A 55094-nucleotide genomic window follows, 5' to 3' on the forward strand; every position below is an offset into this window, starting at 1 on the left:
CCGTGCTGCCGTTCGACTTGCATGTGTAAGGCATGCCGCCAGCGTTCAATCTGAGCCAGGATCAAACTCTTCAGTTCAATGCCTGTTACTGTTTTCGGTTCCGTTAAGAACCGGTCGCTCACTCAACGTACTGACGATGATTAATCCGTCCTAAGACAGATAAACCTTCCTCTGATACTTCGTGTGAGACTCTTGATACTTTTGCTATTACCAGTTCAAAGAACCGGCCGCACCCGCATCAAGCGCCCACACTTATCGGCTGTTAGTTTTTAAAGAGCACATCGCAGAACAGAACCACTGCACTTCCGTCTTGCGTCGCTGCATCAGCAGCAGAGAAACGAGATTATGAGGAATCTTTTTCTCCTTGTCAACACTATTTTTTCGCTTTCGCTTCAAAATTTGCCGACTTGGAGGCCGCCCGTTTCGCAGCGGCCCAACGTCTTGCGACGAGGGGCTGAATATTAGGCCAAGCAAACGCCGATGACAAGGTGATGAAGCAACTTTTTTGCAAACGCTTCATTTCTGCACCGGCTTGGCCGTCCCCACGACGAACTCAGTCGGCACCGCAGCCGCCATCGCGGCATATCCCGCGTCGCTCGGATGAATGTGGTCGCCGCTGTCGTAGCGCTTCTGCAGCGCGGTCGGGTGCGCCGGGTCGCGCAGCGCCTGGTCGAAGTCGATCACGCCGTCGAACGCGCGGCTCGCCCGGATCGACTGGTTGACTGCCGCACGGATCGCCTCCCGCTCCGGCGGCAGCGAGGCCGGCGTCAGCGTCGCGCCATAAATCTTGACGCCGCGCTGGTGCGCCTGCGCGATCAGGCGCTGATAGCCGCGCACCAACGCATCGGCGTTGACTTCCGTATGGGGCGCGTCGCAATCCAGGCCGGCATGCGCGGGCATCGCCATGAAATTGATGTCATTGATGCCGATCAGCAGGATCACTGCGCGCACCCCCGGCTGACGCAAGGCATCGCGCTCGAAACGGGTCACCACGGCTTCCCCGTAGCAAGGCGAGTTGCTCAGCAGCCGATTCCCGCTGATGCCCGCGTTCACGACCGCCGTCTGCGCGCCATCCTTTCGCGCAATCTGTCTTGCTAGCGCGTCGGTCCAGCGGCGATTGGCATTGAGCGACGAGCGCATGCCGTCGGTGATCGAATCGCCGATCGCCACCACCGCGTGCGCCGACGCATTCTCCACCGCCACATTCGTCAGCCACGCGTACTGCGTGAACCGCGTGCGGAACGCGCCGGCGGAACTGTCGTCGGCATGGTTGCCGGGCGTCGAAATGTAATTCACCTGGCTCGCGATCCGATGCCACGCGACCAGCTTCTGGTCCTTCCCCACAAACAGGCTCACGGCCAACGGCTGCTGCGCATCGACGGCGAACTCCACCGGATCGCTCGTGATCTGCGCGCCCGGCGCCACGGTCACGCTTTTTTGCCCGCCAAACAGCACCGGCCGCGCGCTGCCCGGACGAAGCGCCGCGCCGCTGCCGCCCGCCGATCGCGCGACACTCATCGCGTCGACTACCAGCGGCTCCGTCCCGAAGGTATTGCTGATGCGCAGGCGCACCCGCTTGCCGTCGGCCTGGGGATAGACGATCTGCCGAACGGTCCGTCCGCCGACCTCCGGCGCGCGGTACAGCGGCGGCAAGTTCGCCAGTTGCGGAATGGCCTGCAGCGCGGTGCCCCACGCGCTGACCCAATGCTCGCCGGCGGACGGCTCGGCGGTGTCAGCGGCGAAGGCGTGCGATACGAAGAAGGATTGCGCGAGCAGCGCAGCCGCGCAGATCGCGGTGAGAACGGGGCGTTTCATTCGGCGAAGGCGTGCGGGGAAAAGGATCGATTGTGCCTGAAGCGCAAACTCCGCCGCGGCGCGATTCGTGCGAAACCTTCGCCGGCGGGAACGGAACGCCCGGTTTGGCCTCACAATGCAGCCAGTTCATTTTTCGCCGTCCGCTCCGGACGGCTCGCAGGCTCATCGATATGCAATCAAAAACCACTGTTCCTCAGCGACTCGACTGGGAAGAGGACGGCGAAAGCCGCTCGGCCCGCTGGCGATCGGAAAGCGGCAACTCGCCGCCGAAACGCGTGGTCATCGGCCATGACCAGATGACCGCCGATCACGCCTACCGGCTCGCCTGCGAAGGCACGGCAATCATCTGGCGCGGCGACTTCCAGAATGCGCGGCAGCTTTTGCAGGCGATGGCGCGCCGCATCGACAACAAGCCGCGCAAGGCCAAGAAAGCCGCGCTGGAGACGTCGCCGGTCGATACCTTCAATCTGCACCGCCTCGCCCAGTCGCAACGCGCCCGCACGCTGGCGATGCTCGTGCTGCCGCTCGACGAGCACTACGCCATTCCGCTGCGCCGCGCGCCCGACGTGCACGAGGCCTGCGAGGAAGCCTACGGTCCGGCATCCGGCGAGGCGTCGGTGGTGTCCTTGCGGGAAGTGCTCGGGCTGGTCGGGGCGCACGAGTGGCGCAAGAAGGGCGTCGAGATCGCGGCGCTCGGCGCGCGCATCCATCCGTGGTACGGCGTGTTTTCGCCGGTGCGTGGCGAGTACGTCGAGCTGGTCGCGAACCAGCCCTTGCCGTCGCGGGAACTGGCCTTCGACATCGGCACCGGCACGGGCGTGCTGGCCGCGCTGCTCGCCCGACGCGGCGTCGAGCGCGTGGTGGCGACGGAACTCGATGCCCGCGCCCTCGCCTGCGCCCGGGAGAACGTGTCGCGGCTCGGACTTGGCCGGCAGGTCGAGGTCACGGAAGCCAACCTGTTTCCCGCCGGCCGCGCGCCGCTGATCGTCTGCAATCCGCCCTGGCTGCCCGCGCGCCCGAGCGCCGCGATCGAGCACGCGATCTACGATCCCGACAGCCGCATGCTGCGCGGCTTCCTCGACGGCCTCGCCGCGCACCTGACACCCGGCGGCGAAGGCTGGCTGATCCTGTCCGACTTCGCCGAGCATCTGAGACTGCGCACACGCGCGCAATTGCAGGAATGGATCGATGCCGCCGGCCTGAAGGTGGACGGACGCATCGACGTGAAGCCGCATCATCCGCGCGCCGCCGACAAGACGGATCCGCTGCATGCCGCGCGGGCGGCGGAAGTGACGTCGCTCTGGCGTCTCGTGGCCGCCTAGTCTTGTCTCCTGGCGGCTTCGGCGCTCAGCCGCGCCCGGCCAGCCAGGCGAGCGCGCCCTCGCCGGCAACGAGGCCGCTCGCGAAGCACGCCGTCAGCAGATAGCCGCCCGTGGGCGCTTCCCAGTCGAGCATCTCGCCCGCGCAGAACACGCCGGGCAACGCGGTGAGCATCGAGCGCGCGTCGAGCGACTCGAACGCCACGCCGCCCGCGCTGCTGATCACTTCGGCGATCGGACGCGGGCGCAGCAGGCGCAGCGGCAGCGCCTTGATGCGCGCGGCGAGGATGTAAAGATCGGCGAATTCGTCTTTGGTCAGGCACTCGCGCAGCAGCCCCGCTTTGGCTCCGGTCAGGTGCAGCCGGCTGTGCAAATGGCTCGACATCGACCGCGCGCCGCGCGGATGCAGCACTTCGTCCCGCACCCGTTCGGCGGACAGCTGCGGCACGAGATCCAGCAGCACCGTCGCGCCCTCGCCTGCGCCGGCGGCAATGCGCTCGCGGATCGGCGCCGACAGCGCATAGATCAGACTGCCCTCGATGCCCTGCGCCGTGACCAGGCACTCGCCGACACGCCACGCCGTTTCGCCACCCGTGCCCGGCAGGCCGATCGCCACCGACTTGAGCGGCTCGCCCGCAAAGCGGCTGCTGAAGTGCTCGCTCCAGCCGACATCGAACCCGCAGTTCGACGGCAAAAACGGCCGCACCTCCACGCCGCGCGCCGCGAGCAGCGGCAAAGCGCCGCCGTCCGAACCCAGTTGCGGCCAGCTCGCGCCGCCGAGCGCGAGGATCAGCGCATCGTGACGCACCTGTTTCTCGCCAGTGGGCGTCGCAAACCGCGACGCCGACACGCCGTCTTCCGCCCAGCCGAGCCAGCGATGACGCATATGGAACGTCACACCCGCGCCGCGCAGCCGATGCAGCCAGGCCCGCAGCATCGGCGCGGCTTTCATGTCAGTGGGGAAAACGCGTCCGGAACTGCCGACGAAGGTCTCGACACCCAGTCCGTGCACCCACGTCCGCAGCGCGGCGGCGTCGAAACGCGCGAGCAGCGGCGCGATATCCGGCCGACGGGCGCCGTAGCGCGAGAGAAACGCCTCGGCGGGCTCGGAATGCGTGAGGTTCATGCCGCCCTTGCCCGCCATCAGGAACTTGCGGCCGACGGAGGGCATGGCGTCGTACACATCGACACGTGCGCCGCCCGCCGCGAGCGCCTCGGCAGCCATGAGCCCGGCCGGGCCGCCGCCCACGACCGCGACTGCGACCTCGGCGCCGCTCGATTCGATGTTGTCGGCTGAAGACATGCTGGATGGTCAAGAACGAATAGGAGCGACATTGTCGCACCCGGGCATCGGGACGCTTCGCGCTGCCCGCCGCCGCCCGCTCTTGCCGCTCGTAAGTCATTAAATAACAAAAAAGAATTTGGGCGCTCCCGCCCGGCCCAGTACGATCCCGCGATTCGTTGCATCAACAATCTTTTTCAGAATCAGACCGACCATGTCCGTATCCCTCGCGCCCGAGCCCGCCTCGGCCAGCGCCTCAGCCCGCGCCGCCGACCCGCGCCCCGTCATCGAAAGCGCCGCTGATGTCTCCCACCTCGTCAACCACGGCGCCGCCATCGGCAGCGATGCACGCGTGGTCGTCGCCATCGCGCTCGGCGGCATCTTTCTCGATGCGTACGATCTGGGCGCGCTCGCCTTCGGCATGAAGGACATCGCGCGGGAATTCTCGCTGACCCCGACCGGCGCCGGCTTCGTCGCGTCCGCGATCACTTTCGGCGCGATCATCGGCGCGTTCCTCGGCGGCTATCTCACCGACAAGATCGGCCGCTATCGCGTCTTCATGGCCGACATGTTCTTCTTCGTCGTCGCGGCCATCGCCTGCGCGCTCGCGCCCAATGCCTGGACGCTCGGCGGCGCGCGCTTCGTGATGGGGCTCGGCGTCGGCATCGACTTGCCGGTCGCCATGGCCTTCCTCGCCGAGTTCTCGCGGCTGCAGGGCCGCGGCAACAAGGCCGCCCGCGTCGCGATGTGGTGCCCGGTATGGTACGCGGCTATCAGCATCTCGTATCTGCTCGTGCTCGGCCTGTATGCCGTCCTGCCCGCGCACAACGCCGGCTGGCTCTGGCGCCTGATCCTCGGCTTTGGCGCCGTGCCCGCGATCGCGATCATCGTGATCCGCAGCCGCTACATGAGCGAATCGCCGGTCTGGGCGGCGAACCAGGGCGATCTCAAAAGCGCGGCGGCGATCCTCAAGCGTTCGTATGGCATCGATGCCCGCGTCGCCGACACACCCGTCGCCCCGCCCAAGGCGCGCCGCGCGACGTGGAGCAACTACGGCGCGCTGCTGCGCGGCGTCTATCTGCGCCGCACCGTACTCGCGACCGTCATCGCGATCGCCTCCTCGTTCGCGTACAACGCCGTCGCGTTCGGCCTGCCGGTGATCATCTCGAGCTTCCTTGCCCAGTCGATGCTCACGACGATCCTCGCCTCGCTCGCGCTCAATCTCTGTTTCGCGTTCGCCGGCGGCCTGTTCTCGGTGCGCACCGTGCCGAAATACGGCGCCTGGAAGCTGTCGGTGGTCGGCTACGCGTTTCAGCTGGCGGCGCTCGTCGGGCTCGCGATCGTCGGCAAGCCTTCGACCGGCGCCGAAGTCGTGCTCGCCATCGGCTTCCTGGCCGCGTTCCTGCTCGGACAAGGCGTCGGACCGGGCTCGCACAGCATGACTTTCGCGTCGCTGAGCTATCCGACCTCGCTGCGGGGCGTCGGCGTCGGGTTCAATCAGACCCTGATGCGCGCCAGCTCGACCGTTTCGCTGTTCCTGTTCCCGGTGCTGTCCGCGGCGCTCGGCACGAAAGTGTTCTGGATCATCGCGGTCGCACCGCTCGCCGGACTCGTCGCGCTGTTCGCGGTGCGCTGGGAACCGTCGGGCTATGACGTCGACGCCGAGGACTTCGCCGCGCAACAGGCGCGCTGAGTCGGCAACCTCTTCTCCTGCCTTTCGAGCGGCGGCAATCGCCGCCGCTCATTCGCTTCCGCTTTCCTCTCCTTCCGCCGTCCCCCTCCTTGCGTCCGCACCGACGCATCCGCCTCATCCCTTCCCCACGCATGCGGATTTACCCCAGCCCATTCGGAAAAATCATTCACCGACCGTCCGGTCGGTTTATAATCCCCCCACTGCGATTTCCCTGAGCGCGAGTGCCGCCATGTACACCCAATCCCTCGATATCCCCAGCCCCGCGCCGGATGCCTCGTCCGGCAAGCCGCCCGCCTCTGCCGATCAGAGCGCGGACCAGACCCGCTTCGACGCCGTGATGCAGGCCGACGGCAAGATCGAGGCGCAGGACTGGATGCCCGAGGCGTATCGCAAGACGCTGGTGCGGCAGATTTCCCAGCATGCGCATTCGGAGATCATCGGGATGCAGCCCGAGGGCAACTGGATCAGCCGCGCGCCGAGCCTGAAACGCAAGGCGATCCTGCTGGCCAAGGTCCAGGACGAGGCCGGCCACGGCCTCTATCTGTACAGCGCCGCTGAAACGCTGGGCGTCTCGCGCGATCAGCTGGTCGACGCGCTGCACGCCGGACGCGCCAAGTATTCGAGCATCTTCAATTTCCCGACGCCCACCTGGGCCGATGTCGGCGTGATCGGCTGGCTGGTCGACGGCGCCGCGATCATGAATCAGATCCCGCTCTGCCGCTGCACGTACGGTCCCTACGCCCGCGCGATGATCCGCATCTGCAAGGAAGAGTCGTTTCATCAGCGCCAGGGTTTCGACGCGCTGCTCGCCATGATGAAAGGCACGCAGGCGCAGAAGGATCTCGTGCAGCAGGCGGTGAACCGCTGGTGGTGGCCGGTGCTGATGATGTTCGGCCCGAGCGACAAGGATTCGATCCACAGCGGGCAGTCGTTCGCGTGGGGCATCAAGCGCATCTCGAACGATGACCTGCGCCAGAAGTTCGTCGATGCCACCGTCGAGCAGGCGCGCATCCTGGGCGTCACGCTGCCCGACCCCGACCTGAAATGGGACGAGGCGCGCGGCGCGCACGACTACGGCGCGATCGACTGGGACGAGTTCTGGCGCGTTGTCAACGGCGACGGTCCGTGCAACAAGGAGCGGCTCGCCACGCGCGTGAAGGCGCACCACGAGGGCGCGTGGGTGCGCGAAGCCGCGCTGGCCTATGCGGAGAAGCAGCGGGCGCGAACCCAAAAGCAAGCGGCCTGAGCGGGCCAACTGAGCCGGACGACGAGAAACAGGAGAAGGAAAGATGAACAAGGAATGGCCGATCTGGGAAGTGTTCGTGCGCAGCAAGCAGGGACTGGATCACAAGCACTGCGGCAGCTTGCACGCGCCGGACGCGGGCGCGGCGCTGCGCATGGCGCGCGACGTGTACACGCGCCGCCAGGAAGGCGTGAGCATCTGGGTGGTGCCGTCGGCGGCGATCACGGCGTCGGATCCGGCGGACAAGGGCGAGCTGTTCGAGCCGGCGGGCGACAAGATCTACCGCCATCCGACCTTCTTCGTGCTGCCCGAAGAAATCAACCACATGTAAGGGCGCGGGACATGACTCAGGAACATCTCGCCTACGTGCTGCGCCTCGCCGACAACGCGCTGATCCTCGGCCAGCGCAACGCCGAATGGTGCAGTCACGGCCCGGCGCTGGAGGAAGACATCGCGCTGGCGAACATCAGCCTCGATCTGATCGGCCAGGCGCGCCTGCTCTACTCGCACGCGGCGACGCTCGACGCCGCGCTCAACGGCGCCAGCAAGACCGAAGACGACTACGCCTACTTCCGCACGGAACGCGAGTTCGCCAACTACACGCTGGCGGAGTTGCCGCACTTCGGCCCGCTCGCCGGCACCGCGCGCGCCGAACGCGACTACGCGGTGACGATCGTGCGCAACTTCCTGTACTCGGCGCTGATGGCCGAGGTCTGGACGGCGTTGCAGACCTCGGGCGATACCCAGCTCGCGGCGATCGCGGCGAAGTCGCTGAAGGAAACGCGCTATCACCTGCACCACGCGCGCGACTGGCTCGTGCGCCTGGGCGACGGCACCGACGAATCGCATCGGCGCACGCAGGCGGCGCTCGACTACCTGATGCCGTACACGCGCGAGTTCTTCGCCACCGATGCCATCGAACAGGCCGTGGCCGATGCGGGCATCGCGCCGCTGGCCAGCGCTCTCGAAGCGTCGTGGCGTGCGCAACTTGCCTCGGCGCTGGAAGAGGCGACGCTCGACGCGCCCGCGGAAGTGCGTCATGTCTCCACCGGCAAGCAAGGCGAGCACTCGGAACACATGGGTTATCTGCTGGCGGAAATGCAGAGCCTGGCGCGGCAGCATCCCGGAGCAAGCTGGTGATGAGCGCCGCCAGCGTCCCCGCCCGCGCCGACATGAACGCGACGATCCAGCATGCGTGGTCGGTGCTGGAAGCGGTGCCCGATCCGGAGATTCCGGTCGTGTCGATCCGCGAACTGGGCATCCTGCGCGACGTGCGTCAGGGCGGCGACGGCGTGCTCGAAGTGGTGATCACGCCGACCTACTCCGGCTGTCCCGCGATGGGGCAGATCGCGGAAGACATCGCGCTGGCGATGGGCAATGCCGGGCTGGGCGCGCATCGCATCGAGACGGTGCTGGCGCCGGCCTGGACGACCGACTGGATCACCGAGGAAGCGCGCGACAAGCTGCGGCGTTACGGCATCGCGCCGCCGTCGGGGAGCTGCGCCGTGATGGAGAAGCCGATCCGCTTCGTGCCGCGCGCCATGCCGCACGCGAAGGAGAGGGTCGCCTGTCCGCGCTGCGGCTCCACGCATACGGAGCAGTTGTCGCAGTTCGGCTCGACGGCCTGCAAGGCGCTGTACCGCTGTGTGGATTGCCGCGAACCGTTCGACTATTTCAAGCCGTACTGAACCGCGGCCCTGATTCAATCCGATCTCATTGAAAGCGAGCCGATAACGATGGCGACTCCGCAATTCCACCCGCTGCGCATCCGCGACGTGCGCCCCGAAACCGCCGATGCGTTCACCGTTTCGTTCGACGTCCCGCCGGCCTTGCGCGACGCCTTCCGCTTCACGCAAGGGCAATTCGTGACGCTGAAGACCCATATCGACGGCGAGGAGACGCGCCGCTCGTACTCGATCTGCGTCGGCGTGACCGACTATGACCGCGACGGCGAACTGCGCATCGGCATCAAGCGGGTACGCGGCGGACGGTTCTCGAACTTCGCGTTCGAGACGCTCAAGCCCGGCCATGAGATCGACGTGATGACGCCCGACGGGCGCTTCTTCACGCACCTGAACGCCGATCACGCCAAACAGTACGTGGCGTTCTCGGGCGGCTCGGGCATCACGCCGGTGCTGGCGATCATCAAGACGACGCTCGACACGGAGCCGACCAGCCGCTTCACGCTCGTCTACGGCAACCGCAGCGTCGACGCCATCATGTTCGCCGAGGAACTTGAAGACCTGAAGAATCGCTACATGGAGCGGTTCGCGCTGTATCACGTGCTGTCGGACGACCTGCAGGACGTGGAGCTGTTCAACGGCGTGCTGGATCAGGCGAAGTGCAAGGCCTTCCTGGAATCCTTGCTCTCGCCTCAGGACATCGACGAGGCCTTCATCTGCGGCCCTGGCCCGATGATGGACGCGGCCGAAGCCGCGTTGAACGACGCCGGCGTGCCGCCGAAGCAGATTCATGTCGAACGGTTCGGCACACCGCTGCCGCAGGCGGGCGTGCCGCCGGTCGAGATCACGGAAAACACGCCGGCGGCGGACCTGGAACTGATCATCGACGGCAAGAAGCGCAAGCTGCGCCTGCCGTACGAAGGCGTGAGCGTGCTCGACGTCGGCCTGAAGGCAGGACTGGCGCTGCCGTACGCGTGCAAGGGCGGCGTGTGCTGCACGTGCCGCGCGAAAGTGCTGGAAGGCGAAGTGAAAATGGACAAGAACTACACGCTCGAACAGCACGAGATCGATGACGGTTTCGTGTTGACCTGCCAGTGTCATCCGCTGAGCGAGCGCGTGGTCGTGAGTTTCGACGAACGCTGATCCGGCTGAGTGCAGGCATGAGCGGTCTGTCGCGCACCGGAGCGGACATGCGGCCGCCGGACGGGAGTCGATTCGCGTAAACTAGGATCGCTCCCTTCGAGCGTTCCCTCAGTTTTCCGGCTTTCCGACACCCATGAACACGATTCACGTCGTCAATGGCGACAGCGCGGCGCAGTCTCTCACCGAAGCCTTGCTCCGCGCGGAACGCGCAGACCGCGTCGTGACGCTGCGCGACGACCTGGCGGTCGGCCCCATCCGCGACGTGGACGATTCCGCGCTCACGCGCGCCGCGTTCTGGCGCCAGGTCCTGAACAGCGCGATGGACTTCGAGGAGCAACTCGAGGAACAGCTCGGCGTGCTCGACCGCCTTACCCGCGGCGATGCGCAGGTCGTCGTCTGGCATGGCCAGAGCGCCGCCGATCAACTCACGCTGCGGCGCACCGCTTTCTATTTGCGCAACGTGCCCCAGCGCCTCAACGAGGCGAAGCTGTCGCACGACGATTTGCAGACTGGCGCGGAAGACGGTCCTTCCGGCTCTTCCGGATTTGCTGGACGCCCGGACCGCGCGACCGCCGTCGGCATGTTTTCGCCGAAGCAGCTGCTCGCGAAGCTGCCGACCGCCGCGCCGATTTCCGTGCTGCGCATCAGCCGCCTGGCGCTCGAATGGCAGGAAGCGAAATATGCCAGCGCCGAAACGCGCCGGCTGCGCGACAACATGCTGGTATCGGGCACCTGGCTGGACGTCGACGAAGCGCTGCTCGATCTCGCCAGCCCGGAGTGGCAGCCGTCACGGCGGATCGCGGGTGCGGCGATGGGCCAGCGTTTCGACTTCCTGCTCTCCGATTCCGTCGCGTTCTGGCGCCTGCGAGAACTCGTCGTCGCGGGGCGGCTGAAGATACGGGGCACGCCGTCCGACATCGCCCAGGCCGAATTGCGCCGCTGAAGCGCGACTGCAATCTGTTTATAAGCGGCATCGAATCCATAAGAACGCACCGTCACGACACATGGCCCGTACCAAAGCAGCCGATCACGAATCCCAACGCGAACAGATCCTCGAACTCGCCGCCGCGAAATTCGCCCAGACGAGTTACCCCAGCACGTCGATGGCCGATCTGGCCGCGGCAAGCGGCACGTCCAAGGCCCGTCTCTACCACTATTACGAGAGCAAGGAAGCCATCCTGTTCGATCTGCTCGACCGCTACACCAAGCGGCTGATGCTGATCATCGCGGAGGTGGAAGGCGCGAGCCAGCGACGCGGTCTTGGCGAGCGCGAAGCCTTCGCCGATCTGGTGCGGGCGTTCCTCGCCGAATACGAGACCTCGCATAGCCGCCACGTCGCGCTCCTCAACGACGTGAAATATCTGGAAGAAGCACAGCGCCAGATCGTCCTGGACCGTCAGCGCGATATCGTCGCGGCGTTCGCGCGCCAGCTGGCGCGGGCGTATCCGAAGCGCGCATCGCGAGACAACCAGACCGCGCTCACGATGATGGTCTTCGGCATGATCAACTGGACCTTCACCTGGCTCAAGCCGGGTGGCAAGCTCGGCTACCGCGAGTTTGCGGATCAGGTCGTGGACATGATCGAGCATGGACTGAGCGGCCAGTCAGACGTTTGATTGTTGCGAAGCACCATTTCGACCAAGGACATCGCGGTGTTCTGTCAACGTGATGTAACTCATTGATTTTCAAGAGATATTTCGAAGTTTAGCATCCGTTTAGAACGGCTCACCTAGTCCAACTTAGGGGTTTTCCCGTACTCGCCTCCGCGGAATCCGTTAAAATTTGTCTTGCTTTGCAGCATGCTGCATGACGAATGAAGGAGAAACGCCGTGGAACTGACCCTCAACCGCACCGCCGAGCAGATCGTGCCGAACGATCCCCCGCTGACCGACGCGCGTCCGCCGGTTCTCGTCCGCGAGCTTTCTTCCGCCGATCGCGAGCGCCTCCTCAGCCACTTCCTCGCCCTCGAAGAAGACGACCGCCTCCTGCGCTTCGGTCAGGTGGTTCCCGATCACGTGATCGAGAACTACGTGCGCAATATCAATTTCTCGAACGACAAGGTATTCGGCGTGTTCGGCGATGCGCTGGAACTGATCGGCGTCGGCCATCTGGCCTATCTGCCTGCCGAAGGCGACAAGCGCACCGCGGAATTCGGGGTGTCGGTGCTGGAAAGCGCGCGTGGGCGCGGTGTCGGTTCGAAGCTGTTCGAGCGCGCCGCCATGCGCAGCCGCAACACACACGTTTCGGTGCTCTACATGCACTGCCTGTCGCGCAATTCGACGATGATGCACATCGCCCGCAAGTCGGGCATGAAGATCGAATATGCGTATGGCGAAGCGGACGCCTATCTGTCGCTCGCGCCGGCCGACCAGAACAGCATCATGACCGAGATGCTGCAGGAGCAAGCCGCCGTGTTCGACTACGCCATCAAGCGTCAGGCGCATCGTGCGTCGCAGATGTTCCAGGCGTTCATGCCGGCGGCTGACGCGGCCTGATTTCCCGACCGCATCGCGTATCGCACGCAGCAAGGGCGGCTCCGGCCGCCCTTGTGCTTTTCGGCACGGCTCAACGCAGCGGCAATGCCGTCGTTTCCTTGATGCGCTCGAGTGAAAAGCTCGACCTGACATCGATGACCGACGGATGGTGCAGCAACTGCTCCTGCACGAAGCGGGAAAAGTCGTCCATGTCGCGCACCTGCACTCGCAGCAGAAAGTCCATCTCGCCTGTCATCGCGTCGCAGGCAACGACTTCCGGCCAGGAGCGCACTGCTTCGCGGAACAGGTCGCCGTGCGTCGGCGTCTTCGGGATACCCGCCGCGGCCTGCGTGCCGCCGCGCTTCTCGAGCCGCACGTTGATGTAGGCCAGCAGGCCGAGGCCGAGCTTCTTCGCATCGAGCAGCGCCACATAGCCGCGAATCACGCCGCTTTCCTCCAGCCGCCGGATGCGCCGCAAGCACGGGCTCGGCGAAAGATTGACGCGCTCCGCAATCTCCTGGTTGGACAGCCGTCCGTTTTCCTGGAGGATCGCCAGAATGCGCCGGTCTATCGTGTCGAGTTCGGAGTCCGCTTCTGGTTCGGCCATTTTCTGGCTCCTGTCTGTGTTTTGCTGGCATGAACTAGCGCAAGTCTATGAATTGACGATTTGTTTCGCAAGTTTTTGCTGCATCGTCATGACTAAACTGTCTTCACGTCGCGCATTCGCGCAGAACGAATTTCCGGAGACACCGCATGACCGCAACGACCTGGGAGAACCCCGTCGGCACCGACGGCTTCGAATTCATCGAGTACACCGCGCCCGACCCGGTCGCGCTCGGCAAGCTGTTCGAGCAAATGGGCTTCACGGCCATCGCGAAGCATCGCCACAAGGACGTCACGCTGTATCGCCAGGGCGACATCAACTTCATCGTGAACGCCGAGCCCGACTCGTTCGCGCAACGCTTCGCCCGCCTGCACGGGCCGTCCATCTGCGCGATCGCCTTCCGCGTCGCCGATGCCGCCAAGGCCTACCAGCGCGCGCTCGAACTCGGCGCCTGGGGCTTCGACAACAAGACCGGTCCGATGGAACTGAACATCCCGGCCATCAAGGGCATCGGCGATTCGCTGATCTATTTCGTGGACCGCTGGCGCGGCAAGAACGGCGCGCAGCCGGGCAGCATCGGCGATATCAGCATCTATGACGTCGATTTCGAACCGATTCCCGGCGCCGAGCAGAATCCGGCCGGCCATGGCCTGACCTACATCGATCACCTGACGCACAACGTGCATCGCGGCCGCATGGTTGAATGGGCCGAGTTCTATGAGCGGCTGTTCAACTTCCGCGAGGTGCGTTACTTCGACATCGAGGGCAAGGTGACCGCGGTGAAGTCGAAGGCGATGACTTCGCCGTGCGGCAAGATCCGCATTCCGATCAACGAGGAAGGCTCGGAAAACGCCGGACAGATCCAGGAATATCTGGACGCCTATCGCGGCGAAGGCATTCAGCACATCGCGCTCGGCACCAACGACATCTACGCGACCGTCGATGGCCTGCGCAGCGCCCGCATTGCGCTGCTCGACACCATCGACACCTATTACGAGCTGGTGGACCGGCGCGTGCCGGGACATGTGGAATCGGTCGCCGAGTTGAAGAAACGCAAGATCCTGATCGACGGGACCAAGGACGAAATCCTGCTGCAGATCTTCACCGAGAACCAGATCGGACCGATCTTCTTCGAGATCATCCAGCGCAAGGGCAATCAGGGCTTCGGCGAGGGCAACTTCAAGGCGCTGTTCGAATCAATCGAACTGGATCAGATGCGCCGCGGCGTCTTGAAGGACACGACAGGCGGCTAAGCTGCCGCGCAGTCGAGCAAACGGCAAAGCAAAAGTAGCGGTAAAAGAAAAGGGGCATGAACCTGAGTGGTTCATGCCCTTTCGTCATTTTCAGCGATCCGCCCCGGCGGACGAATCCCGCGAGCGGGTCAGCCCGCCGTCTCGTCGTCGCTGCTTTCCGATGCGCGGCGCTTCTCGGCGCCTGCCTGAACGGACTGAACGCGCGCCTGCGCGACCTGTGCAACCGACGACGCCCCGAATGGCGACGCACCCTGCGCCCGCGCGCCGACCGGCGCGCTGATCGCGAAAAAGGCGGTCGAGACCATCAAGAAATTCTGAATGTGGCGTTGTTTCATCGTTATCTCCTTCTAACTGCATGTGTACTGCTTGCTTCCGGGTGAAGATGCGCGCACAAGGAACGGCGCGAAAATACCGGAAGCGCCATTTTAGACACGATTGAACAGCAGGGTTCCAGGACAAGGTCGGTTTTACATGCTGTAACAAAACCTTCCCGTTTGCCGTCAAATCGTCAAGGATTTGACGCAAAGCACTGCTAGTTGAGTAATTTCAAACGGGTTTGCCCCAGTGCCGGAAAAACCGTCGCATCGGCACACTGGAAGTCGCGGCCGAGCGTTCACAAGACGCGGACGGCCCGAAACATGCTTTGGTGATCCCAAACCTCGGGTGGAGGAAGACACATAATGAACGCCCCGCTAGACGCAGAACAAAGAGCTTCGCTAGAAGCCGCGCTGAAATCCGTCACGCTAGACGACAAATACACGCTCGAACGCGGCCGCGCGTACATGAGCGGCATCCAGGCGCTGGTGCGCCTGCCCATGCTCCAGCAGGAACGCGACAAGGCCGCCGGCCTCAACACGGCCGGATTCATCTCCGGCTATCGCGGTTCTCCCCTTGGCGGTCTCGACCAGTCTCTGTGGAAGGCGAAGAAGCATCTCGCCGGCCATCAGGTCGTGTTTCAGCCGGGCGTGAATGAAGACCTCGCCGCCACCGCCGTGTGGGGCTCGCAGCAGGTCAATCTCTACCCGAGCGCCAAGTACGACGGCGTGTTCTCGATGTGGTACGGCAAGGGCCCCGGCGTCGACCGTTCAGGCGATGTCTTCAAGCACGGCAATTCCGCGGGATCGGCGCGGCACGGCGGCGTTCTGGTGCTCGCCGGCGATGACCACGCCGCGAAGTCGTCGACTCTGGCGCATCAGTCCGAGCACATCTTCAAGGCGTGCGGCCTGCCGGTGCTGTTTCCGTCGAACGTGCAGGATTATCTCGACTTCGGCCTGCACGGCTGGGCCATGAGCCGCTACTCCGGCCTCTGGGTCGCGATGAAATGCGTGACCGACGTAGTGGAATCGTCCGCTTCCGTCGATATCGATCCGCATCGCACGCAAATCGTGCTTCCCACCGATTTCGCGATGCCCGAAGGCGGTCTCAATATTCGCTGGCCGGACCCGCCGCTCGTGCAGGAAGCGCGTCTGCTCGACTACAAGTGGTACGCCGCGCTCGCCTATGTGCGGGCGAACAAGCTGGACCGGGTGGAAATCGATTCGCCGCATGCGCGCTTCGGCATCATGACCGGCGGCAAGGCATATCTCGACGTGCGCCAGGCGCTCACCGATCTCGGTCTCGATGACGCCACCTGCGCGCAGATCGGCATCCGGCTGTACAAGGTCGGCTGCGTGTGGCCGCTCGAAGCGCAAGGCGCGCATGAATTCGCGCGCGGTCTCGAGGAAATTCTGGTCGTCGAGGAAAAGCGCCAGATTCTCGAATACGCGATCAAGGAAGAGCTCTACAACTGGCCGGACGCCCAGCGCCCGCGCGTCTACGGCAAGTTCGACGAAAAAGACGGCGCCGGCGGTGAATGGTCCGTGCCGATGGGCAACTGGCTGCTGCCCGCGCACTACGAACTGTCGCCGGCGATCATTGCGAAGGCCATCTCCACGCGTCTCGAGAAATTCGATCTGCCCGCCGACGTGCGCGCCCGCATCGCGACGCGGCTCGCGGTGATCGACGCGAAGGAAAAGGCGCTGGCAAGACCGCGCGTCGAGGCGGAGCGCAAGCCGTGGTTCTGTTCCGGCTGTCCGCACAACACGTCGACGAACGTGCCGGAAGGCTCGCGCGCGATGGCGGGCATCGGCTGCCACTACATGACGGTCTGGATGGACCGCAACACGAGCACCTTCAGCCAGATGGGCGGCGAAGGGGTCGCGTGGGTCGGGCAGGCGCCGTTCTCGAACGACAAGCACGTTTTCACCAATCTCGGCGACGGCACCTACTTCCATTCGGGCCTGCTCGCGATTCGCGCGGCGATCGCTGCAAAGGTGAACATCACCTACAAGATCCTCTACAACGATGCGGTCGCGATGACGGGCGGCCAGCCCGTCGACGGCGTCCTGACCGTGCCGCAGATCACGCATCAGCTGGCGGCGGAAGGCGCGGCGAAGATCGTCATCGTCACGGATCAGCCGGGGAAGTACACCGCGACGACCGGTCTCGCACCGGGCATCGACGTGCATCACCGCGACGTGCTCGACGACATCCAGCGGCAGTTGCGCGAGGTGCCGGGCACGTCGATCCTGATCTACGACCAGACCTGCGCGACCGAAAAGCGCCGCCGCAGGAAGCGCGGCGCGTTTCCGGATCCGGCGAAGCGCGTCGTCATCAACGAGGCGGTCTGCGAAGGCTGCGGCGATTGTTCCGTGAAGTCGAACTGCCTGTCGGTCGAACCGCTGGAAACCGAGTTCGGCACGAAGCGGCAGATCAACCAGTCGACCTGCAACAAGGACTATTCGTGTGTGAACGGCTTCTGCCCGAGCTTCGTCACCATCGAAGGCGGGCAGTTGAAGAAGCCGAAGGCGACGAGCGTCGGCGCCGATGCGATGCCCCCGGTGCCGACACCCGAATTGCCCGAGATCGCGCGGCCGTACGGCGTGCTGGTGACGGGCGTGGGCGGTACGGGCGTCGTGACGATCGGCGCGCTGCTCGGCATGGCGGCGCATTTGGAGCAAAAGGGCGTCACGGTGCTCGACGTCACCGGTCTCGCGCAGAAGGGCGGCGCAGTGATGAGCCACGTGCAGATCGCCAATCGTCCTGCCGACATTCATGCGACCCGCATCGCGATGGGCGAGGCGGATCTGGTGATCGGCTGCGATGCGATCGTGACGGCGAGCAACGAATGCGGCTCGCGGATGCAGCCCGACCATACGCGCGTGGTCGTGAACAGCGCGCAGACGCCGACCGCCGACTTCATCAAGAACCCGAACTGGAGTTTCCCGGGCGCGAGCGCGGAGGCGGATATCCGCGCGGCGGCGGGCCAGCATGTGGCGCTCGTCGATGCGAACCGTTTTGCCGTCGCGCTGATGGGCGACGCGATCTATACCAATCCGTTCGTGCTCGGCTTCGCGTGGCAGAAGGGCTGGGTGCCGTTGCGGCATGAATCGCTGATGCGCGCGATCGAGCTAAACGCGGTGCAGGTCGAGAAGAATCTCGCCGCGTTCGAATGGGGACGCCGCGCGGCGCACGATATCGACGCCGTGCAGCGGCTCACGCAGGGACAGCGCGGGTTGGACAGCGCAGCGGGCAAGGTCGTCGCGCTGCATACGCCGAAAGCGCTGGACAGCCTGATCGAAAAGCGTCTCGACTACCTCGTGAAGTACCAGAACAGCGCGTATGCGTCGCGGTATGGGCGGATCGTCGCGGAAGTGCGGACGGCCGAAGCCAGCCTCGGCATGGGCGATGGCCAGTATGCGCTGACGGAAGCCGTCGCGAAGAACCTGCACAAGCTGATGGCCTACAAGGACGAATACGAAGTCGCGCGGCTGTATGCGGACCCGGCGTTCATCGAAAAAGTGAAGAGCAGCTTCGAGGGCGACTGGAAGATCAAGATGCATCTCGCGCCGCCGAGCACGTCGAAGAAGGACGCGCACGGGCATCTGATCAAGAAACAGTACGGCCCGTGGATGATGTCCGCGATGCGGGTGCTCGCCCGGCTCAAGTTCCTGCGCGGCACAGGGCTCGATCCGTTTGGTCGTACCGAAGAACGGAAGATGGAGCGTGCGTTGATCGGCGAGTACGAGGCGCTGGTGCGGGAGATCATCGACGGGCTCACGGTCGAGAAGTTGCCGCTGGCGATCGAACTGGCGAGCCTGCCCGATTCGATGCGCGGTTACGGCCACATCAAGGAAAACAACGTGAAGGCCGCGAAGGTGAAGTGGGAGAAGTTGCTGGCGCGGTGGCGGAGTGGGGAAGGCGGGGAAACGCGGCAGGTGGCGTGAGGCCAGTCAAAGCGAGTTTAGGGAAGTTATCGAAAATCCCTAAACTCGCTAAACCCGCTATAAGTTCGTCCGCCTATTCGCAGCACCCAAAAAAAACGGCGATCCGGTCACCCGGATCGCCGTTCTTACATCACATCATCGTTACTTCGCCTTCGCGACGCTCGCATTCGCGCTCGCCACCGCGGTCATGTTGATGATCCGCCGCACGGTCGCCGCCGGCGTCAGGATATGCACCGGCTTGGCGGCGCCCAGCAGGAACGGACCCACCGTCACGCCCTCACCGCTCACCATCTTGAGCAGGTTGTAGGTGATGTTCGCCGCTTCGACGTTCGGCATGATCAGCAGGTTGGCTTCGCCCGTCAACGTCGTGCCCGGGAACGACGCCTTGCGCACCGCCTCCGACAGCGCGGCATCGCCGTGCATTTCGCCGTCCACTTCCAGCGTCGGCGCGCGCTCGGCAATCAGCTTGCGCGCCTCGGCCATGCGCTTGCTCGACGCGCTCGGCACGCTGCCGAAGTTCGAGTTCGACAGCAACGCCACCTTCGGCTGCACACCGAAGCGCTCGATCTCGCGCGCGGCGAGAATCGTCATGTCGGCGAGCTGCTCGGCGGTCGGCGATTCGTTGACGTAAGTGTCGCTGATGAACAGATTGCGTCCCTGCAGCATCAACAGGTTCATCGCCGCGAAGTTGTTCGCGCCTTCCGCCTTGCCGAGCACCTGATCGACGAACTTCAGATGGTCCTGATACGTATCGATCAGGCCGCAGATCATGCCGTCCGCGTCGCCCGTATGGATCAGGATCGCGCCGATCAGCGTGTTGAACTTGCGCAGCGCGGCCTTCGCGCCTTCAGGCGTCACGCCGTCGCGCGCGGCGATCTCGTGGTACGCCTGCCAGCTCTTCTGGTAGCGCGGATCGTCCTCCGGATTCACGATCTCAAAATCGGTGCCCGGCTTCAGCTTCGAGCCCATCTTCTGCAGACGCATTTCCACCACCGCCGGCCGGCCGACGATGATCGGCTTCGCAATCTTCTCCAGCAGCACGAACTGCGCGGCGCGCAGCACGCGCTCGTCCTCGCCTTCCGCGAACACGATGCGCGCCGGCGCGGCCTTCGCCGCCACGAACACCGGACGCATCACCATGCCCGTGCGATACACGGTTGCGCCGAGCGTCTCGCGATAGGCGTCCATGTCCTTGATCGGACGCGTCGCGACGCCCGAATCCATCGCGGCCTGCGCAACCGCCGGCGCGATCTTGATGATCAGGCGCGGATCGAACGGCTTCGGAATCAGATATTCCGGACCGAATTCGAGCGAGTGACCTTCATAGGCCTTCGCGACTTCATCGCCCTGATCGGTTTCTTCCGCGAGTTCGGCGATCGCATGCACGCACGCGAGCTTCATCTCTTCCGTGATGGTGGTCGCGCCGACATCCAGCGCGCCGCGGAAGATGAACGGGAAGCACAGCACGTTGTTGACCTGGTTCGGATAGTCCGAACGGCCCGTCGCGACGATACAGTCCGGACGCACCTTCTTCGCCTCTTCCGGACGGATTTCCGGTTCCGGATTGGCCAGCGCGAGAATCAGCGGCTTGTCCGCCATCGTCACGACCATCTCCGGCTTCAGCACGCCGGCGCTCGAACAGCCGAGGAAGACGTCGCAGCCGTGCATCGCATCGCCGAGCGTGCGCGCGTCGGTGCTCGCCTGATACCGTTCCTTCGATGCGTCCAGATTGCCGCGGCCTTCATAGATCACGCCCTTCGAGTCGATCACCAGCGTGTTCGACTTCTTCAGGCCGAGGTGCACCAGCAAGTCCAGGCACGCAATGGCCGCCGCACCGGCGCCCGAGCACACGAGCTTCACTTCGTCCAGCTTCTTGCCGACCACCTTCAGGCCGTTGAGAATCGCCGCCGACGCAATGATCGCCGTGCCGTGCTGATCGTCATGAAAGACGGGAATCTTCATGCGCTCGCGCAGCTTCTTCTCGATATAGAAGCATTCCGGCGCCTTGATGTCCTCGAGGTTGATGCCGCCGAGCGTCGGCTCGAGCATCGCGATGGCATCGACGAGCTTGTCCGGATCGGTTTCCGCCAGCTCGATGTCGAACACGTCGATGCCCGCGAACTTCTTGAACAGACAGCCCTTGCCTTCCATCACCGGCTTGGCCGCGAGCGGGCCGATGTTGCCGAGACCGAGCACCGCCGTGCCGTTCGTCACGACGCCGACGAGATTGGCGCGCGAGGTGTACTTCTGCGCGTCGAGCGGTTCGTCGTAGATCGCCATGCACGCGGCCGCCACGCCCGGCGAATACGCGAGCGAGAGGTCGAGCTGGTTGGACAGGGGTTTGGTCGGCGTGACCGAGATCTTGCCCGGACGCGGATTCTGGTGATACGCGAGGGCGCTTTGCTTCAGTTGTTCGTCCATGATTGACCTGAGACGTTGGAAATTATTTGAACAGGGTTCACACTGCCGTCGACCGCTACCGTGAGTGCGGGAATGTGAATCGATGGACCAGGTTCACAGGCCCGACGCGCCGGGTAGACGCAACATGCCGCTGGCCGGATGGGACGAGCAGACGGAGCCTTCGGAATTTTTTGGACGTCCAGTGTACACCCCGCTTTTGAAATGACGCGATGCAACGTTTCAGCGAATGTTCCGGCGCCTGCCGTGTCCGTTTCGTCGGATTTGAGCGGCCAGGCGCGCCTTGAGCGGAGTTGTGCGGAGTCATCCGGGAGGCCGTCCGTTCGGCCAGGGTCCTCGCCCCGGCACGCCGCCTCGGGTAAAATCTCGGGCTGGCTCCGCAAGGTTCGGGACTCGGGCGCCACAGCGCTTCGTCCCGCCGGCACGCGCGGCACACGTCAACAGCCCGTCGTCGAGCGGCTTGTTGCGCCGAACCCGCGCGAACCCGCGCCGAAGGCCCTCACGGCCGCCTCCACGCTCAGCAAGCGTCACATCAAGTCCAAGGATTCGCCCATGACAGGCTTCGATCGCCAGACGATCTCCGACACCACCGCCAAGATGCTCCTCGAAGTCCAGGCGGTGCACTTCAACGCGGAAAAACCGTACATCTTCACGTCCGGCTGGGCGAGCCCGGTGTATATCGATTGCCGCAAGCTGATTTCCTACCCGCGCGTGCGCCGCGGCCTGATGGAAATGGCCGAGTCGACCATCCTGCGCGACGTCGGCTACGAGCAGATCGACGCCGTCGCGGGCGGCGAAACGGCCGGCATTCCGTTCGCCGCGTGGATCGCCGACCGCCTGATGGTGCCGATGCAGTACGTGCGCAAGAAGCCGAAGGGCTTCGGACGCAATGCGCAGATCGAAGGTTTGCTGACGGAAGGCCAGCGCGTGCTGCTGGTCGAAGACCTGACGACCGACAGCCGCAGCAAGATCAACTTCATCAACGCGCTGCGCACCGCCGGCGCGACCGTGAATCACTGTTTCGTGCTGTTCCACTACAACATCTTCAAGGAAAGCGTGTCGGTCCTGAAGGATATCGACGTTGATCTGCACGCGCTCGCCACGTGGTGGGACGTCCTGCGTGTCGCGAAGGAGCAGGGTTACTTCGAAACGAAGACGCTGGATGAAGTCGAGAAATTCCTGCATTCGCCTGCCGAATGGTCGGCTGCTCACGGCGGCGCGACCGCTGCTCCGCAATAAGCGTTTTTGTTTGAAGGCTGCGTTAAAGCAAAAGCCAGGCTAAAGCGGTTGACAAAAAAACGCCGAAAAAAAGCCGCTGACTGAGTCAGCGGCTTTTTTATTTATTCCGCGATATAGCGCTTACAGCGTGTGCGAGCTTGAAATCGGAGAATCGTCGATACTGCCGTCGCCGGAATAGGCCGAGAGATTCATTAATCCGTTGCTCTGCGCATATTGAAACAATTCGGAATCCCGTTCGATGCCGAGTTTTCGCATGGCCGTATTCTTTTGCGTGCTGATGGTCTTGATACTGCGTCGTAACTGCGCAGCGATTTCCGTAATGGTCATGCCCGAGACAAACAGGCGCACGACCTCAAGTTCGCGTTTCGACAGAATCACGCCGCGCTGCTGTCCGTTCGTGGCGAGGCCCATGCTGTCGAGCGCCGCCTTGACGGACGGCCCGAGATATTCCTGGGCCCGCATCACGTGCTGGATGGCCCAGCCGATGTGGTTCATGTCGTCGGCCTTGTTGATGATGGACATGACGCCCACCTCGCGCAGACGCTTGAGCAGCGCCGGATTCTCGAGCATGGTCAGCACCACGAGCTTCACGCGCGGAAACTGCCGCCCGATATAGCCGAGCAGCGGCATGCCGTCGCCGTACGAGCCGCCGGGCATGGCGAGATCGGTCACGAGGACGTCGCAGGGCGTCTTCTGCAGGAGCTGAATGAGTTCGGTCGACTGGCGCGCCTGGCCCACAACATCGATTTCGGGAAACTTGCTGAGCGCCTGCGTGGCGCCGAACAAAATCACGGGATGATCGTCTGCAATGATGACGGTTATTCGCTGGCTCATTCAAATCTCCCGTAAATGGATGGTTTGCATGCCGCGCGAATTTGCATCGAATTATTCATTTTTTCATTCAAAATGTTCGGAAAAGACCGGCCTCGCCATCCCGCTCGCTTTCCGCCCAAAAGCAAAACAAACCCAGGCCACTGGCTAAGTCTCAAGCGATAAAGGCTTTAAACCTTTGTTGCAATGTTAAACTGCAACCTGTCAAGAAGCGCATCCATGAGACAAAAAACGTCGTTTCGGTCAGCGAATCGCAGATTAACCGCAACGATTTTGAAAGGAGTTCGCCCATGCGCCTTACTGGTCGAAGCGGGGAATCGAGTGGCCTGGTCGCATCTGTCCTTTTAATCCTCGGCGCCGCCGCGGCGCTGCCTTTTTCAGGCGAAGCGGCGGCCGACACCGCCTTCACCGTGAGCAGCACGGACCTTGCGCCGGGCAAGCCCATCGGCCGCGACCTGTTGTTCGACCAGGCCGGCTGCACGGGCGGCAACCGTTCGCCGCAGATCTCCTGGCGCGGCGCGCCGGCGAACACGCGCAGCTTCGCCGTCACCATCTTCGATCCGGACGCGCCCGGGCGCGGCTGGTGGCACTGGGCGGTCGCGGGCATTCCCGGCGGCACCGAGCGCCTGCCGAACAACGCGAGCGCCTCGGGCGTACTGCGCAAGATGGGCGCGATCGAGGCCCGCAACGACTGGGACACCGACGGCTACGGCGGCCCGTGCCCGCCGCCCGGCAAGGCGCACCGCTACGTGGTGACGGTGTACGCGCTCGACAGCGACGACCTGCGGCTGCGCCAGGGCACCCCGGCGCTGATGTTCGAGCACGAGATCCGCACGATGGCCATCGCCACAGCACAGCTGACGTTCAGTTACGGCCGCTAGCGGTAACGTCGCCGACCGTGCGGTCGCGCCGGTAAGCGGCCGGCCGACTTTGCTAGACTGGCCGGAACCCTTCCCCACCGTTCTCCACCGTCCGGCGGCGTCACATTCCGGCAAGGCGCGCTGGCGCCCTCCCATGCATGCTGACCGCCGGCTGCCCGACGTGGACAGACACAAGGCCATCATGCCGACTATTGCCATCGTCTATCACAGCGGCTACGGCCACACGAAGAAGGTCGCCGAAGCCGTACTCGCCGGCGCGACCGAAGCGGGCGCGAGCGTCACGCTGATCGCCGTCGCCGATCTCGACGACGCCGCGTGGGCCGACCTCGACGCCGCCGATGCCATCGTCTTCGGTGCGCCCACGTACATGGGCGGACCGTCCGCCGACTTCAAGAAATTCGCCGACGCCAGCTCCAAACCCTGGTTCGCGCAGAAATGGAAGGACAAGATCGCGGCGGGCTTCACCAATTCCGCGCACATGAACGGCGACAAGTTCCTGACCATCTCCTACTTCGTCACCCTGGCGATGCAGCACGGCATGGTCTGGGCCGGCACCGGCATGATGCCGTCGAACACGAAGGCGGCCACCCGCAACGACCTGAACTTCATCGGCGGCTTCACGGGCCTGCTGACGCAATCGCCCGCGGACGCGTCGCCCGACGAAGCGCCTCCGCCCGGCGATCTCGAAACCGCGAAGGCATTCGGCGCGCGCATCGCGGCCGTGACGGCGCGCTGGACGAGCAATGCGCCCGCATCGCCCGCCCCTGAAAACGGCGGACATGAGGCCGCCTCGGAATCGCCTTAAAATAGCGGTTTTGCGGCGAGCGGCCGCACGAACCAGCGAGATCGAGATGACCACGAAAGTATTTGTCGACGGACAGGAAGGCACCACCGGCCTGAAGATTTTTGAATATCTGTCGCAACGCCGTGACATCGAGGTGTTGCGCATCGAGGATGCGAAGCGCAAGGACGTCGAGGAGCGCCGCCGCCTCATCAACGCTTCCGACGTGACGTTCCTGTGTCTGCCGGATGTCGCGTCGCGCGAATCGGTTTCACTCGTCGATTCCGGCAACACGCGCACCGTGATGATCGACGCGAGCACCGCGTTCCGTACCCAGGACGACTGGGCCTACGGCCTGCCGGAACTTGCGCGCGCGCAGCGCGAGCGTCTGCGCACGGCCAAACGGATCGCCGTGCCGGGCTGCCATGCTTCGGCCTTCGTGCTGTCGGTGCAGCCGCTGGTTGCGAGCGGTCTCGTTCCCGCCGATTTCGACGCGCACGCCTACTCCATCACCGGCTACAGCGGCGGCGGCAAGAAAATGATCGCGGAGTATGAAGCGGGCGGCAATGAACTGCTGATGAGCCCGCGCGCCTACGCGCTCGGCCTGACGCACAAGCATTTGCCGGAGATGTCGGTGCGCACGGGACTGAAGCGCGCGCCGGTCTTCACGCCGATCGTCGGCCCGTTCCTCAAGGGCCTGGCCGTCACGACGTACTTCTCGCCCGATCAGCTCACGCGTCCCGCCACGCCGCAGGACGTGCGCGACGTGCTCGCCGAGTACTACAACAACGAGCCGTTCGTCCGCGTGATGCCGTTCGACGCCGACAGCAACCTCGACGCCGGTTTCTTCGACGTGCAGGCCTGCAACGACACCAATCGCGTCGATATCTTCGTGTTCGGCAACGCTGAGCGCTTCGTCACCGTGGCGCGGCTGGACAATCTGGGCAAGGGCGCATCGGGTGCGGCGATCCAGTGCATGAACCTGGCCATCGGCGCTGACGAAGAAGCGGGTCTCGCGCGCTGATTGCCGCGCTGGAATGACGAAAGGCCGGTGCGCATCGACGCGCACCGGCCTTTTTGTTGTCTCGACGCATCGCCGCATCAAAAGCTGCGGACGAAAAAAAGCCCGCCTGGTGGGCGGGCTGAATCCATATCAGTGGAGACATGGAGGAGACAGGAACGACTATACCGACGCTTATGATGCAACGCAACATAGGTTGTTGCGCCGGTTCCACAGTCCTGCCCTTTCACGGCTGTGTCATCGACAGGATAAATTGCAGCTGATCTGCAGCAATCGGCTTGACGAGATGCACGTCGAAACCGGCGTCGAGCGTCATCTCGCGATGCTGCGGCTGGCCCCAGCCGGTCAGCGCCACCAGCATCATCGAGTGGCCGTGCGGCAGAAGCCGCAGCTCGCGCGCCGCCGCCAGACCGTCGACCATCGGCATGCCCAGATCCAGGATCACCACATCCGGCGCGAACTGCGCGGCCACTTCCACCGCCTGCGCCCCGTTTCCCGCCAGCGCCACTTCGTATCCCATCGCGGTCAGCAAGTGGGCGAGGCCTGCGAGCGCATCGTCGTCGTCATCGGCTATGAGGATGCGCTTGCTCACGATGGCCTCAGCGTGATCCGGAGACTTCGAGTTTCAAGCGGTTCGAACCCGCCTGCGCCGCCGTGATCTCCGTGCGCGCACCGCGTGCACCGAGATAGAAATGCTGGCGGGCGGGCGAATTCTGATCGTGCGTCGCGTCCGGAAGACAGGCCGCGATGTCGGCCGCGACGCTCTGCAAGGCGTCGGCGCTCGCGCCGCCATGCGGCGTCCAGGTGCAGCGGTAGTTTGACTGCGATGCGGCGCACTGCGCGTCGTCGCCGTATGGCAGGGCGATAGGTCGGCCATCGAGCGGCGTAAGCGACGCGAAATTCGGCGCGGCGGCCACGATGCGCTTGAGCGCATTACAGGGACTGGGGGTGTCGTCGGCCCGGGCGGTCGAAGTGAGCGCGAGCGCGGCGCCACCCAATGCGAGCAGCGTGGCGCGAGTCACGCGTCGGACAGTCGAATGCATCAGGCGCCTCCTTTTTATCTGTTCTTGTTAGGTTCGCCGCCAACCGGTGGACGAGCGCCACTATCCGCCCGGCGGAAGCGAATGTCTGTTCGCAACCGAATGAAGCATGGCTAACGGAGCAAATCATGCACCCGTTCGAGCAGACGATTGGCTCAGTGGCATTCAGTGGCGCACCAGCGCCATCATCGCGCCGAAGCCGACGAACACGCCGCCCGTCAGACGGTTGAATGCCTGCGCGACGCTCGCGCTCCTGAGCCGGTCGCCAATGCGCGCACCCAGACCCGCATAGACCGCGTACCAGCTCACCTCGATGACCGCGAAAGTCGAAACGAGCACCGCGAATTGCGGCAAGACGGGACGGCTTGCATCGATGAACTGCGGCAGCAGCGCCGCCGCGAAGAGGATCGCCTTCGGATTGCTGCCGGCAACGAAGAAGCCATTGCGAAAGAGCACAAAGCGACGGGGCGAATGGACGGTCTGGCTGGAGCTGTCAGTCTCGTCGCGGATCTCGACCGCGCCGGTTTTCGCGCGCCAGCTTTTCACCCCGAGCCAGACGAGATAGGCCGCGCCGAGCATGCGCAAGGCATCGAAGAGACGTGGCCAGGCTTCGAGGAACACCCCCAGCCCCGCCGCCGATACCGACAGCATGGCGATCAGCGCGGCGAGACAGCCGGCCATCGTGGCCGTGGAGCGCCTGAGGCCGTGACGCGCGCCGTGCGTCATCACGAGCAGCATGTTGGGACCGGGAATCGCGGAGACGACGAATACAGTGGCGACGAACAGCCACCAGACATGCAGGTTCATTGCGGCGCGGCGGAGAGGTGAAAGGGATTCGCATTATGCCGTCCGCGAGAGGCGGCGCAAGCAAATCCCGAAGGCACGCTGTCCGAGTAAATAAGCCAGCCTTCAGCGTCCCGCCCGGCGCGCCGCCACCTGACCGAGCACGGCGAAATCCTTCTCCCCGTCGCCGTGCGCGAGGGCATCGATGAGGTTGTCGCGCACGACGCTCGCCACGGGCAGCGGCACATTGACGGCCTCCCCGGCGGCGATGGCCAGGCGTACGTCCTTCAGGCCGAGACGCGCCTTGAACAGCGCCGGTTCATAGCGCTGCTCGGCGATCATCTTGCCGTAGCCCGCGTACACCGGTCCCGGAAACAGCGAGTTCGTGATGACATCTAGCAAGGTATGGGACGCCACGCCGTGGCCCGTCACCAGCGCGGCCGCTTCGCCGAACGACTCGATCGCCGAGGCCAGCATGAAATTCGCCGCGAGCTTGAGCACGTTGGCGTGCTGCGGTTCATCGCCGACGCGCCAGGTCTTCTGGCCGAGCACGTCGAGCACCGGCTGCACGCGATCGATGGCGTCAGCCGCGCCCGCCGCAAGGATGTTGAGCTTGCCCGCCGCCGCGACGTCCGGCCGTCCGAGCACGGGCGCGGCGACGTACGCAATGCCGTGCTGCGCGTGCAACTCCGTCAGTTCGACGGCAAGCGCCGCTGAGATAGTGGCCATGTTCACGTGCACGAGCCCCTTCGGCGCGCGCCGCAGCAAGGCGCCCTCGACGAGCACGGAACGCAGCGCGTGATCGTCGGCCAGCATGGAGAATGCGGCGTCGCCGGCAAAAGCCTGTTCAGGCGTATCCACCACCGATGCACCCTGGTCCGCGAGCACGCGGGTCTTTTCGCGCGACCGGTTCCACACGCGCACCGTGTGCCCGGCCTTCAGCGCGTTGCTCGCCATCGCGCCGCCCATCTCGCCCAGTCCGATAAATCCGATATCCATGTCCCATGACTCCTTCGTGGCCCGTTTCGGTTCGAGCCTCAGTTAAGCACATCGACCGGCAGCGCGCCGGAGCGCCCGATGCGATACTGCCCGCATGGTCGAGGCGCGCTTTCACTTTCACGGCGAATTGAACGACTTCCTCGCGCGGCCGCAGCGCGGGCACACGTTCGCATGCCAGTTCGCGCCGACGTCCTCGGCCAAGCATGTGATCGAGGCGCTCGGTGTGCCGCACACGGAAGTCGGCGCGATCCTGAGGAACGGCGGGCCGGTGGGCTTCGACGCGCAGATCGAACCGGACGATCTCGTCGAGATCCATCCGGCGAGGCACGCGGCAACGGACATGGCCAGCGGCGAACTGCTATTGCGCCCGGCCCTGCGTGCCGCCGACCTGCGCTTCGTCGCCGATGCGCATCTCGGTGGTCTCGCGCAATTGCTGCGGCTCGCCGGCTTCGATACGTGCTACGACAACAACTTCCCCGACGAAGAGATCGAGCGGCTTGCACAGGCGGAGAACCGCATCGTGCTGACGCGCGACCGCGAATTGCTCAAGCGACGCATGGTGCTGCGCGGCTGCTATGTACGCACGTTGCAGGCCGACGATCAATGGCGCGAGCTGGCGGACAGGCTGACGCTCGCGCCGCACGCGCGGCCGTTCCGGCTGTGCCTGATGTGCAATGCGCCGTTGCGGCCAGCCGGCCCTGGCGACATTGACGGCCGTGTGCCCAATGGCGTGCGCGAACGACATACGCGCTTTGTCACCTGCGACGTATGCCACCGCGTGTTCTGGGAAGGCTCGCACTGGCGGCGCATGCGGGCGCGCATCGACGCACTGGCCGACGCGGACCGTTAACGGTCACAACGGTCACGAAGCATTTCGCGGCTGGCCACGGCGCGTTCCGTACAATACGAGACTTTGGCAACAAACCGCCCCGGAGCATCGCGTGAACAAATTCCAGCTGGAACAAACCAAGGCATTCAAACTTGCCAACGACCTCAAACAGGGCGGAAAGAACCGCATCGGCGCCGCCGACGAAGCAAAGCTGGATCGCCGTGAACAGCGCAAGCTCGATCAGGCCAAGGGACTCGTGCCGTTCGCCTGCAAGCTCGACGAGAAGCTCGTCAAGCAGTTGAAGGAGCGCGCGGAGGCCCACGGAGGCGACATGACCGAAGTGCTGGCGGAATTGCTGGTGAAGGCCGGGCTCGAACGATAAGGTCCGGCGCGGTTGCGGACGCTAGGTGTCTTCGTCTTCGCAGCGCCCGCGACAGCTGTAAATCAGAAGCTGCGCGTCCGTGACGTGATAGACGAAGCGATGCTTTCCGTCGATGCGGCGCGCCCACGCCTTCCTGTAGCGCAATGGTTCGGGCTTGCCCTGTCCTGCAAACGGGCTGCGGCAGCACTCGTTGATCAGCCCGGTCACTCTTTCGAAGATCTTCGCGTCCGACACGCGCCAGGCATGGTAGTGATGCCAGCTTGGCTTCGAGAACTGGATGCTGCGCGCCATCATCCGGCCTGCCCGGAGCGTCTGGCGAACAGCGTTTCGAGAAAACCGGCGAACGCGGTCTTCAATCCTTTTGCCCTGCCCACGCTGCGTGACTCATCAGCACGCTCCGTGGCGCGCGACTTCCGGGTTGAACCATCGCTCTCGAAATCTTCCGGGGCGAGGAACATCTCCTCCGTATAGCCGAGCGACTCGAACCACGCAAACGACTCCTCGATCAAGCGCTTGTCCAGCTGCCGCTCCGCTTCTTCCACGCGCCACGCCATGCGCGCCAGCGCCTGCACCGAGATCACGACGAGTTCTTCCGATTCGAGCAGCGGCAGGGTTCCCCACTCGCCCAGCCGATCAGCCGCACGCGCCGCTTCGTACTCGCGCTCGATCAACTCAACCGTTCTGACCATGCCCTGCCCTCGCTCGTGAATCGCACATCGACGGGCACAGTATCACCGGCGGCCGCGTCAGCGCGCCACCTGTCCGAACGGCCAGCGCTTTTTCAGACACTTCCCTCTTTTTCGATCACCAGAATGCGCGCCTCGCCGACCGGTTCGGCGCAGTGTTCGTCGCCGGCCTGCGCGTGGAAGATATCGCCGGCGCGCAACGTGAGCACGCGTTCGCCCTCGGGGCCGCGCACATGCATGCGCACTTCGCCCTGCATCACGGCGAACACTTCCTCGCCGTCGTTGACGTGCCACTTGTAGGGCGTGTCGGTCCAGTGCAACCGGCACGAGGTGCCGTTCATCACGCAGATGTCGAGCGCGCCCCACGCGCGCTCCGCCTTGAACTTGCCGCTTTCGATCACTTTCATTCGATGTCGCCTAGCGATTGAGATCGCGCGCTTCGTCGACATCCGCGTGGCGCGTCGCGGGAATGCACGCCACCGCGATCAACGAGAGCGCGAGTCCGCCCATCACATAGAAGGTGGGCGCGAGTTGAGAGTCCGTGACGCGGATCAGCCAGGTCACGATGAACTGCCCGAAGCCGCCGAAGATCATCACCGCGATGTTGTACGCGAGCGAGAGTCCGGTCGAGCGGATGTGCGCGGGAAACAGCTCGGCGATGAGCGCGCCGAACGGTCCATAGTAGCCCGAGAGCGCGATCGACAGCAGCGCCTGCACGATCACGAGCCGCAGCACGCTGGGCTCGGCCGCGAGCCACGCGAACAGCGGATAGATCACCACGAACGTGATGCCGAGCGACCACAGCGACAAACCCTTGCGCCCGATGCGGTCCGACCATGCGCCCGCGATCGGCGACAACACCGTCAGCAGCAGGTTGCCGACGATCAGCGCCGTGAAGGACTGTCCAAGCGGCAGCTTCAGTTGCTTGACGGCGAAGGTCGGCAGATAGGCGATCAGCACGTACACCGTCACCGTCAGCGCGACCACGGCGCCGAGCCCGCACAGCACTTCGCGGCCATGGCTGCCGAAGACCTCGCCGAGCGTCGCGCGCCGCGCGGTCTTGCGCGCATGCAGGAAGGCTTCGGTATCGGACATGCTGCGGCGGATGTAGAGGCCGATCGGACCGATGATCAGCCCGAAGATGAACGGCACGCGCCAGCCCCAGGCATCGAGCGCCTGCGGAGACAGCCCGCGCGTGATCGCCGCGCCGACGAGCGCGCCGAGCAGCAGCGACGCCGCCTGGCTCGCCATCTGGAAACTGCCGTAGAGACCGCGCTTGGAGAAGGGCGCCGCCTCGATCAGCAACGCGGTCGAGCTACCGAACTCCCCGCCCGCCGAGAACCCCTGCAACAGCCGCGCGAACACGATGACGAGCGGCGCGCCGATGCCGATTGCCGAGTACGGCGGCGCGATGGCCAGCAGGAAGATGCCCAGCGTCATCAGGCCGATGACCAGCGTCAGCGCCGCCTTGCGGCCGGCGCGATCCGCATAGAGGCCGAGCACGATGCCGCCCACCGGCCGCATGACGAACGCGACGCCGAACGTCGCGGTGGTAAGGAGAATCGACGAATAGTCGCTCGCGCTCGGAAAGAACAGCCGCGCGATGACGACCGTCATGAAGCCGAAGACCGTGAAGTCGTACCACTCCAGTGCGTTGCCGATGACAGCCGCCGTCACGGCGCGCGCGTTCAGTGGTCTGGCGGGCATGCGTTCCCCTGAGGTCGATGGTTGCGATGGTTGCGATGGATGCGGGCGTCATGCGTCATGCGTCGGGCTGCGGCTGCGGCTTCGACACACGGCCCCGCTGGTCTCGTGCCGTCCGCGTTTTGTTGCACCGATTCGCACGCGCGGCTGATTTTTCCTCGCGAGTGTAAAGACGCCTTAATCCGCGATCAAGCGAATCGCGCACACGAAAAAGCGCGCCCGGACTTCCGGCCGGGCGCGCTTCGGTTCGCTGCGCGGGGTGTCGCGGGGCGTGTTACGCCTTCTTCACATAGGCGCTGCACCAGCCCTTCGACGCAACCTGCTTGTTGCTGAACATCGGGCACGGCGCGTAGGCGTCGGTCGGCTTGCCCTGATAGAACTGGCAGTTGCCGCAGTCCTGCCCGGCGGCATATTTGGCGTACTTGGCCTTGTCCACCTTGCTCGCGTCTTCCTTGTAGCCGAGCGCCTGAGCGGTGGGATCGCTCTCCGTAACCTTCGCCGCATCCGCGGCGAACGCGGTGCGGGCGCCGAGCGCGAGCGTCGAGGCGACGCCCACGCTGGTCAGAATGAACGTGCGACGTGATGTCTTCATGGTGACTCACTCCATGGTGTATTGGGGGGTTGCGCCGTTCTTGGCGACGGCGACAACCGAGCATAACAACCTGGAAGCGGGTCGAGGACTTCAAATGCCGGAGATAAGAATCGACGGAAAGGCGTCTGTAATCTAGCGCGTCATGTCGGCGACGCGCTCGCCGATCGCAAGCGATGCCGTCAGGCCGGGCGACTCGATGCCGTACAGGTTCACGAGCCCCGGCACGCCATGCGCGGACTTGCCCTGGATCATGAAATCGGCGGCGGCCTGGCCCGGTCCCGAGAGCTTCGGCCGGATGCCGGCGTAGGCGGGTTGCAGCGCATCGTCGGGCAGACCCGGCCAGTACGCGCGGATCGCGGCATAGAACGAGTCGGCGCGGCGCGGATCGACGTCGTAGTTGAGCGTCGGCACCCATTCGACGTCCGGGCCGAATTTCGCCTGTCCGCCGAGATCGATCGTCAGATGAACGCCCAGGCCGGCTTCGTTGGGCATTGGATAGATGAGCCGCTCGAAGGGCGTGCGGGCACTCACGCTGAAGTAGTTGCCCTTCGCGAAGTAGAGCGGCGGCACGTGCCGGTCATCCAGACCGCGGATCGAACTCGCGATTTCGTTCGCGTGCAGGCCGGCGCTGTTGATCAGATACGACGCCCGAAAACGCGCCGGCGACGCGCCGCCCGTCTCGACGATGAAGCAGCCCTCGCGCGCATCGATGCTGGTGACCGGGGTATGAAACACGACGTTCGCACCGTGCTGCTCGGCCTCGCCTTGCAGCGCAAGCATGTACTGATGACTGTCCACGATGCCCGTGAGCGGCGAGAAGACTGCCTCGACGCACTCCAGCTGCGGCTCCATTTCCTTCGCCTGGGCGGCGCTGATGCGCACCAGACCCTTCACGCGGTTTTCGGTGCCCTTCTGTTCCAGCGCCGCGAGTTGCGGCACCTGGTTACGCGCCGTGGCGACCAGCAGCTTGCCGCATTGCCGGTGCGGCACGCCGTGCGCGCGACAGAAGTCGTACAGCATGTCGCGGCCGCGCACGCAGAGTTCGGCCTTCAGCGAGCCGCGCGGGTAGTAGATGCCTGCATGGATGACTTCGCTGTTGCGCGAACTCGTGCCGATGCCGATACCCTCCCCCGCCTCCAGCACGATGACCTCGCGCCCGCGCAACGCCAGCGCGCGGGCGATGGCCAGTCCCACTGCGCCCGCGCCGATGACCACACACTCGATCCGATCCATGTCTTGTCCGCCGCACATTCCGTCTTGGCTATTCTACGTGCGGGACTATTGCGCAATACACAACAAACGCACACGACTAGGATCGTTTTCCGGTGCAATTCGGAAAAAGGCAAGAATCTGGCCGCCAAAAGTCGAAATTGCCAGGTTTTTGGAGCGTTTTTGGCAATTTCGCCATTTTCGGCTTTTTAGAAACCCATGGCTTTCTTGTGCGAATGACGGTCGAGCTGGATGTCGCGCGCCTCGACATGATGCCGGCCATCGATACGCGCATTGCCGAATGCATTCAGCATCGCCCGCCGCATGCCGCGCGGCGACGCCCGCGTGAGCTCGTCGAGCGGCGCATCGCCGAGGGTTTCCGGGAAGCGCGCGCCCCATGCATGCGCCTCGCGGATCTCGGCGTAGATGGCCTGCGCAATGCGGCGCGCACCGTCCCGGTCGGGCGGCGGAATCTCGTACACGTTCATGCGGTTCAGCAGCGGCTCGGGGATCGCGCGTGCGTCGTTCGCGGTGGCGATCCACACCACATTGCCCGCGTTGACCGGCACTTCGGCGAATTCGTCGATGAAGCTCTGCGCCGTGTCGTGCTCCAGCAGCGCGTACAGCGCGCCGAGCGGATCGTATTGCGCGTCGCCGGTGGCCTTGTCGATTTCATCGACGGTCATCACGGGGTTCGCATAGCTGCCGTTCACGAGGGCATCGAAGACCTTGCCGGGCTTCGCATTGCGCCATTGCGACGACGCCCCCGACAGGATCCAGCCGGCCGTCAGCGAACTCATCGCCACATAGTGAGACGTCGTGCCGAGCAGCCGCGCCAGTTGTTTCGCGAAATGCGTCTTGCCGATGCCCGGTTCGCCGAGCAGCAACATGGGCATGAGTTCGAGCCGGTCATCGGTTTCGAGACACAGCGCGATCTGCTTGCGGATGTCGTCGAGCGGCTCCTCGAAGTTCGGCAGGCTGGCCGCGAGGTCGTCGATGGACGGCATGCGGTTCGGCTTCACGCAGAAGCGCAGATTGCCTACCTTGAGCATTTTTTCGTAGGTGGCGCGCAGGGCTTCGCTTGCGCCCTCGGACAACTCGTTGAGCGCGGTCTCCACGTCGTCGAGACTGTAGACCTTGCTGAACGATGCCACCGCGAGTTCCTGTTTCACCACGGCCGTCGTCATGTCGCACCCCGTCTTTGTTCTGGTCGGTGAGTCCAGTGTAGCGACGCCAAAAGGCCGTGCAAGCGAGCAGTCTCGCGCGTGTGCTGCCAATCCGAAGCACATGGCCTCACCGGCAAAGCCGTGTTTTGCGTGGGCTAGTATCATCGTCGGGATCGCGCGGCTGGCGGGTTCGAAACATGCTCTTTCAGGTGCCGGGGTTGAGCGATGTGCCGGCCGACCCCACGTGCGTGTTTCAGCGGCGCGCTGAACCGGCGCCGTGTCGCCGTGTCAGAAGAAGTTGCCGGGGAACGCCGATCCAGCCGCCGCCCGCCGGGCGCGCCGCTATCCGAACAGTCCGCGCGCAGGAGTCGCTTTCAATGCCTACAACGATACGAACCGCCTTTGTGAATCTCGCGCTTGCCACGGGAGCCGGCCTCGCCGCCTTCAGCGCCTGCGCGCAAAGCACGGCGCCGCAGCCGGTGCAGTGGGAACTGCAGGTCGTGCGCGACGGGCAGCAGATCGACAGCTTCTCGGGCACGACCAATGTCGGACAGGCCCGCACGGAAACGCATCACAACAAGGTGCAGAACCGCGTCGGCTGCGCGGATCAGCCCGCAGGCGAGATCGATCTGCAACGCACGCTCACCGTCTCCCCGACCCACGCCAGCGCCGATGACATCACGCTCGCCATCGACGCCCAGGAAACCCTGCAGGACGACAGCACACGCGCCTCGCCATCCGGCTGCAAGCTGCCGCCGGTGCCGCGCCAGGTGAGCGGCGCGCATCCGGGGCTCGTGCTCAAGCCGGGCGAATGGGGACAATGGCAGATCATCGACAGCAATCCGTCGCTTGCCTACCGGGTGCGCGCGACGCTGCCCGCTTCCACGGCGGCGCAATGACAACCGCGGCGACATGGCTTCCGGCGCGCCGCACGAGATACAGAACGCATGCGAAACCCAGAACATCTTCCGCCCGGCCCGTCCGCTGATCCGGCCACACCGGATTTCACGGCGGTCAGCTGGAACCTCCACAAGGGCCGCTCGCCGCTCGGCTTGCGCGCGTGGAACGCGATGCAGCGGTGGGTGCAGACCACCAATGCGGACGTCTATTTTCTCCAGGAAGCGATGGCGCGGCGCATGCCGCAGCCGATGCTCGCAACCGGCTTCGGCAATCCGCTGAACGCGCCGCTCGACGATGTCTGGCATTGCCAGGCCACCGAAATCGCCACCGCGCTCGAACTTCAGATTGCGTTAGGGCCGAACGTGTTCAAGCCGTCGTGGCGGCACGGCAATGCGATCCTGTCGCCGCACCCGCTCGATCTGTCGGGACGCTGGGATATCTCCGCGCATCGCTTCGAGCGGCGCGGTTTGCTGGTCGCACGCGCGACCTTCGCCGGACGCGCCATTACGCTGCTGTGCGCGCATCTCGCGCTGACGAGACAGGCGCGCTTGCGGCAGATGAACTGGATCGCGCACTGGATCGCGAAGGAAGCGCCCGAAGGACCGCTCGTGCTGGCGGGCGACTTCAACGACTGGCGCAACGACTCCACGCCGCTGTTCGCCGAACTGGGCATGCAGGAAGTGGCGAACATGCTGGGGGAATCGGGCCGGACGTTTCCGGCCTTCTCGCCGGCGCTCGCGCTCGACAAGATGTTCGTGCGCGGACTGAAACCCGTTGAATGGCTCGTGCCGACGCAGGATACCGCGTGGCTCTCCGATCACCTGCCGTATATGGCGCGGCTGCGCGTGGACTGAGCGCCTCGCCTCGATCCGAGGCTACTTCCGCTTGCCGGCGAGCGCGGCTTCGATCTCCGCAATGCCGACAGGCTTGGTCAGATGATGATCGAAGCCGGCGGCCAGCGCTTCCTGACGGTCGGCCTCGCCGCCCCAGCCCGTCAAGGCGAGCATCAGCACGTGCTTCGTCACGTCGCGCTTCCTCATCTCCCGCGCCACCTCGAGTCCGCTCATGCCGGGCAAGCCGATATCGAGCACGACCACATCCGGCGTGAAGTCGTTGATGGCGGCGAGCGCGCGCGGGCCGTCGTGCTCGGTGCGCACTTCGTGTCCGAGTGCTTCGAGCAGCATCGAGAGCGCGAGCGCCGCGTCGAGGCTGTCGTCGACGAGCAGGATGCGGCGGCCTTGCATCGCGCCGCCGTCCGCTTCGGCGATGGTGTTCATGCGAATTCCCGTGATTCGTCGTCGCGCCAGGCCCGTTCCGGTGCTCGCGCAACTATATTGAGATAGTGCGGGGACTGTAGCACAGCGCTTTCGCGCCGCAGAATGGCGCAGCAATCCGGCGTGCGCGGGCTCTGCTATCGTGACTGCTTCACGAGCCGCCGTTCTTGCGCATCCTGTCATGTTCGATCTCTTCGACGACATCCCCAAGCCCGATATCGCGTGGCATCCCGACTGGATCGAGGCCGACGCCGCCTCCGACCTGATGGGCGCCCTGCTCGACGAAGTCCGCTGGCAACAGGACACGATGACCACGCCCGGCGGGCGCGTGCCGCTGCCGCGCCTGACCGCGTGGCAAGGCGAGCCTGATGCGGTGTATGTGTACTCGGGCATCCGCAACGTGCCGCAGCCGTGGACGCCGGCGGTCACGCAGTTGCGCGAGCGCGCGGAGCAGGCCTGCGGCGCGCGCTTCAACAGCGTGCTGCTGAACCGTTATCGCGACGGGCTGGACAGCATGGGCTGGCACGCCGACAAGGAACGCGAACTCGGACCCGAACCGGTGATCGCGTCGGTGAGCCTGGGCGCGACACGCACCTTCGAATTCCGTCACGCGCGCACCCAGGCGACGCATGCGCTCGTGCTGTCGCACGGCAGCCTGCTGGTGATGCGCGGACGCACCCAGCTCGAATGGGTGCATCGCGTGCCGAAGGAACCGGGTGCGCGCGGCGAGCGCATCAATCTCACCTTCCGCTGGGTCGATGCGTCCAAGCGCAAGTCCACCCGCGCTTAAGGCCGCTTCAAGGCCGCTTCGCGACGAAGTCGATCTCCACGAGCGCGTCCCGCGCAAGCCCCGTCACGCCGATGCAAGTACGCGCCGGCAACGGCTTCGGCAGGAAGTACGCGCGGTACACGGCGTTCATCGCGTCGTAGTCGCGCTTGAACTCGGTCAGGAAGATGCGCACGCTCACGACGTTGTCGAGCGTCAGGCCGAGACCGCCGAGCACCAGAATCAGGTTGTCCATCACGCGCCGCGTCTGGGCCGCGACGCCTTCGGGCAGCGGGGCGGCGTCGTCGTCGGGGTCGGTCGGCATCTGGCCGGTCAGAAACACCCAGCCGTCCGCCTCCGCGGCATGCGAGAAAGGACCGACCGGCGTCGGCGCGGCATCGACCATCGTGAATTTGGGCAGTTGCGTCACTTCGTCTCCTGAACGTTGGTTTGAGTCACAGAGCCTCGAACGTTAGCGCGCCAAAAATGGGCATGAACGTCGTTGCCTCGCCGTCAAGCCCGCTTTGATGCGAAGATGACCCGGCCCCATCGCTCTTTCGAACGCTCCATGCTTCCCTATCCCATCCTCGCCGACGCCCTGATGCGCATGCTGACCGCCATGTTGATCGGCTGCATCATCGGCATCGACCGCGATCTGCACGGCAAGCCGACCGGCATGAAGACGCTCGGGCTCGTGTCGCTCGGCGCGTGCCTCGCGACCATGTGCGCACAAGGCTTCTCCATGACGCTCTCCGACGACGCCGACGTCTCCCGCGCGGTACAGGGCATCGTGACGGGCGTCGGCTTTCTCGGCGCCGGCGTGATCCTGCAGAATCCGCGCGAGAACCGCGTGCGCGGCCTCACGACGGCGGCATCGATCTGGGTGACCGCAGCGGTCGGCATCGTGTGCGGGCTCGGCGTGTGGAGCGTCGCGTTCCTCGCGATGCTGCTGATGATCTTGCTGATGGTGTTGGGACGCGTCGTCGAGAAGCGTCTGTTGCGGCGCTGGATGAACAAGCCGGAAAACGAACGCAAAAACTACGACGACGTCGGAGAAATCTGAGCCGCGCGCGGCAGGTCTTTCCTGACCCGCCGCACGCGTTGTCGCTTACCAGCCGTGACGTTCGTGCCAGCGATCTTCACGGCGCATTTCATGACGCCAGTGACGTTCGCGCCATTCGTGACGGCGCCATTCGCGTTCGCGCCAGCGCTCGTGCTCCCGATAGCCGGGACCATAACCGTAGTAGCCGACCGGTTCGGCCGGCTGCGCGTACACCGGTACGCCGACGCCAACCGCCACATCCACATGTGCATTCGCCGCCGCCGACATCGCGAGCGCCGCAAGCCCCGCCAGTCCGATTGCCGTACCCAGAAGTTTCTTTTTCATATCGCGTTCTCCTTGCACCTCGTGCCGGGTGAGTCAGGAGCAGTCTAAGAAGCGCCTCGCGATACAAGTGCTACGGGTCTGCCAGAAAGGTAACGTCAGGTAACGGTCAACCGATGGTCAGGTGATGCGATGGGTTTCAGTGTGACCTAGCGCACACGCTTGCCGGACGCATCGATGACGACTTCGCCGTCCTCTTTCGTGAACGGCCCCTTCTGCGGCTCGGGCAGGATATCGAGCACGAGCTCGGACGGACGGCAGAGCCGCGCGCCTTTGGGGGCATCGACGAAAGGACGATTGATGAGGATCGGATGCGCGAGCATCGCGTCGATGAGCTGGTCGTCGGTGAGGCCGGCGTCGTCGAGACCGAGCTCCGCGTATGGCGTGCCTTTCTCGCGCAGCGCCTCGCGCACCGACAAGCCCGCCCGCGCGATCAACGCGACCAGCGTCTCGCGCGCGGGCGGATGGGTCAGATACTCGATCACGGTCGGTTCGATGCCCGCGTTGCGGATCAGCGCCAGCGTGTTGCGCGAAGTGCCGCACTTCGGGTTGTGATAGATGGTGACGGTCATGGTCGAGAAATCCTTGCGTTCGTGAGAAGAGGTGACGCCTCGCATTCTAGAACCCTCGTGGGCGGATGACATGCGCGTCACGTCGGCGACAGGCCCCCGACACCCTTGTTGCGGCATGATCAATTGTCCTGTTCATTCGCCGTTGCGCGGCCTATAACAAATTGTGCAACGACGAAGCACGCCGCCTTTACCGGCGAGCATCGGCGCTCCGTCTGCATCGCACCCGCGACATGCCGCGCGCGAGGTGGATCGCATTCGAACCGCGCCCGAATCATCACGGCGCCACCTGCAGCCCGACCCGAAACGGCGCCGGGGCCCTTCAGCAACACGGGCGAAGCATGGCAGATCAGGACACGTGGCACGTTCTGTGCGTAGCATCGAACCGCAACAGTGAACAGCGCCGAGCAGCCAGCCTGCATCCCGCCAACGGGCGACAGGCCGGCGACAAGCGAGCGCGCCTTTTCCTCAAGGAGTCGACATGAAATCACGTATTGCCATGGCGGCGCTGGCCGTCTCGTTATTCGCCACTGCGGGCCTGGCGTCCGCCCAGCAGTCCTACTACCGTACGGCTCAAGTGCCGGGTCAGGCCACCGCCGATACCTGGAGCGATCCGAACGCGCCTCAGCAGAGCGCCATGCAAGGCCAGTCGGATAACATGTCGTATGGCGGCGCGCCGATGACACGCGGCGCAGCCGGCGCCACGACGATGGGCACGATGGACAGCGCTGCATCGAAGCCCTGCACGCGCGGACCGCAGTGCAATATCTTCTTTGGCAACTGAACCCGCACGATCGTCCGGTAACTGCGTTAGCATCAGGTGCATGAATCCGCGCCCGGCCTGAGCGACCGGGCGCGTCCCTTACTCTTCCAAGGGTCACCCACATGCACCGCGAAGAATTTCTCGCGCAACTTTCGGGCGCCGGCTATGACGAAGTCGTCACGGTAACGCGCGATCCGGACGGCGCACTGGCTCTCCACACGCATCCGTTCGAGGCACGCGCCCTGATTCTCTCGGGCGAGGTCACGATCCGCATCGGCGACGACGCGCACACCTACCGCGCGGGCGACATCTTCCATCTCGCGGCACACACCGAGCATTCGGAAACATACGGGCCCGAGGGCGTCAGCTATCTGGTCGGACGCAGGTGAGCGGAGCGAGACATTTCGATGGCGACACGCAAGCAGACCTCAAATTCAAAGAGCGGGCGTATATACGTCGGCATCGGCGGATGGACTTTCGAGCCGTGGCGCGGCACGTTTTATCCCGCCGATCTCGTGCAGAAACGCGAACTCGAATATGCAAGCCGCGCGCTGACCAGCATCGAGGTGAACGGCACGTTCTATGGTTCGCAAAAGCCCACGAGTTTCATCAAGTGGCGTGACGAGACACCCGACGATTTCGTCTTTTCCCTGAAAGCGCCTCGCTACGCGACCAATCGACGCGTTCTGGCCGAAGCCGGCGACACCATCGAGCGATTCTTCGGCAGCGGCGTGCTCGAACTGGGCGACAAGCTCGGCCCGATCAACTGGCAATTCGCGACAACCAAGCAATTCGACCCTGAAGACTTCGAGCGCTTTCTCGAACTGCTGCCCGCGAAGGTGGACGGACGCACGATCCGTCATGCGGTCGAAGTGCGACACGAGAGTTTCTGCGATCCGAAGTTCGTCGCGCTGGCGCGCAAGTATCGCGTCGCGGTCGTGGTGGCCGGCGATTCGAAGTATCCGCAGATCGCGGATGTCACCGCGCCTTTCGTCTATGCACGCATCATGGGCACCACGGAAAAGCAGACGAAGGGCTACGCGAAAGCGGCGCTCGACCGCTGGACCGCGCGTGCGCAGTCGTGGGCGGCGGGCGCGGCCCCGGACGACTTGCAGACCTTCGGCAAGGCGCCCCCCAAGGCCGCCGCGCGCGACGTGTTTCTCTACGTCATCAGCGGCCACAAGGTGCACAACCCGGCGGCCGCGATGGCGCTGATCGAACGCCTGAACAAATAGGCTCAGCGCACGAGAGACGGCTTCTTGTTGTCGAAGGTCCAGTTCGGGATCAGGAACTGCATCGCGACGCCGTCGTCGCGTGCGCCCAGGCCGTGCTCCCGGTACAGCGCATGCGCCTTCTCGACTTCGTCCATGTCCAGTTCGACGCCCAGCCCCGGCGCCTGCGGCACCTTCACCTTGCCGCCGACGATCTGCAGCGGATCGCGCGTCAGGCGCTGGCCGTCCTGCCAGATCCAGTGCGTGTCGATGGCCGTGATCTTGCCCGGCGCCGCCGCCGCGACGTGCGTGAACATCGCGAGCGACACGTCGAAGTGATTGTTCGAATGCGACCCCCACGTGAGGCCCCAGTCGTTGCACATCTGCGCGACGCGCACCGAACCCTGCATCGTCCAGAAGTGCGGATCGGCAAGCGGAATGTCCACGGACTGCAGCTGGATTGCGTGGCCCATCTGGCGCCAGTCGGTAGCGATCATGTTGGTGGCCGTCGGCAGGCCGGTCGCGCGGCGGAACTCCGCCATGACCTCGCGGCCTGAGTAGCCATTTTCCGCACCGCACGGGTCTTCCGCATAGGCGAGCACGTCATGCTGGTCGCGACACAATCGGATGGCTTCGGCCAGTGACCACGCGCCGTTCGGATCGAGCGTCACGCGGGCCTCCGGGAAACGTTCGGCCAGCGCCGTGACCGCTTCGATTTCCGCATCGCCGGCCAGCACGCCGCCCTTCAGCTTGAAATCGTTGAAGCCGTAGCGCGCCTGTGCCGCTTCGGCCAGACGCACGACCGCCTCCGGCGTCAACGCCACTTCGGTACGCAGGCGCTCCCAGTCGTCCTGGCCGTCGGCGCCCGATGCATACGGCAGATCCGTCTTGTTGCGATCGCCGATGTAGAACAGATAGCCCAGCATCTCCACTTCGTTGCGTTGCTGACCCTCGCCGAGCAGCGCGGCCACCGGCACGCCGAGATGCTTGCCGAGCAGGTCGAGCAGCGCGGCTTCGAGCGCGGTGACCGCGTGGATCGTCGTGCGCAGGTCGAAGGTTTGCAGGCCGCGTCCGCCCGCGTCGCGATCCGCGAACGCCGTGCGCACCGCGTTCAGCACCGCCTGCATGTTGCCGATCGACTGCCCGACGACGTGCGCGCGCGCATCGTCGATGGTCTTGCGGATGTTCTCGCCGCCCGGCACTTCGCCGACGCCCGTATTGCCCGCGCTGTCCTTCAGGATCACGAGATTGCGCGTGAAGAACGGGCCGTGCGCGCCCGAGAGATTCATGAGCATGCTGTCTCGGCCCGCGACCGGGATGACGCGCAATTCGGTGACGGTCGGCGTGGCGTTCGGCTTGACTGCTTGAGTGGACATGATCGTGATCCTGGAAAGAGAAGGGTTGCGCGTGCGGCGGATGGGTTCAGTGCGCGGCGCGGCGGGTCGCCGTTGCGCCGGGCGGATGATCCACACGGCGGTTGCGGGTGAGGAAGGCTGCCGCGGCCGCGATCAGCGACGCGACGCCGAGCGCATACAAGCCGCCCGATACCGAGCCCGTGTGCTGCTGGAGATAACCGAAGGTCGCCGGCGCGAAGAAACCGCCAAGATTGCCGACCGAGTTGATCAGCGCGATCACGCCCGCCGCGACGCGTGCGTCGAGATAGCCCTGCGGGATCGGCCAGAACAGCGACGAGGCGGCCTTGAAGCCGATCGCCGAGAAGCAGATGGCGACGAACGACAGCACCGCGTTGCCGGTCGTCGACGCGAACAGGCCGCAGGCCGCGATCACGAGCGCCGTCGCGAGCCACGCCTGCTGGAAACGCCAGCGTGCGGACAGCAGCGCGAAGCAGTACATCGCGATCATCGCGATGAGCCATGGCACCGCGTTGAACAGTCCCACCTGGAAGTCGCTCAGGCCACCCATCTTGCGGATGATCGTCGGCAGCCAGAAGGTCGCGGCGTAGATCGTCAGCTGGATCGCGAAGTACAGGAAGCAGAACAGCAGGATCTGCGGATCCTTCAGCAACTTGATGGCGGGCACGTGCGCGCCGGTCACGGCTTCGCGCGCGGCCTGCTCGGCGGTGAGGGTGCGTTGCAGCGCACGTTGCTCGTCGGCGCTGAGCCAGTGTGCGTCGCTGATGCGCGATTTCAGCAGCATCCAGCTCACACCGCACAGGAAGATGGAGAACGCGCCTTCGATCAGGAACATCCACTGCCAGCCGTGCAGGCCGAGACCGCGAATCGACAGCAGTCCGCCCGTCACCGGTCCCGACAGGATCGAGGCAAACGCCGAGCCGCCCAGGAAGATGGCGATGGCCTTGCCGCGTTCCTTCTGCGGCAGCCACTGCGTGAAGTAGTACACGACGCCCGGGAAGAAGCCGGCTTCCGCGATGCCCAGCAAGAAGCGCAGCACATAGAACGAAGTGTCGTTCCAGACGAAGGCCATCGCGCTCGCGACGAGTCCCCACGTGCCCATGATGCGGGTGAGCCAGGCGCGCGCGCCGTACCTCTGCATCAGGACGTTGGACGGCACCTCGAACAGCGCATAACCGATGAAGAACAGGCCGCTGCCGAGGCCGTAGGCGGCGGCGCCGATGCCCAGGTCGGTCTGCAGGTGCGAACTGACGAAGCCGACGTTCACGCGGTCGATGTAGTTCGCGATGAACATGATGAGGAACAGGGGCAGGACGTGGCGCTTGACCTTGGAGCTGGCCGATTCGAGGGCGGCGTTGGGACTGGCGAAGGCGGTGTTCAACGGAATGTCTCCTGATCGCACCGCGTGGTACGTTGTCTGATGACATTTTAGGATTTACACCGTCGCCACGCTAGCACGCGTTTACCCTCTACTCAATAAACCATTGTTTTGTATCGATTTTAAGCGTTCCTACAGCTTCGTTAGCGGCCGATTTGAGTGAGCAAGCTAAGACGTCCGATGACTTGTAAAATGACTTCGAAGGCGGCGCCGGAAACGACACTGCCGGCACAAGGCCGGCAGTGTCGGTGATGCGAAGAAAAAGACGAGGCTTACTTCTCGCCCTGCCCGATCTCATGGTTCGCCATGATTTCGAGCGCGCGCACCATGCCCGAGTGATCCCATGCCTTGCCGCCATGCGCCGCGCACGCGTTGAACAGCTGCAGGCACGTCGACGTATTCGGCAGCGCGACGCCCAGCGACTGCGCAGTGGAAAGCGCCAGGTTCAAATCCTTCTGATGCAGTTCGATCCGGAAGCCGGGATTGAACGTGCGCTTGGTCATGCGTTCGCCGTGGACTTCGAGAATGCGCGACGACGCGAAGCCGCCCATCAGCGCGGTGCGGACCTTCTCGGCATCGACGCCGGCCTTCGACGCCAGCAGCAGCGCTTCGCCCACCGCCTCGATGGTCGCCGCGACGATCACCTGGTTCGCGACCTTGCAGACCTGTCCCGCGCCGACCTCGCCGATCAGCGAGACGTTCTTGCCCATCATGTCGAACAGCGGCTTGACCTGGTCGAACGTGGCCTGCGCGCCACCGACCATGATCGTCAGCGACGCCGCCTTGGCGCCGACTTCGCCGCCGGAGACGGGCGCATCGAGGTAATCGGCGCCCTTCTCGCGCACCTTCGCCGCGAATTCGCGCGTGGCGATGGGCGAGATCGAGCTCATGTCGACGACGATCTGCCCCGCCTTCAGCTTTTCCGCCACGCCGTTCTCGCCGAACAGCACTTTTTCGACGTCAGGCGTGTCCGGCACCATGATGAAGATGACATCGGCCTGCGCGGCCACCGCAGCGGGCGAATCGCACGCGCTGGCGCCCGCCTGGGTCAGGTCGGCGGGCACGCCGCTGCGCGTGTAGGCCGCGAGCGCCACGCCGTTCTTGAGAAGGTTGGCCGCCATGGGATTGCCCATGATGCCCAGTCCGATAAAGCCTGCCTTTTGCATGTATCGCTCCTTGATGTCGATTCTTCGATGCCGGTTCGCCGAGCCTGCTGCTCAACCGTCTAACTCAGCTCAACCGGCTCATTCGGGAATGAAGTGCTTGCGCACGCCCTGCGCGGCGTTCCTGAGCAGACCCAGGTCGGCGCACACGGCGACGAGCGTGCTGCCCATCGCGAGGTAGCGCTCGGCTTCTTCGCGGACGGGCGTCAGGATGCCGCTCGGCTTGCCTGCGGCGCGCGCGCGTTCGAACACGTGTGCGATGGCCGCCTGCACGTCGGGATGATTCGGGTTGCCGAGATGACCGTAGGACGCCGCGAGATCCGACGGGCCGACGAACAGCGCATCCACGCCTTCGACCGCGGCGATCTCGTCGATCGCGGCCACCGCCGTGCGGCTCTCGATCTGCACCGCGACGCACATGTTGTCGTTCGCCTGCTCGAAGTAGTCCGGCACCGTGCCGTAGCGGTTGCCCCGATGCCCGACCGATACGCCGCGCACCCCTTGCGGAGGATAACGCGTTGCGGCTACGGCGCGCTGCGCGTCGGCGGCGCTGTCGACGAAGGGAATCAGGAAATTGACCACGCCGATGTCCAGCAGCTTCTTGATGGCGATGGCATCGTTGGCCTGGGGCCGCACCACGGGCGCGCTGACGCTGTCCTTCAGCGCCATGAGCTGCGGGATCAGCGTGAGCGGGTCGTTGGGGGTGTGTTCGGCGTCGAGCAGCATCCAGTCGAAACCCACCACGCCGATGAGTTCAGTGGCGATCGGACTGGCCAGCGACATCCAGCAGCCGATCAGCCGCTTGCGTTCGCGCACGGAGGTCCGGAAGGCGTTGGGCAGGGCCTGGTAGGGCGAGGATGACGACATTGATGCCTCCTGTGACGGCAGCGACACGATGGGAAAGCGATGCGTGCTGATGCCGAATGTCATCAGACGTCTTAACACAGAGTACCGTTGAATCATGGCATGGGGACAGGCACGTTAACCCTGATACTCTCGCTATATCAGTAGTTTGAGAGAATCAATGTGAAGATTTAATTGTACGATGTCTAATGACACTATCTATAAAAGACAGCCTCTGCCTCGGTTTGACCAACTCCCTGTCACGCGGGATGATGCGTTGTCGGACATCTCCGGATGATGACTGCCGGGCGGCCTTGCCGTCGATAAGAATTGTCTTCCCCGCCAGCCGCTTGCAGACGTCCGACCACGCCACCCCTTCTCCTTCAGCCGCGGATCGTCATGCCCAGTCTCACCGATAAAGTCGTCTCCACTCTGTTCGAGGATATCGAGCGCGGCGTCCTGCGCCCTGGCGACAAGATTCCCACCGAAGTCGCGCTGATGAAACAACTGTCGGTGAGCCGCTCGGTCGTGCGCGAGGCGGTGTCGCGCTTGCAGGCGGCGAATGTCGTCGAGACGCGTCATGGCATCGGCACCTTCATTCGCGCGCCCGAAGAACGCGAGGCGATGCGCCTGAAGGATGCGGACCTGTCGAGCCTGCTCGACATCATGGCGATCATCGAATTCCGCATCGACCTGGAAGGCGCGGCGGCGGCACTCGCCGCAGGCCGGCGCACCGAAACCCATCTGAAGCAGATTTCAGCCGCGCTCGGGCAATTCGAGACGCAACTGGCGAGCGGCAGCACCGATGTCCTTCAGCACGACGTCGAGTTTCACTTGCAGATAGCGCGGGCGAGCGGCAACCGCTACTTCCACGACGTGTTGAGCCAGATGGGACGCGGCGTGAGTCCGCGCACGCGTCTGGGAAAGGCGGAGATTGCCGAACTGGATCAGATCGAACACTTGCGTCATGTGCTTGCCGAGCACAAGGCGATCTACCAGGCGATCGTGCGACAGGACGCCGAGGATGCGCGCGCCGCGATGCGCATGCATCTGAGCAACAGCCGTGAACGCCTGCGACAGGTGCACGGTGCGGCGTGAGTGCCGCGCCTGTTTTGAGCAGCGCCCCCTGCTTGTCTAAGTAAACAGAAGAACGTGTATGTATACGTGGTAGTAGTTAACAAGCCCTGCGCATTTCAGTGGACAACTCTCGCCGGCCGTTTCGCGTCAGTAACTTAGCGGGTAAACAACTTCGGTATATTGCGGCCGGTTTCGGCGCGAACCCGGAACAACTTTTGGCTCGCCCGCGTTTACGCCGAGTTGTTCAGAATCCGCAAACAGTCAGTGCCATGACGTTTCAACAAGTTTGTCCACAGGCACGGCATCCGGCGCGCGGCGGCGCCGGATGCCCGATGAAACCATCGATGCCGTCGATCAATCCACGGATGCGTCGCAGGTCTGTTTGAACGATGCCGCTTTTGCGGGACGCTCGAGCGAGGCCAGCCGTTGCAGGATGACGAGGCCCAGCACGGCAAGCCCGAGTCCTAGCGTGAAGTCGGCCTGCACGCCGGCGCGATCGACGAGCGCCCCGCCCACCGCCGAGCCCGCGGCGATGGCCACCTGAATGATGCTCACGAACATCGCCGAGCCGGCTTCGGGCAAGTCCGCGGTGCCGCGCTGGATCCAGACGCTGAAACACAGCGGCAGCGCGCCGAAGGCGACGCCCCACAGCAGCATCCCTGCCGTCTCGCCGATGAGCGAGTGTTCGAGCAGCAGCATCGACGACATGGCGCCGAGCAGCAGCAGGACCATCACGGCGACCGACTTCTTGAGGTGATTCGAGACTGCCATCGACATCAGCGCATTCGAGAAGAAGCCGATCAGCCCGAAGCCGAACAGCAGCAGCGTGATCGAGCTGAGCGAGAAGTCCTGTTCGAGCAGCGGTGCGATGTAGGTATAGGTCGAGAAATGCGCACCGAACACGAGCGCGACCATCAGCATGCTCAGACGCGTATGCGGGCGCGAGAGCAGCGTCCTGAAGTCGGCGACCCGCAGCGCCGATGCCGACGGCAGCGCAGGCACCAGCAGCGCCTGTGCGAGCAGCGCCACTGCAACCAGGCCGGCGGTCGCGGCAAACGACATGCGCCACGAGGCAAACGACGCGATGAAGGTTCCGAGCGGCACGCCGATGACCGTCGCGCAGGTCACGCCGGTCAGGATGATGGCCGTGGCCTTGGCGGCGTCCCGGCCTTGCACGAGTCGCGGCGCGGCGGCCGTCGCGAGCGTCCAGAAGCCGCCCAGCGCGGCGCCGAGCAGCGCGCGCCCGGCGAGCATCAGCGCGAAGTTCGTGGCCATCGCGCAGACGATGTTGGACAGCAGCAGCACTGCGGTGAGCAGCAGGAACACGTAGCGGCGGTCCATGCGGCCTGCGCTGACGATGAGCGTCGGCGCGAAGATCGCGGCCATCACGCCGGGTGTGGTGATCATCAGGCCCGCGACGCCGGGCGACACGCCGAGATCCTGTGCGATCTGCGGCAGCAGGCCCACCGGCAGGAATTCGCCGGTGACGAAGGCGAACGCGCTGACCGCGACGGCCAGCACGGCGAGCCATTGACGCAGCGTCGTCGAGCCCCCTTCGGAAGAGGTTGAAACAGCGGGAGTATCGATTTGCATGAGGACACCAATGCCAGATTGAAGTCGGACACTTTAGGCGCGGTGCGGCGCGGGAAAAAGCATCGAAGCTTGAACAGAGATACCGGCGCGGCTGAACAATGCCGGCGCGAGGGGAAGAAAGCGGGAATGCGGGCATGCGAGCCGCGGCATCGGCGGCTCGCCCGTTCCGTCAGTGCGGTGAGGTCAGGTCAGCTCAGGTCAGCTCAGGTCAGGATTGCACGAAGGCGAGCAGATCGGCGTTGAGGACGTCGGCGTTCACGGTCAGCATGCCGTGCGGATAACCGGGATACGTCTTCAGCGTGCCGTTTTTCAGGAGCTTGATGGACTTGAGCGCCGCATCGGCGTAGGGCACGATCTGGTCGTCTTCACCGTGCAGCACCAACGTGGGCACGCTGATCGACTTGAGGTCTTCCGTCTGGTCCGTCTCCGAGAAGGCCTTGATGCCCTCGTAGTGCGCCTTCGCGCTGCCCGTCATGCCCTGGCGCCACCAGTTCTGGATGACACCCTGATGAACCGTCGCATTCGGGCGGTTGAAACCGTAGAACGGGCCGGCCGGCACATCGAGGAAGAATTGCGCGCGGTTGTCGGCGAGCGCCTTGCGGAAGCCGTCGAATACGTCGAGCGGCAGGCCTTCCGGGTTCGCTTCGGTCTTCAGCATCAGCGGCGGCACTGCGCTGACGAGCACTGCCTTCGCGACGCGTCCCGCCGGTTCGCCGTGCTTCGCGACGTAGCGCGCCACTTCGCCGCCGCCGGTCGAGTGCCCGATATGCACCGCGTTCTTCAGGTCGAGCGCTTCGACGACCGCGAAGGCATCGGCGGCGTAGTGGTCCATGTCGTGACCTTCGGAGACTTGCGACGAACGTCCGTGCCCGCGCCGGTCATGCGCGATCACGCGATAACCCTTTTGCACGAAGAACAGCAGTTGCGCATCCCAGTCGTCCGAAGACAGGGGCCAGCCGTGATGGAAGACGATGGGTTGAGCGTCCTTCGGGCCCCAGTCCTTGTAGAAGATCTCGACGTTATCCTTGGTCGTGACGAACGGCATGATGAACCTCGCTGGTTGGAAGAAGGTGGAACACGACGTCGTGCCGATGCGCGACGGCGGCACAGGTCCGACGAGCATGCGAATGGATCAGGGGAGACAACCGGCGTTCAGCCGGACTTCACGGATTGAGCGCCGGCGATGAGCCGCCGGGGAATTGCATGAGGCGGGTATCGGCCGCGAAACGTCAACCTTTGCGTCCGGTTTCGTCGCCCGAGTAGAACAGTACACGTTTGCTGTGTCGACTGGATGGATCGCCCGTCGGTGAATGGGGTTGTCGATGCACGTCTGACGCATCACGCCGGTCTCTTCGTCACGACGACCGTGTTGGCGATGCGGTCATGCAACGCCTGTCTGCGTGGATTGAACCAGATCCAAAAAAAGCCCGCACCGAACATGGCAAAGGTCAGCAGATAGCCGACAGTGCGCAGGATGGACTGGCGCGGCGTCATCGGCTCACGGCTGTCGGCATCGACGATCCGCAGCCGCAGCACATGCTTGCCCGGCGTGGTTCTCCAGACGGTCCACAGCACGCCGGTAATCAGTATCGGAACGCATTGCGCCAGCATCAGCCAGAGAAACATGTCGGCGGCGAGCGCATCGGGTGACAGCGGCATCGTGTCGAGCGAGGGCCCGAGCGGGACGAACAGCGCAATGAGCGTCCACCACAGCGAGTCGATGAACAACGCGCGGCCGCGCTCGGACACCGTGGCGAGGCGCATGGGGATGGAATCGGGTTGGTCGGGCAACGGGCGTCCTGGGATAAAGTCACGCAATCATCCGATTTGAGCACACTCACGTGAAACGGAACCTGAAAGCGGGCATCAGGCGCGCGATGGCTGCGGCGATCATCGCGCTGGTCGGAAGCCAGGCGGCGGCGTCGGACTGGAGGCTGATCGCATCGAACCCGTCGTTCGATCTGTTCGCCGATGCATCGAGCTTCGTCGGCGGGCCGGTCAGCCGAGTGTGGGTGCGCTTCGAAGGCAAGCCGCCTTATAAGGAATTGAATGGCCACGTGCAGGTGAAAGGGATGGAGCGATGGTCGATCGATTGCGCGGGCAAGCGGATCGCGACGAGCGACTACACGGGGTATGGCGCCGACGGCGAGCCGGTGGTGAGCGAGCCGGGGGCGGCTGATGATTTCCGTGACATCCCGCCGGATTCGGTCTGGGACGTGGCAGCGGAGAAGATCTGCGGAGCCGAAGCAATGGAGTGAAGTCACGACGCCTCCGCAAACCTGGAACGCATAAACGAACGGCCGCACGATTAGTGACTTAGGACCAGCCGCCGCCAAGGGCCTGAATCAGGCCTACGGAAGCAGTCAACCGTCGGGTGCGCAGGTCCAGCGACGAGATCTGCGCATGGAGTGCGGTGGTCTGCGCCGTCACGACATTCAGATAACTCACTGCCCCGTCCCGATAACGGGACATCGCGAGCGCCAACGTCGATTGCGCCGAAGCGAGGGCCTCGTCCTCGTTTCTCGACGCGTCCCCAAGGTGGTGCAGCAAAGCCAGTTCGTCTTCGACTTGCTGGAATGCGGCAAGCACCGTTTCGCGATATTTGGCGCCGTTCTCCGCGAGCTTCGCGCGCGCAACGGCCACCGCCGCACGTCGTCTGCCGCCGTCAAACAGCGTGAACATGAGCTGCGGTCCAATGGACCAGATCTCGTCGGGTGCGGCGAGCCACGGCGAGAAGGTATCGCTCTGATAACCGCCGTCGAGTCCAAGCGTGACATCAGGGAAGAAAGCCGCCTTCGCCACGCCGATGTTCGCGTTGGCGGCGGCAACGCGTCGCTCGGCGGCGGCGATATCGGGGCGACGTTGCAGCAGCTGCGAAGGCACGCCGACCGGTATCTGTGGAACGACATAGTCGGGCGTCGCGGCCGCGAGCGAGAAGCTCGACGCCGGCGTACCCGTGAGCGTGGCGATGGCATGTTCGAGCAGGGCGCGGCTGGCCGCTGTGTCGTCGACGGCCGCCTGAGCTGAAGACAGCTGCGTCCGGGCGCGGGAAACGTCCATCCCCGACGCAATGCCGCCGGCGTGCCGGCTTTCCGTCAGCGCCAGGGCATGCTGGTACGTGACGATCGTGTCCTGAAGCAGCTTTGTGCGTTCATCGAGTCCGCGTAACTGGAAATAGTGATCCGCGAGACTGGCCTGCAGACTCAGCCGCAGCGATTGCAGATCGTCGGCGCTCGCCTGCGCATTCGCGCGCCCTGCTTTCACCTCATTGCGGACCTTGCCCCACAGGTCGAGGTCATAGCCAATGCCGACATCGGCGCTGGCCGAGTCATACACCGAAGGCTCGCCTGAGCCGCGCAAGGGCCGGTTGTCGGATTGGCGTTGGCGTGACACTGACGCCTCCGAACCGATGGTCGGAAACAAGCCGGCGCGCGCCTGCTGGACGAAGCCTTCCGCTTCATCGTGCCGCGCGACCGCCGCGGCGACATCCGGATTCGCCTGATCGACCCTGGCCTCCAGTTCGTCCAGCACCGGATCCTTGTACATCTTCCACCAGCCGTCCCGGACGATGCGGTCGGCCGGCGCCGCCGTCCGCCACGGTCCCGCTTCCTTGAAGCTCGCGGGGATGGCGGTCTCGGGCGCATGGTAGACCGGGGCGAACGAGCATGCGCTCACCATGCCCGCCGCCACGCATGCGGCGATGCTGCGCTTAAGCATGCTTGCCCTCCGACGCAGCCATTCTCACGACCGCCCGATGCACCCGGTCGCCTTCGGCCAGCGAATCCGGCGGGTTGTCGACCACGCGGTCATGCTGCTGGAGACCGGAACCGATGAGCACCGTGCTGCCGAGGTCGGTTGCAATCTTCACGTCGCGCAGGTGAACGCAGTTCTGCGCGTTCAGCACGGCGAGCTGGACGTGGTCGGTGCGGAATATCAGTGCGCTCGCCGGAACCAGCAACGCGTGGCCGTCGCTCGGCAGCGCGAAGCGAACCTGCGCGTACTCGCCCGGCATGAGCTGGCCGTCCGCATTGTCGACCGACAATTGCACCAGCATGGTTCCCGACTGAGGCGAGATGGCATCGTTGCTGTCGACCAGATGCGCCTGGAACGTCTGTCCCGGGCGCTCCGGGACGGTCAGCGTGGCGGTCAGGCCGCTCCTGATGGCTGCTGCGTCGCTCTGCGGCACGTTGACGTAGACGCGCAGCTTGTGCGCATCCGTGACGGCGAAGAGCTCGGGCCCGGTGCCGCCGCCCGCGTTGATGAGCGCGCCGACGTCGGTCTTGCGCGCGGTCACCACGCCGTCGAACGGCGCCGTGATGCGCTTGAACGACTCGAGCGCTTCGAGGCGAGCCACGTTGGCACGGCTTGCCGCCACGGTGGCCTGCTTCGCTGCGAGATCGCTCGTCTTCTCGTCGGTCGCCTGTTGCGAGACCGAATCCTGCGCGAGCATCTGGCTCCAGCGACGCGCGGTCGTCGCGGCAAGCTTCTCGTTGGCGATGGCATTCGCGAGATCGGCACGTGCTTGTTGAAGCTGCTGGTCGAGATCGGGCGTGTCGATCTGCCCCAGCAATTGCCCCGCTTTCACATGCGTTCCGATATCGGCGTACCAGGCATGCAGGTAACCCGACACGCGCGCGTAGATGGGCGCATTGACGTAGGCGTCGAGCCGGCCCGGCAGCTCCACGTCGTCGGTGCGCCTGGGCACTTGCGGCGTCACGACCCGGACGGTCGGAATGGCCTGCGCATCGGTCCAGCTCGTGAGCGCCCGGTTGGCATGCATGCGGCTGACGATGCCCTCCGTTGCTACGCCGGCCGCGACCAGCACGGCGAGGATGCAGATGAGCCTGAGGTGGCGCAGTTTCTTCAGCCCATGCTGCTGTGGCTGACCGCTGGTTTCAGTGGACATGCGTTGCCTCCGTGTCGGAAGGATGAGAGGGAAGAGATTCGTGGGAAGGCTTGTCGTGGCGATGGATGATGCTGAACACGACCGGCACGAAGAGCAGCGTCGCCACCGTCGCGCAAATCAGGCCGCCGATCACCGCCCGGCCGAGCGGTGCGTTCTGCTCGCCGCCATCGCCGAGGCCCAGCGCCATCGGCAGCATGCCGATGATCATCGCGAGCGCCGTCATCAGCACCGGGCGGAAGCGCGTGGCGCCGGCTTCCATCGCAGCAAGAACGGCGTCGCCGGCGTGTGCGAGACGCTCCCGCGCAAAGCTCACTACGAGAATCGCGTTCGCCGTCGCCACGCCCATGCAGAGGATCGCGCCTGTCAGTGCCGGAACCGATAGCGGCGTGTGCGTGATGAAGAGCATCCACACGATGCCGGCAAGTGCGGCGGGCAGCGCCGTCACGATCACGAAGGCATCGGCCCATGAGTGGAAGGTCACGACGATGAGCAGGTAGATCAGCAGGATCGCGCCGGCCAAGCCGAAGCCGAGTCCGCTGAATGCGGTGTTCATGGTCCGG

The 55094-nt window shown here is 64.6% G+C and carries 58 protein-coding genes and 1 pseudogene (1 of these 59 running past the window's edge); 27 read left to right on the top strand and 32 right to left on the bottom strand.

Features of this window, described 5'->3' with window-relative positions; genetic code table 11:
* Positions 1-516: 516 nt before the first annotated feature.
* Positions 517-1815, bottom strand: coding sequence for an SGNH/GDSL hydrolase family protein (locus tag QCE83_RS12740; protein WP_309810416.1), 1299 nt, complete (start codon positions 1813-1815; stop codon positions 517-519).
* A 170-nt stretch (positions 1816-1985) separates the two neighbouring features.
* Between QCE83_RS12740 and QCE83_RS12745 the strand changes: the two genes are divergently transcribed.
* A complete protein-coding gene (locus QCE83_RS12745; RefSeq protein WP_309810419.1) occupies positions 1986-3137 on the top strand; it encodes a class I SAM-dependent methyltransferase in 1152 nt (383 codons plus the stop codon).
* A 25-nt stretch (positions 3138-3162) separates the two neighbouring features.
* Here the strand turns inward: QCE83_RS12745 and QCE83_RS12750 are convergent, their stop codons facing one another.
* Positions 3163-4437, bottom strand: coding sequence for a TIGR03862 family flavoprotein (locus QCE83_RS12750; protein ID WP_309810421.1), 1275 nt, complete (start codon positions 4435-4437; stop codon positions 3163-3165).
* Between the two features lie 193 nt (positions 4438-4630).
* Between QCE83_RS12750 and QCE83_RS12755 the strand changes: the two genes are divergently transcribed.
* The 9 genes from QCE83_RS12755 to QCE83_RS12795 all read left to right on the top strand — a co-directional run bounded on the left by QCE83_RS12755 (position 4631) and on the right by QCE83_RS12795 (position 12672).
* Positions 4631-6109: an MFS transporter gene (locus tag QCE83_RS12755; RefSeq protein ID WP_309810423.1), complete on the top strand. Its 1479-nt coding sequence runs from the start codon at positions 4631-4633 to the stop codon at positions 6107-6109.
* A 229-nt stretch (positions 6110-6338) separates the two neighbouring features.
* A complete protein-coding gene (paaA, locus tag QCE83_RS12760; RefSeq protein WP_309810426.1) occupies positions 6339-7355 on the top strand; it encodes a 1,2-phenylacetyl-CoA epoxidase subunit PaaA in 1017 nt (338 codons plus the stop codon).
* 43 nt (positions 7356-7398) lie between these two features.
* Positions 7399-7683, top strand: a complete 285-nt coding sequence (gene paaB / locus QCE83_RS12765) for a 1,2-phenylacetyl-CoA epoxidase subunit PaaB (RefSeq protein ID WP_309810429.1) — start codon at positions 7399-7401, stop codon at positions 7681-7683.
* A gap of 11 nt (positions 7684-7694) precedes the next feature.
* On the top strand, positions 7695-8492 hold the full coding sequence (gene paaC, locus QCE83_RS12770; RefSeq protein ID WP_309810432.1) for a 1,2-phenylacetyl-CoA epoxidase subunit PaaC: 798 nt from the start codon (positions 7695-7697) through the stop codon (positions 8490-8492).
* The gene (gene paaD, locus QCE83_RS12775; protein WP_309810435.1) at positions 8492-9040 is read left to right on the top strand and encodes a 1,2-phenylacetyl-CoA epoxidase subunit PaaD; all 549 of its coding nucleotides are present in this window, start codon (positions 8492-8494) and stop codon (positions 9038-9040) included. The genes paaC and paaD overlap by 1 nt, the downstream gene beginning before the upstream one ends.
* A 48-nt stretch (positions 9041-9088) precedes the next feature.
* Complete coding sequence (gene paaE / locus QCE83_RS12780) at positions 9089-10177, top strand: 1,2-phenylacetyl-CoA epoxidase subunit PaaE (protein WP_309810437.1); 1089 nt, start codon at positions 9089-9091, stop codon at positions 10175-10177.
* A 133-nt stretch (positions 10178-10310) separates the two neighbouring features.
* Positions 10311-11120: a DUF1835 domain-containing protein gene (locus tag QCE83_RS12785; protein ID WP_309810439.1), complete on the top strand. Its 810-nt coding sequence runs from the start codon at positions 10311-10313 to the stop codon at positions 11118-11120.
* Positions 11121-11181: 61 nt separating this feature from the next.
* Positions 11182-11793 carry a TetR/AcrR family transcriptional regulator gene (locus QCE83_RS12790; RefSeq protein ID WP_309810441.1) on the top strand — a complete coding sequence of 204 codons (612 nt, stop codon included), beginning with the start codon at positions 11182-11184 and terminating at the stop codon, positions 11791-11793.
* A gap of 213 nt (positions 11794-12006) precedes the next feature.
* Positions 12007-12672 carry a GNAT family N-acetyltransferase gene (locus QCE83_RS12795; protein WP_404984595.1) on the top strand — a complete coding sequence of 222 codons (666 nt, stop codon included), beginning with the start codon at positions 12007-12009 and terminating at the stop codon, positions 12670-12672.
* A gap of 70 nt (positions 12673-12742) precedes the next feature.
* On the opposite strand, the gene QCE83_RS12800 is transcribed toward QCE83_RS12795, so the two are convergent.
* Positions 12743-13258 (bottom strand): Lrp/AsnC family transcriptional regulator, encoded by a 516-nt coding sequence (locus QCE83_RS12800; RefSeq protein ID WP_309810445.1) that lies wholly within the window; start codon positions 13256-13258, stop codon positions 12743-12745.
* 146 nt (positions 13259-13404) lie between these two features.
* On the opposite strand from QCE83_RS12800, the gene hppD reads away from it, so the two are divergent.
* Positions 13405-14508 carry a 4-hydroxyphenylpyruvate dioxygenase gene (gene hppD / locus QCE83_RS12805; protein WP_309810448.1) on the top strand — a complete coding sequence of 368 codons (1104 nt, stop codon included), beginning with the start codon at positions 13405-13407 and terminating at the stop codon, positions 14506-14508.
* 128 nt (positions 14509-14636) lie between these two features.
* Here the strand turns inward: hppD and QCE83_RS12810 are convergent, their stop codons facing one another.
* Positions 14637-14843, bottom strand: coding sequence for a hypothetical protein (locus QCE83_RS12810; RefSeq protein WP_309810451.1), 207 nt, complete (start codon positions 14841-14843; stop codon positions 14637-14639).
* Between the two features lie 345 nt (positions 14844-15188).
* Between QCE83_RS12810 and QCE83_RS12815 the strand changes: the two genes are divergently transcribed.
* Complete coding sequence (locus QCE83_RS12815; protein WP_309810454.1) at positions 15189-18773, top strand: indolepyruvate ferredoxin oxidoreductase family protein; 3585 nt, start codon at positions 15189-15191, stop codon at positions 18771-18773.
* Positions 18774-18914: 141 nt separating this feature from the next.
* Here the strand turns inward: QCE83_RS12815 and QCE83_RS12820 are convergent, their stop codons facing one another.
* Positions 18915-21194 (bottom strand): NADP-dependent malic enzyme, encoded by a 2280-nt coding sequence (locus QCE83_RS12820; protein WP_309810457.1) that lies wholly within the window; start codon positions 21192-21194, stop codon positions 18915-18917.
* A gap of 549 nt (positions 21195-21743) precedes the next feature.
* Here QCE83_RS12820 and QCE83_RS12825 point away from each other — a divergent pair.
* Positions 21744-22430, top strand: a complete 687-nt coding sequence (locus tag QCE83_RS12825) for an orotate phosphoribosyltransferase (protein WP_309810461.1) — start codon at positions 21744-21746, stop codon at positions 22428-22430.
* Between the two features lie 120 nt (positions 22431-22550).
* Here QCE83_RS12825 and QCE83_RS12830 read toward each other — a convergent pair whose 3' ends face one another.
* Together QCE83_RS12830 and QCE83_RS12835 are read right to left on the bottom strand one after the other, a co-directional pair.
* The gene (locus QCE83_RS12830) at positions 22551-23264 is read right to left on the bottom strand and encodes a response regulator (RefSeq protein WP_309810463.1); all 714 of its coding nucleotides are present in this window, start codon (positions 23262-23264) and stop codon (positions 22551-22553) included.
* Between the two features lie 151 nt (positions 23265-23415).
* Entirely contained in the window at positions 23416-23682 is a 267-nt protein-coding gene (locus QCE83_RS12835) for a hypothetical protein (protein ID WP_309810466.1), read from the bottom strand.
* On the opposite strand from QCE83_RS12835, the gene QCE83_RS12840 reads away from it, so the two are divergent.
* The 3 genes from QCE83_RS12840 (at position 23672) to argC (ending at position 25947) form a co-directional block, all read left to right on the top strand.
* A complete protein-coding gene (locus tag QCE83_RS12840) occupies positions 23672-24142 on the top strand; it encodes a YbhB/YbcL family Raf kinase inhibitor-like protein (RefSeq protein ID WP_309810469.1) in 471 nt (156 codons plus the stop codon). The genes QCE83_RS12835 and QCE83_RS12840 overlap by 11 nt on opposite strands.
* Before the next feature lie 181 nt (positions 24143-24323).
* Complete coding sequence (locus QCE83_RS12845) at positions 24324-24947, top strand: flavodoxin family protein (protein WP_309811719.1); 624 nt, start codon at positions 24324-24326, stop codon at positions 24945-24947.
* 46 nt (positions 24948-24993) lie between these two features.
* A complete protein-coding gene (gene argC, locus QCE83_RS12850; RefSeq protein WP_309810471.1) occupies positions 24994-25947 on the top strand; it encodes an N-acetyl-gamma-glutamyl-phosphate reductase in 954 nt (317 codons plus the stop codon).
* A gap of 223 nt (positions 25948-26170) precedes the next feature.
* Here the strand turns inward: argC and QCE83_RS12855 are convergent, their stop codons facing one another.
* The 4 genes from QCE83_RS12855 to QCE83_RS12870 form a co-directional block, all read right to left on the bottom strand.
* Entirely contained in the window at positions 26171-26536 is a 366-nt protein-coding gene (locus QCE83_RS12855; RefSeq protein ID WP_309810474.1) for a response regulator, read from the bottom strand.
* A 7-nt stretch (positions 26537-26543) separates the two neighbouring features.
* The gene (locus tag QCE83_RS12860) at positions 26544-26987 is read right to left on the bottom strand and encodes a hypothetical protein (protein WP_309810478.1); all 444 of its coding nucleotides are present in this window, start codon (positions 26985-26987) and stop codon (positions 26544-26546) included.
* 162 nt (positions 26988-27149) lie between these two features.
* On the bottom strand, positions 27150-27791 hold the full coding sequence (locus tag QCE83_RS12865; protein ID WP_309810482.1) for a LysE family translocator: 642 nt from the start codon (positions 27789-27791) through the stop codon (positions 27150-27152).
* Positions 27792-27893: 102 nt separating this feature from the next.
* Complete coding sequence (locus QCE83_RS12870; RefSeq protein ID WP_309810484.1) at positions 27894-28766, bottom strand: NAD(P)-dependent oxidoreductase; 873 nt, start codon at positions 28764-28766, stop codon at positions 27894-27896.
* Between the two features lie 94 nt (positions 28767-28860).
* Between QCE83_RS12870 and QCE83_RS12875 the strand changes: the two genes are divergently transcribed.
* A complete protein-coding gene (locus QCE83_RS12875) occupies positions 28861-29616 on the top strand; it encodes a Mut7-C RNAse domain-containing protein (protein WP_309810486.1) in 756 nt (251 codons plus the stop codon).
* A gap of 91 nt (positions 29617-29707) precedes the next feature.
* Positions 29708-29977: a hypothetical protein gene (locus QCE83_RS12880; RefSeq protein ID WP_309810488.1), complete on the top strand. Its 270-nt coding sequence runs from the start codon at positions 29708-29710 to the stop codon at positions 29975-29977.
* Positions 29978-29998: 21 nt separating this feature from the next.
* Here the strand turns inward: QCE83_RS12880 and QCE83_RS12885 are convergent, their stop codons facing one another.
* The 7 genes from QCE83_RS12885 to QCE83_RS12915 form a co-directional block, all read right to left on the bottom strand.
* On the bottom strand, positions 29999-30271 hold the full coding sequence (locus tag QCE83_RS12885) for a Txe/YoeB family addiction module toxin (RefSeq protein WP_309810490.1): 273 nt from the start codon (positions 30269-30271) through the stop codon (positions 29999-30001).
* Positions 30268-30648 carry a hypothetical protein gene (locus QCE83_RS12890; protein ID WP_309810493.1) on the bottom strand — a complete coding sequence of 127 codons (381 nt, stop codon included), beginning with the start codon at positions 30646-30648 and terminating at the stop codon, positions 30268-30270. Before QCE83_RS12890 ends, QCE83_RS12885 begins: the two co-directional genes overlap by 4 nt.
* Before the next feature lie 110 nt (positions 30649-30758).
* Positions 30759-31070 (bottom strand): cupin domain-containing protein, encoded by a 312-nt coding sequence (locus QCE83_RS12895; protein ID WP_309810496.1) that lies wholly within the window; start codon positions 31068-31070, stop codon positions 30759-30761.
* 10 nt (positions 31071-31080) lie between these two features.
* On the bottom strand, positions 31081-32370 hold the full coding sequence (locus QCE83_RS12900; protein ID WP_309810500.1) for an MFS transporter: 1290 nt from the start codon (positions 32368-32370) through the stop codon (positions 31081-31083).
* Positions 32371-32641: 271 nt separating this feature from the next.
* Positions 32642-32959: a high-potential iron-sulfur protein gene (locus tag QCE83_RS12905; RefSeq protein WP_309810502.1), complete on the bottom strand. Its 318-nt coding sequence runs from the start codon at positions 32957-32959 to the stop codon at positions 32642-32644.
* Positions 32960-33091: 132 nt separating this feature from the next.
* The gene (locus QCE83_RS12910) at positions 33092-34192 is read right to left on the bottom strand and encodes an NAD(P)/FAD-dependent oxidoreductase (RefSeq protein ID WP_309810503.1); all 1101 of its coding nucleotides are present in this window, start codon (positions 34190-34192) and stop codon (positions 33092-33094) included.
* Positions 34193-34377: 185 nt separating this feature from the next.
* A complete protein-coding gene (locus tag QCE83_RS12915) occupies positions 34378-35355 on the bottom strand; it encodes an AAA family ATPase (RefSeq protein ID WP_309810506.1) in 978 nt (325 codons plus the stop codon).
* Positions 35356-35711: 356 nt separating this feature from the next.
* Between QCE83_RS12915 and QCE83_RS12920 the strand changes: the two genes are divergently transcribed.
* Together QCE83_RS12920 and QCE83_RS12925 are read left to right on the top strand one after the other, a co-directional pair.
* Positions 35712-36233, top strand: coding sequence for a hypothetical protein (locus tag QCE83_RS12920; protein WP_309810509.1), 522 nt, complete (start codon positions 35712-35714; stop codon positions 36231-36233).
* Between the two features lie 48 nt (positions 36234-36281).
* Positions 36282-37088: an endonuclease/exonuclease/phosphatase family protein gene (locus tag QCE83_RS12925; RefSeq protein ID WP_309810512.1), complete on the top strand. Its 807-nt coding sequence runs from the start codon at positions 36282-36284 to the stop codon at positions 37086-37088.
* 21 nt (positions 37089-37109) lie between these two features.
* On the opposite strand, the gene QCE83_RS12930 is transcribed toward QCE83_RS12925, so the two are convergent.
* On the bottom strand, positions 37110-37511 hold the full coding sequence (locus tag QCE83_RS12930; RefSeq protein ID WP_309810514.1) for a response regulator: 402 nt from the start codon (positions 37509-37511) through the stop codon (positions 37110-37112).
* A gap of 178 nt (positions 37512-37689) precedes the next feature.
* Between QCE83_RS12930 and QCE83_RS12935 the strand changes: the two genes are divergently transcribed.
* Complete coding sequence (locus QCE83_RS12935; RefSeq protein ID WP_309810516.1) at positions 37690-38298, top strand: alpha-ketoglutarate-dependent dioxygenase AlkB; 609 nt, start codon at positions 37690-37692, stop codon at positions 38296-38298.
* Between the two features lie 7 nt (positions 38299-38305).
* On the opposite strand, the gene QCE83_RS12940 is transcribed toward QCE83_RS12935, so the two are convergent.
* Positions 38306-38680 carry a RidA family protein gene (locus tag QCE83_RS12940; RefSeq protein ID WP_404984773.1) on the bottom strand — a complete coding sequence of 125 codons (375 nt, stop codon included), beginning with the start codon at positions 38678-38680 and terminating at the stop codon, positions 38306-38308.
* A 162-nt stretch (positions 38681-38842) separates the two neighbouring features.
* Here QCE83_RS12940 and QCE83_RS12945 point away from each other — a divergent pair, with 162 nt between their 5' ends.
* A complete protein-coding gene (locus QCE83_RS12945; protein WP_309810523.1) occupies positions 38843-39337 on the top strand; it encodes an MgtC/SapB family protein in 495 nt (164 codons plus the stop codon).
* Positions 39338-39382: 45 nt separating this feature from the next.
* On the opposite strand, the gene QCE83_RS12950 is transcribed toward QCE83_RS12945, so the two are convergent.
* Together QCE83_RS12950 and arsC are read right to left on the bottom strand one after the other, a co-directional pair.
* Positions 39383-39661, bottom strand: coding sequence for a hypothetical protein (locus tag QCE83_RS12950; RefSeq protein WP_309810525.1), 279 nt, complete (start codon positions 39659-39661; stop codon positions 39383-39385).
* A gap of 146 nt (positions 39662-39807) precedes the next feature.
* The gene (arsC, locus tag QCE83_RS12955) at positions 39808-40230 is read right to left on the bottom strand and encodes an arsenate reductase (glutaredoxin) (RefSeq protein WP_309810528.1); all 423 of its coding nucleotides are present in this window, start codon (positions 40228-40230) and stop codon (positions 39808-39810) included.
* 478 nt (positions 40231-40708) lie between these two features.
* Between arsC and QCE83_RS12960 the strand changes: the two genes are divergently transcribed.
* From QCE83_RS12960 to QCE83_RS12970, 3 genes are all read left to right on the top strand, one after another.
* Complete coding sequence (locus QCE83_RS12960) at positions 40709-41011, top strand: hypothetical protein (RefSeq protein ID WP_309810529.1); 303 nt, start codon at positions 40709-40711, stop codon at positions 41009-41011.
* A gap of 101 nt (positions 41012-41112) precedes the next feature.
* The gene (locus QCE83_RS12965; RefSeq protein ID WP_309810533.1) at positions 41113-41379 is read left to right on the top strand and encodes a cupin domain-containing protein; all 267 of its coding nucleotides are present in this window, start codon (positions 41113-41115) and stop codon (positions 41377-41379) included.
* Positions 41380-41397: 18 nt separating this feature from the next.
* A complete protein-coding gene (locus tag QCE83_RS12970) occupies positions 41398-42225 on the top strand; it encodes a DUF72 domain-containing protein (RefSeq protein WP_309810536.1) in 828 nt (275 codons plus the stop codon).
* 2 nt (positions 42226-42227) lie between these two features.
* Here the strand turns inward: QCE83_RS12970 and gudD are convergent, their stop codons facing one another.
* From gudD to garL, 4 genes and pseudogenes are all read right to left on the bottom strand, one after another.
* Complete coding sequence (gene gudD, locus QCE83_RS12975) at positions 42228-43577, bottom strand: glucarate dehydratase (RefSeq protein WP_309810538.1); 1350 nt, start codon at positions 43575-43577, stop codon at positions 42228-42230.
* A 46-nt stretch (positions 43578-43623) separates the two neighbouring features.
* Positions 43624-44868, bottom strand: a complete 1245-nt coding sequence (locus tag QCE83_RS12980; protein ID WP_309811722.1) for an MFS transporter — start codon at positions 44866-44868, stop codon at positions 43624-43626.
* Between the two features lie 356 nt (positions 44869-45224).
* Positions 45225-46142, bottom strand: a pseudogene (locus QCE83_RS12985) (2-hydroxy-3-oxopropionate reductase); the annotation flags it as partial.
* A gap of 54 nt (positions 46143-46196) precedes the next feature.
* Positions 46197-46982: a 2-dehydro-3-deoxyglucarate aldolase gene (gene garL / locus QCE83_RS12990; protein ID WP_309810541.1), complete on the bottom strand. Its 786-nt coding sequence runs from the start codon at positions 46980-46982 to the stop codon at positions 46197-46199.
* A gap of 375 nt (positions 46983-47357) precedes the next feature.
* Here garL and QCE83_RS12995 point away from each other — a divergent pair, with 375 nt between their 5' ends.
* Positions 47358-48056: a FadR/GntR family transcriptional regulator gene (locus QCE83_RS12995; protein WP_309810543.1), complete on the top strand. Its 699-nt coding sequence runs from the start codon at positions 47358-47360 to the stop codon at positions 48054-48056.
* Positions 48057-48389: 333 nt separating this feature from the next.
* On the opposite strand, the gene QCE83_RS13000 is transcribed toward QCE83_RS12995, so the two are convergent.
* The 3 genes from QCE83_RS13000 to QCE83_RS13010 all read right to left on the bottom strand — a co-directional run bounded on the left by QCE83_RS13000 (position 48390) and on the right by QCE83_RS13010 (position 51419).
* Entirely contained in the window at positions 48390-49628 is a 1239-nt protein-coding gene (locus QCE83_RS13000; protein WP_309810544.1) for an MFS transporter, read from the bottom strand.
* Between the two features lie 208 nt (positions 49629-49836).
* Complete coding sequence (locus tag QCE83_RS13005) at positions 49837-50673, bottom strand: alpha/beta hydrolase (protein ID WP_309811730.1); 837 nt, start codon at positions 50671-50673, stop codon at positions 49837-49839.
* 293 nt (positions 50674-50966) lie between these two features.
* Positions 50967-51419, bottom strand: a complete 453-nt coding sequence (locus QCE83_RS13010) for an RDD family protein (RefSeq protein ID WP_309810546.1) — start codon at positions 51417-51419, stop codon at positions 50967-50969.
* Between the two features lie 50 nt (positions 51420-51469).
* Between QCE83_RS13010 and QCE83_RS13015 the strand changes: the two genes are divergently transcribed.
* Entirely contained in the window at positions 51470-51886 is a 417-nt protein-coding gene (locus tag QCE83_RS13015) for a surface-adhesin E family protein (RefSeq protein ID WP_309810548.1), read from the top strand.
* Between the two features lie 58 nt (positions 51887-51944).
* Here the strand turns inward: QCE83_RS13015 and QCE83_RS13020 are convergent, their stop codons facing one another.
* The 3 genes in view from QCE83_RS13020 to QCE83_RS13030 are tightly spaced (each overlapping or abutting the next) and all read right to left on the bottom strand, a layout consistent with a single transcriptional unit that may run on beyond the window.
* Positions 51945-53345 (bottom strand): efflux transporter outer membrane subunit, encoded by a 1401-nt coding sequence (locus QCE83_RS13020; protein WP_309810550.1) that lies wholly within the window; start codon positions 53343-53345, stop codon positions 51945-51947.
* Positions 53338-54534 carry an efflux RND transporter periplasmic adaptor subunit gene (locus QCE83_RS13025; RefSeq protein WP_309810552.1) on the bottom strand — a complete coding sequence of 399 codons (1197 nt, stop codon included), beginning with the start codon at positions 54532-54534 and terminating at the stop codon, positions 53338-53340. The genes QCE83_RS13020 and QCE83_RS13025 overlap by 8 nt, the downstream gene beginning before the upstream one ends.
* Positions 54524-55094: the final stretch of an efflux RND transporter permease subunit gene (locus tag QCE83_RS13030; RefSeq protein WP_309810554.1), read on the bottom strand. 2621 nt of this gene lie beyond the right edge of the window; only the last 571 of its 3192 coding nucleotides appear in the window; its start codon lies beyond the right edge, outside the window; the stop codon is at positions 54524-54526. Before QCE83_RS13030 ends, QCE83_RS13025 begins: the two co-directional genes overlap by 11 nt.

It is taken from the genome of Caballeronia sp. LZ034LL (genome assembly GCF_031451215.1).
Taxonomy (GTDB): Bacteria; Pseudomonadota; Gammaproteobacteria; order Burkholderiales; family Burkholderiaceae; genus Caballeronia.

What these genes read in the sequence shown, in the direction of transcription:
- QCE83_RS12740 (WP_309810416.1), bottom strand. Translation starts at nt 1,815, where the DNA reads ATGAAACGCCCCGTTCTCACCGCGATCTGCGCGGCTGCGCTGCTCGCG.
- QCE83_RS12745 (WP_309810419.1), top strand. Translation starts at nt 1,986, where the DNA reads ATGCAATCAAAAACCACTGTTCCTCAGCGACTCGACTGGGAAGAGGAC.
- QCE83_RS12750 (WP_309810421.1), bottom strand. Translation starts at nt 4,437, where the DNA reads ATGTCTTCAGCCGACAACATCGAATCGAGCGGCGCCGAGGTCGCAGTC.
- QCE83_RS12755 (WP_309810423.1), top strand. Translation starts at nt 4,631, where the DNA reads ATGTCCGTATCCCTCGCGCCCGAGCCCGCCTCGGCCAGCGCCTCAGCC.
- paaA (WP_309810426.1), top strand. Translation starts at nt 6,339, where the DNA reads ATGTACACCCAATCCCTCGATATCCCCAGCCCCGCGCCGGATGCCTCG.
- paaB (WP_309810429.1), top strand. Translation starts at nt 7,399, where the DNA reads ATGAACAAGGAATGGCCGATCTGGGAAGTGTTCGTGCGCAGCAAGCAG.
- paaC (WP_309810432.1), top strand. Translation starts at nt 7,695, where the DNA reads ATGACTCAGGAACATCTCGCCTACGTGCTGCGCCTCGCCGACAACGCG.
- paaD (WP_309810435.1), top strand. Translation starts at nt 8,492, where the DNA reads ATGAGCGCCGCCAGCGTCCCCGCCCGCGCCGACATGAACGCGACGATC.
- paaE (WP_309810437.1), top strand. Translation starts at nt 9,089, where the DNA reads ATGGCGACTCCGCAATTCCACCCGCTGCGCATCCGCGACGTGCGCCCC.
- QCE83_RS12785 (WP_309810439.1), top strand. Translation starts at nt 10,311, where the DNA reads ATGAACACGATTCACGTCGTCAATGGCGACAGCGCGGCGCAGTCTCTC.
- QCE83_RS12790 (WP_309810441.1), top strand. Translation starts at nt 11,182, where the DNA reads ATGGCCCGTACCAAAGCAGCCGATCACGAATCCCAACGCGAACAGATC.
- QCE83_RS12800 (WP_309810445.1), bottom strand. Translation starts at nt 13,258, where the DNA reads ATGGCCGAACCAGAAGCGGACTCCGAACTCGACACGATAGACCGGCGC.
- hppD (WP_309810448.1), top strand. Translation starts at nt 13,405, where the DNA reads ATGACCGCAACGACCTGGGAGAACCCCGTCGGCACCGACGGCTTCGAA.
- QCE83_RS12810 (WP_309810451.1), bottom strand. Translation starts at nt 14,843, where the DNA reads ATGAAACAACGCCACATTCAGAATTTCTTGATGGTCTCGACCGCCTTT.
- QCE83_RS12815 (WP_309810454.1), top strand. Translation starts at nt 15,189, where the DNA reads ATGAACGCCCCGCTAGACGCAGAACAAAGAGCTTCGCTAGAAGCCGCG.
- QCE83_RS12820 (WP_309810457.1), bottom strand. Translation starts at nt 21,194, where the DNA reads ATGGACGAACAACTGAAGCAAAGCGCCCTCGCGTATCACCAGAATCCG.
- QCE83_RS12825 (WP_309810461.1), top strand. Translation starts at nt 21,744, where the DNA reads ATGACAGGCTTCGATCGCCAGACGATCTCCGACACCACCGCCAAGATG.
- QCE83_RS12830 (WP_309810463.1), bottom strand. Translation starts at nt 23,264, where the DNA reads ATGAGCCAGCGAATAACCGTCATCATTGCAGACGATCATCCCGTGATT.
- QCE83_RS12845 (WP_309811719.1), top strand. Translation starts at nt 24,324, where the DNA reads ATGCCGACTATTGCCATCGTCTATCACAGCGGCTACGGCCACACGAAG.
- argC (WP_309810471.1), top strand. Translation starts at nt 24,994, where the DNA reads ATGACCACGAAAGTATTTGTCGACGGACAGGAAGGCACCACCGGCCTG.
- QCE83_RS12860 (WP_309810478.1), bottom strand. Translation starts at nt 26,987, where the DNA reads ATGCATTCGACTGTCCGACGCGTGACTCGCGCCACGCTGCTCGCATTG.
- QCE83_RS12865 (WP_309810482.1), bottom strand. Translation starts at nt 27,791, where the DNA reads ATGAACCTGCATGTCTGGTGGCTGTTCGTCGCCACTGTATTCGTCGTC.
- QCE83_RS12870 (WP_309810484.1), bottom strand. Translation starts at nt 28,766, where the DNA reads ATGGATATCGGATTTATCGGACTGGGCGAGATGGGCGGCGCGATGGCG.
- QCE83_RS12875 (WP_309810486.1), top strand. Translation starts at nt 28,861, where the DNA reads ATGGTCGAGGCGCGCTTTCACTTTCACGGCGAATTGAACGACTTCCTC.
- QCE83_RS12885 (WP_309810490.1), bottom strand. Translation starts at nt 30,271, where the DNA reads ATGATGGCGCGCAGCATCCAGTTCTCGAAGCCAAGCTGGCATCACTAC.
- QCE83_RS12895 (WP_309810496.1), bottom strand. Translation starts at nt 31,070, where the DNA reads ATGAAAGTGATCGAAAGCGGCAAGTTCAAGGCGGAGCGCGCGTGGGGC.
- QCE83_RS12900 (WP_309810500.1), bottom strand. Translation starts at nt 32,370, where the DNA reads ATGCCCGCCAGACCACTGAACGCGCGCGCCGTGACGGCGGCTGTCATC.
- QCE83_RS12905 (WP_309810502.1), bottom strand. Translation starts at nt 32,959, where the DNA reads ATGAAGACATCACGTCGCACGTTCATTCTGACCAGCGTGGGCGTCGCC.
- QCE83_RS12910 (WP_309810503.1), bottom strand. Translation starts at nt 34,192, where the DNA reads ATGGATCGGATCGAGTGTGTGGTCATCGGCGCGGGCGCAGTGGGACTG.
- QCE83_RS12915 (WP_309810506.1), bottom strand. Translation starts at nt 35,355, where the DNA reads ATGACGACGGCCGTGGTGAAACAGGAACTCGCGGTGGCATCGTTCAGC.
- QCE83_RS12920 (WP_309810509.1), top strand. Translation starts at nt 35,712, where the DNA reads ATGCCTACAACGATACGAACCGCCTTTGTGAATCTCGCGCTTGCCACG.
- QCE83_RS12925 (WP_309810512.1), top strand. Translation starts at nt 36,282, where the DNA reads ATGCGAAACCCAGAACATCTTCCGCCCGGCCCGTCCGCTGATCCGGCC.
- QCE83_RS12930 (WP_309810514.1), bottom strand. Translation starts at nt 37,511, where the DNA reads ATGAACACCATCGCCGAAGCGGACGGCGGCGCGATGCAAGGCCGCCGC.
- QCE83_RS12935 (WP_309810516.1), top strand. Translation starts at nt 37,690, where the DNA reads ATGTTCGATCTCTTCGACGACATCCCCAAGCCCGATATCGCGTGGCAT.
- QCE83_RS12940 (WP_404984773.1), bottom strand. Translation starts at nt 38,680, where the DNA reads ATGGTCGATGCCGCGCCGACGCCGGTCGGTCCTTTCTCGCATGCCGCG.
- QCE83_RS12945 (WP_309810523.1), top strand. Translation starts at nt 38,843, where the DNA reads ATGCTTCCCTATCCCATCCTCGCCGACGCCCTGATGCGCATGCTGACC.
- QCE83_RS12950 (WP_309810525.1), bottom strand. Translation starts at nt 39,661, where the DNA reads ATGAAAAAGAAACTTCTGGGTACGGCAATCGGACTGGCGGGGCTTGCG.
- arsC (WP_309810528.1), bottom strand. Translation starts at nt 40,230, where the DNA reads ATGACCGTCACCATCTATCACAACCCGAAGTGCGGCACTTCGCGCAAC.
- QCE83_RS12960 (WP_309810529.1), top strand. Translation starts at nt 40,709, where the DNA reads ATGAAATCACGTATTGCCATGGCGGCGCTGGCCGTCTCGTTATTCGCC.
- QCE83_RS12965 (WP_309810533.1), top strand. Translation starts at nt 41,113, where the DNA reads ATGCACCGCGAAGAATTTCTCGCGCAACTTTCGGGCGCCGGCTATGAC.
- QCE83_RS12970 (WP_309810536.1), top strand. Translation starts at nt 41,398, where the DNA reads ATGGCGACACGCAAGCAGACCTCAAATTCAAAGAGCGGGCGTATATAC.
- gudD (WP_309810538.1), bottom strand. Translation starts at nt 43,577, where the DNA reads ATGTCCACTCAAGCAGTCAAGCCGAACGCCACGCCGACCGTCACCGAA.
- QCE83_RS12980 (WP_309811722.1), bottom strand. Translation starts at nt 44,868, where the DNA reads ATGTTCATCGCGAACTACATCGACCGCGTGAACGTCGGCTTCGTCAGT.
- garL (WP_309810541.1), bottom strand. Translation starts at nt 46,982, where the DNA reads ATGTCGTCATCCTCGCCCTACCAGGCCCTGCCCAACGCCTTCCGGACC.
- QCE83_RS12995 (WP_309810543.1), top strand. Translation starts at nt 47,358, where the DNA reads ATGCCCAGTCTCACCGATAAAGTCGTCTCCACTCTGTTCGAGGATATC.
- QCE83_RS13000 (WP_309810544.1), bottom strand. Translation starts at nt 49,628, where the DNA reads ATGCAAATCGATACTCCCGCTGTTTCAACCTCTTCCGAAGGGGGCTCG.
- QCE83_RS13005 (WP_309811730.1), bottom strand. Translation starts at nt 50,673, where the DNA reads ATGCCGTTCGTCACGACCAAGGATAACGTCGAGATCTTCTACAAGGAC.
- QCE83_RS13020 (WP_309810550.1), bottom strand. Translation starts at nt 53,345, where the DNA reads ATGCTTAAGCGCAGCATCGCCGCATGCGTGGCGGCGGGCATGGTGAGC.
- QCE83_RS13025 (WP_309810552.1), bottom strand. Translation starts at nt 54,534, where the DNA reads ATGTCCACTGAAACCAGCGGTCAGCCACAGCAGCATGGGCTGAAGAAA.